The following is a 57671-nucleotide window of genomic DNA, read 5'->3' as shown; positions in this document are numbered from 1 at the left end:
TTCTTCCAGCGTATCTGCCTGCCGATTTTTCATCAGTTGTGTCGGTGCAGCGCTGTCCAGAACTCGACCAGCATGCATCATCGACATACGATCACAGCGCACAGCTTCATTCATAAAATGGGTTGAAATAAAGATGGTGACACCGTCATTACGGGATAAACTGATCAGATATCGCCAGAAATTATCCCGCGCAATCGGATCCACCCCTGAGGTCGGCTCATCAAGAATTAAAATTTCCGGATTATGTACCAGTGCGACCGCCAGCGACAGACGCTGACGAATTCCTAAGGGCAAATCATCGGGCAATTTATCTTTCACAGCACTCAAATCAAAACGCTGCAGCATCTGTTGCACACGTTCATCAATTTTGTCCGCTGGCACATGAAATAATTTGGCGTGGAGTACCAGGTTCTGGAGAATGGTCAGTTCACTATAGAGTGAAAAGGTCTGGGACATATAGCCCACACGACGACGGGTTTCCAGATTGCTGCCTTCCACAGGCTGACCAAATAGCCATGCCTGTCCTTCCGAGGCTTCAAGCAACCCCGTCAACACCTTCATGGTGGTCGATTTACCACAACCATTGGAGCCCAGGAAACCAAAGATTTCCCCCCGTCTAATCTGAAAATTGACATGATCTACTGCAGTAAAATCGCCAAACTTTACCGTCAGGTCTTTGGCTTCCAGGGCATAGGCATCTGAGCCATAATCCGGCAAAGCAGGAATTACCACCGGTTCATAGCCTTTTTTCTTTTCTTCCGGTAAAAGTTTGATAAATGCCTCTTCCAGGCTTTTACTTCCTGTCAGTGCAAGCAGGTCTTGAGGCGCTCCCGTTTTCAGGATTTTGCCTTCATCCATCATGGCCAGCCAGTCAAAGCCCTGCGCCTCGTCCATATAGGCGGTCGCCACAATGACACTCATGTGAGGACGAACCGTGCGAATGTGGTTGATCAGTTCCCAAAACTGTGCTCGAGCCAAGGGATCGACCCCTGTGGTGGGTTCATCCAGAATCAGAAAGTCCGGGTCGTGAATCAGGGAACAACATAAGCCCAATTTCTGCTTCATTCCCCCAGACAATTTTCCTGCAGGGCGATCCAGGAAGTCATACAGTCCTGTGCTTTTGGTCAATTCATCAATACGTTTACGGCGCTCTTGCGCACCATGACCAAACAGACGTGCCACGAACTGCAAATTTTCTTCAACGGAAAGTGTTTTAGAGAGATTTTTACCCAGTCCCTGAGGCATGTAGGCAATATGCGGACAGACTTTCCTGCGATGTTTTCTGTCCGCAATATTTCCGCCTAGCACGAGCAAGGTACCTTCTTGTAACACCTTGGCACCAGCCAACAGTGCGAGCAGACTGGATTTTCCCACCCCATCTGGACCGATCAAACCAATCATGCGAGCTGCGGGAAGGGACAGAGAAATATCCTTTAAGGCTTCAGTTTTCCCATATTTCAGGCTGACATGCTGAATTTCTGCAACAATCGGTCCCGGTACAGATGGTTGTGTCATGATTTAACCTGATTCTCTAAGAAAGCTGGCCAAGCAGCATTGTCATCAATTTTGATATACGCTACGCCTGGAAGGCCTGTTTTTACTTGCTGAATATGCTTCTGTAACAGGGCTGGATCAATTTTCGCTTTGACACGGAACATTAATTTTTGACGTTCACTTTCTGTTTCCACGGTCTTCGGTGTGAACTGGGCAGTATCCGCAACAAAAGACACCCGGGCAGGAATCACCACGTTTTTGGCAGCATCCAGCACAATGCGGACTTCGGTGCCCATCGCGATACGGCCGGCCACAGTTTCCGGCAGGAAGAACGTCATATAGACATCGGACAGATCAATGAGGTTCAGCACCCGTCCACCTGCTGCGATCATTTCACCCGGCTGCGCGACCAAAAACTGCACACGTGCTTTCAAAGGAGCCTTGAGCTGTGCATCATCTAGATCAAAATTAATTCGTTCAATCGTTGCTTTAATCGCATCGACTTGAGAATGTGCACCTGATACTTGGCTACGTGCTGCTACAATTGCACTTTGTGCACTATCCACTTGCGCTTTTGCTGCACTCAATACTGCAGCTACACGTTTAACATCTGCACGTTCATCATCCAGTTGTTGTCTAGAGGAAGCACCTTCTTTAGCCAAAATTTCCGTACGCGCCAAACGGTTTTTTGCAGCGACCAATTCAGTTTCACGCTGCTGTACCATCGCCTCTGCAGCGGCTTTTTCACTGATACGCATTGCGACTTGCGCTTCTGCAGTGGCAATTCCATCTTGCGCCTGACGCTGTTGTGCCTGGACTTCACGTAACTGTGCTTCCAAAGCAGAGACTTTAATGCGCGCTAAAACTTGTCCAGGCTCGACAAAATCTCCTTCCTGTACCAGAATTTCTTCCAGCTGGCCAGATAACTTACTGGAGATATTGATTTCAGTAGCCTCGATCCGTCCATTGCCACTCACTAAGGCATCTGTATCAGACTTGTCCATATTTTTCCAGATCAAATAAGCGACTAAAACGGTGATGACAATTGCCCCAACAATGGATAACTTCTTAATATTCATGTATCGGATTACTCAATATATTTAATAAAACCAGGATAAAAATTTATTCACTTTTTCTTAAAATCAAAAGGTTATACCCTTCATTTTATTAAGTTTATTCTAAAGAGGTTAAAAGATATTGTTCAGGCTGTTTCGCTACGCTGCTGTCACCGCCTAGCGCAAAATACAAGGAAACATAGGACTGCATTAAAGCACTCTGGGTTTCGATCCACTGCTGTTCTGCAGATAGCAAATTCCGCTGCGCATCAAGCACATCTAGATAGCCCACTGCCCCATTATCATAGCGCAACTGGGCCAGTCGTGCAGTTTCTCTAAATGCAGTCAGGCCCTGATTCTGAATCTGCAATTGCCTGCTTAAATGTTGCTGCTGTACTAAAGCATCTGCCACTTCACGGAAAGCATTCTGTACGGTTTTTTCATAGTCAGCAACGGCAATGTCACGGCGTACTTCCGCCAAAATCAGGTTGTTTTTTAAACGCCCCGCGTTAAAGATTGGAATACTGATACTTGGTGCAAAAGACCATAACTTATTGCCCGATTTAAATAAGCCATCAAGTTCAGTGCTCGCTATGCCAAAACTGCCGGTTAGCGCAATTCGAGGGAAAAATGCCGCACGTGCAGCATGAATATCTGCGTGCCTTGAATGCAGCAGAGCTTCTGCGGCACGGATATCAGGCCGATTCAGCAATAGATCTGAAGGCAACCCCGTCTGCAACCCAGCCGTTTTAAAGACCACTTGATCCAAATCCAGCTTTGGAATCTCCATGGACTGGCCAATCAGCTGCAGCAAATAGTTTGCTGTCATGTCCTGGCTATTTTGCAGCTGAATCAATAAAGCCTGACCATTGCTGACCAGGGTTTGCGCCTGCATATATTCCACTTTGGAACTCGCACCGACTTCATAACGTCGTTTAAAGATACGTACAGATCTTTCATAGCTTTGCACTGAACGTTTTGCAAAATAAATACGCTTTTCCAATTCAGACAAAGTCAAATAGCTTTGGATTGATTGCTGAATAATGCTGTTGCGTACCGCCAACTGATTGTATTCAGCTGCGAAAAATTGCTGCAATGCTGCTGCATTCAAAGTGAGTATACGCCCCCAGAGATCCAGTTCCCATTGGTTCATTCCCACACCCACAGAATATTGATCTGAGGTTACCGCACGACCAATAAAGGATAAATCTGCAGGCACTCGGCTGCGCTCATAAGCTGCACTGCCGGAGATACTTGGCCATGATTCTGAACGCTGAATGCCATAAGCAGCTTGTGCTTCTTGTACCCGCAGCGCTGCTATTTTCAAGTCATGATTATGCGCCAAGGCAAGATAAGCGACTTTGATTAATGCCGGGTCATTGACATAATCTGACCAAGCTAGAACATGATATTTACCACTCTGCTGAAGGGGATATTGTGCTGGCAAGGCAACCTGGGGGGCTATAAACGGTGCTATATTTTGACAGCCACCTAAAAAAACCAGCATTGACAGTGCGACAACACTGCTGTGTATACGATGACTGAAAAAAATCTGCTGCATCAATTATTGCCCCCAAAAGTTGGTTGGGTCATAAATATGGGAATAAACTTCAATGAACACAATTTCCGACTCACTCAACTGAACCGAAAAAATGACCAACGCAGAAAATGAACCAAATTGAAGAGGGCTGCCATATCAATGGATGCCTACCTGAGTAAAGTGGAGTTCAGTGGCTACTTAGATTTAAAATGCAATTGGTACTCATCAGTGGTGACTTTTATTTTTAATTTCTTATATTTTCTCTGAGTTGGACTCAGTGCCGAGTTTGTAACTTCTTCAGAAAATTCTGAGTCCTTCATCAGGTGTGAAAATAGCTTGTAACCTATTAATATTTTATTAACCCCTTTATCTTCTTTTACAGCTTCATCAATTAATTGGTCTAGCTCTTGCACTGAAATAATACTCATAAATCTTCGTTCCCGATTAGTTTCATGGCTTATCAATTGAGTGTTTCTGTTTCAGGTTTCTATGATTGGTTGCGTAACGGATTGAGCTGTCGAGCTATATGATTTAATCAAAAATCAATCCTTGTTAAATTAGCGCATCTAGAAACTCAAGAAAGTTATAGGCAATTTACTTGGTACTATTTTACTGATTTTCTCCGCAGCCGTCTTGTCTTTACAGACACAAAAAACCCGGCAGGTGTCGGGCTTTTCATCATTAAATTTAGGAAGCGAGCAAATTGCGCAAGACATAGTGCAAGATACCACCGGCCTTAAAGTATTCGACCTCATTCAAGGTATCAATGCGACACAACACTTGAAAATGGCTACACGTACCATCGGTATGTTGCACATCTACTTCCAGCATTTGATGCGGATGAATATCATCCGACAAGCCTAAAATTGACAGTGTTTCATGGCCGGTTAGGTTCAATATCTGCCGATTCTGACCCTCCACAAACTGTAAAGGTAACACCCCCATGCCGACCAGATTGGAACGGTGAATCCGCTCAAAACTTTCAGCAATCACCGCTTTTACCCCCAACAGGTTGGTGCCTTTGGCCGCCCAGTCACGTGAAGAACCAGTGCCATATTCTTTCCCGGCAATAATCACTAGCGGGGTTTGTTCTGCCTGATAGCGCATTGCCGCATCATAAATCGAGAGTTTTTCTGCACTTGGAATATGCAGAGTATTGCCACCTTCCTCCCCACCCAGCATTTCGTTTTTGATGCGGATATTGGCAAAGGTGCCTCGCATCATCACCTCATGGTTGCCACGGCGGGATCCATAAGAGTTAAAGTCTTTTGCATCAACCCCCTGTTGCTGCAAATATCGTCCGGCAGGACTATCTTTTTTGATATTGCCTGCAGGGGAAATATGGTCCGTCGTGACTGAATCGCCCAATACAGCCAAAATCCGTGCCAGTTTGATCTGCTGAATTGGTCGCACCGGCTGATCAATTTCTGCAAAAAAGGGTGGATGTCGGATATAGGTCGATTGTTCATCCCAAGCATAGGTTTGACTTTGTGGAATCTGGATCGCTTTCCACTTGGCATCGCCTTCAAACACTTCCGCATATTCTTTATGAAACATCTCGGTATTCACGTTCTGCAGTGCGGCATCGATTTCCACCTGTGTCGGCCAGATATCTTTTAAATAAACCGCTTGGCCATCAAAGCCTTCACCTATCGGCTCAGCAGTGAGATCAGTTCGAATATTCCCGACCAAACCATAGGCAACAACCAAGGGTGGAGATGCTAGCCAGTTGGTTTTCACCAATGGATGCACCCGTCCTTCAAAGTTACGGTTTCCGGAGAGCACTGAGGCTACATTCAAATCGAAACATTGCACAGCCTCTTCAATTGCTTCAGGCAAAGGTCCCGAATTACCAATACAGGTGGTACAACCATAACCAACCAGGTTATAACCCAGTCGATTCAAATAAGGCGTCAACCCTGCTGCATCAAGATAATCGCTGACCACTTTGGAACCTGGAGCCAGTGAACTTTTCACCCAAGGTTTCCGCTGCAAACCTTTTTCGAGTGCTTTTTTTGCTAATAGTCCTGCTGCCAACATGACACTGGGATTCGAGGTATTGGTACAGGAGGTAATGGCTGAAATCACCACATCGCCATGCTGCAACGGATATTTTTTACCCTCAATCATACAAAAAGGATTCTCATGTGGCAGGTTGGCCTGTTTCGCTTCAACAGCCGTACCTCCACCTCCTTCATTTTCCAGACGCTCTTTTTCTTCTTTGACCGGTTTCAAGGTCAGATCCATGAAGGCAGCAAAGGTTTTTGGCACTTGCGACAATAGCACACGATCCTGCGGACGTTTCGGACCCGCCAGACTGGCTTCTACCGTCGACATATCTAAAGCCAGAGTGTCTGTAAAGACTGGTTCATCCCCCGGATTGCGCCACAATCCTTGCAACTTGCTATAGGCCTCTACCAAGGCAATTCTTTCGGGCTGACGTCCAGTTAAACGTAAATAGGAAAGAGTCACCTCATCAATCGGGAAAAAGCCACAGGTAGCGCCATACTCGGGTGCCATATTGGCAATAGTGGCACGGTCAGCCAATGGTAAATCGGCCAGACCATCGCCATAAAATTCGACAAATTTCCCAACTACGCCTTTTTTTCGTAGTATCTGGGTAATGGTCAGCACCAGATCAGTTGCTGTAATCCCTTCTTTGAGTTTACCGGTGAGCTTAAAGCCGATTACTTCCGGAATCAGCATGGAGATCGGTTGACCCAGCATGGCCGCTTCCGCTTCGATACCGCCTACCCCCCAACCTAACACGCCTAAGCCATTGATCATGGTGGTATGTGAGTCAGTACCGACCAAGGTATCAGGAAAGGCAAAGCGCTGCCCATCAACCTCATTGCTCCAGACCACTTGTGCCAGATATTCCAGATTGACCTGGTGGCAAATCCCGGTTCCTGGCGGTACCACGCGAAACTGATTGAGCGCCGCCTGCCCCCATCGCAGGAACTGGTAGCGCTCACCATTGCGTTGCATCTCAATGGCGACATTCTGCTCAAAAGCTTGCGGGCTGGCAAAGTAATCGACCATCACCGAGTGATCGATGACTAAATCCACCGGTGACAGCGGATTAATTTTTTCCGGATCACCACCGGCTTTGGCCACCGCTGCACGCATCGCGGCAAGATCAACCACGGCGGGAACACCGGTAAAATCCTGCATCAGTACCCGTGCTGGACGATACTGGATTTCCTGTTCTGAGGTTTGGTTGTTTAGCCACCCTGCCAACGCATAAATATGCTCGGTTTTCACCGTGAGCTGATCTTCAAAACGCAGTAAATTTTCCAGCAAGACTTTTAAAGATTTTGGCAGCCGGGACAGGTCGCCCAACTGCACTTGCAATTTGGATAGGTTGAAAATCTGATAGTGTTCTGAACCGACGGTTAATGTTTCTAAGGTATTAAAACTATTGATATCACTATACTTAGCCATCTAGTTTCCCTCCGGCTTGAGATGTTATTTTTATGATCACAGTCAACCACTTCTTTACTTACTGTATGCCAACTGCGCGGCGGGTTTGTTATTAATGGGTGAAGTTTTATTATCGGATTGCGCTAGGCAGTTAAATGCAGGGCTTCCAGGGAATTTTGCCAGAGAGTTGCCGACAATTCAGATTCTGGCATCGACAACTTTCTGCCAATCCCGTAAGGATATAAGGTAATTGACCGGCGTATTAGTTTGTTCAGTGTCTATAAAAGTGTCTAAGGCCATAAACATGATGTCCATTTAATATGACCTGCCCCCCTAAATTTAGACGATTGATTAAACAGCTTTTAATGACTGAATTCTGTATTGTAAAGGGCTCAGTCCTCAATATTAAAAAATTTTAAATTTGTATATCCAAAATCAATTATACGTGACCCTAAAAAGTCATTCGGTACCAAAATGGGCACAAGCGAAAACACTCTCCTGAAGGGGAGATCGAATATTCATATGCCCATAAAACAAAAAATGAAACAGAAAACTTTCAACTGTAACTTTTTAATTATATTTAGATCAATGGGCCAAGTTTCTGAAAATAAGTTTAAGACTTTCTAACATTTTTTCAATTTGTAATGGTGTTAAACCATCAAAAGATTGATCTAAAACGATGTGGCTGAGATCGTTAATTTTTTGCGCCATTTGTTGTCCTTTATCGGTTAATACAACCCGGGTAATTCGGGCATCATCTTCACAACTATAAGTATTCACTAACCCTTCGTCTTTTAAACGGTAAATAATTTTTGTGGTGGTCGACATCTTGGAAATCACCATTTCTGATAGCTCGGATACACTTGCCTGGGGTTTGGCTTTTAAAGCCAGTAAAATACGACGACGAGAATTATCTAAACCATATTTTTTTAGTGCATGATCCACGTTCTGCACATATTGAGCATGCACTTGAGTGACCCAATAATACGGGGAATGATCTAGATTAAAATCGGCTGCTGCAGAAAAAAACTTATTGTACTTTTTCGTCATGAGTAAAAATCTCTAATTTATTGTTGTAATTGAAATTATTTTCAGAATTGAATTCTATTTGAAAGCTATTCATTTTAGCAATACATATTAAATTATTTTTATTGCTTATTCAGATCTTAAGTCTCTTGTAAAATTATAAGGAAAGCTACAAATACTTTGCATGTTGTCTAACAAAATTTTATTAAATAAAAAACCCTGACATCCTGTCAGGGTTTTCGTATTGGTGAGCTAGGTATAACTCCTGTCGTACCTTACAATCCTTGTGCTGATCTATTTTTCTTATTCTATGGAACTTCCTATTCCTGATGATTTCATCATAGGAAATAAGCCTTAGACTGCCTATAGGCAAAGGGTCTAAATCTTTGGACGTTAAAGCCTACAATATGATTAAAAAGTATACGCATACTTATCCGCATAAATTGGGGATTGTTTTAAGCATTGAGTAATTGATAAAGCACAATAAAATTTCATTTTGACTAAAATATGATCAATTTTATTGGCAAAAGATATCTGAACTGAGAGGATATTAACCCACCTGTTTTCAAACCAGTTAGTTAAGGGTTTTTAGAGATGAATAATTTGTGATTTTTATTTTCATGAGATCCCAATAATAGATAAATATATAAGCTGTTCACGTCCCCTTCACATCTCTTTTTTTAAATTAAATAAAAAGGAAGGAGTATTGTGATGAAGGTTATAAAAACACTATTGGTATCGACCTTGGCGCTCGTCAGTCTAGCCGCCTGCAAAACCGTTCCAAGTTATAGCAGTGACTATACTCAGGCAGATCATAAAATTCAGGGTATCAATCTAACAGATCAACAAGCTTTAGATATCGGCACTCGTTTTGTTGCTGCATTTAATACCTTAGGCACTCCTGCCTTTGTGAAACAAGCCAGTAATTTATATGCAGATCAATTATTTATTAACGATACCCTCTCTCAATTTTCTCAAAAAAAAGATTTGGTCCAACATTTTCAAGGTATGAATAATCGGGTAAGCAATGTCAGCGTCAAACTGATCAGTGCTACACATCATCAGGATTCTGCCTACATTCACTGGCAAATGGCCTATGACTTTAAGATGTTTGGTCGCACTAAAACCATGGATTCTTATGGTATAAGTGAAATTAAAATAAATCCGGCAAATCAGATTATTTTCCAACAAGATTTTTGGGATCCTGCAAATGGTCTTTATCGTTCACTACCCCTGGTCGGAGGAGCATACGGATGGATTTTACCCTTCAAAAAATCGCTTTAACTCTGATGTCTACGGCCATCCTAGCTGTTAGTGTACCAGCGGGTGCTGCAACATTAAAAAAATGTAATACAGCGCCTTTGATCGTTACTGCAAAAAATGTGGGACAGATCAGCTATTTTGCTGAAAACTGTGAAAAAGCCTGGGACACTCAGAGTATTCAACTCGATTTTGCCTATAGTTATGATATTCCCGAATGGGCATTTAAACGGGCAGCTAATCATTTTCTGAAAAAGAACGTTGCAGGCTATAGCCCAAACATGGCACTGAACCAGATTACCCAATGGTACAAGCCTGTCAAAAAAGGCGATTTATATCGTCTAAATTACCAACATACTGCACAAAAAATGACGTTATTACTGAACCAGAAAGTCCTTGGGCAAGTGAGTGATACTCAAATAAATCAATATTTTAATATTTGGTTTGGTGCGACGCCTTTTAATGCTAAATTAAAGCAGCAATTATTAAATTAAAGGTTTAATCATCGACTTATGAGCAATCACTTTATCCTCATGGTTGAGGATCACTTTGAATTAGCAGCAACGATATGTGAATTTCTAGAAGAACACGGCTATATCATTGATCATGCACGGACTCTAGATGCTGCACGTCATTTATTAAAAAATCAGCACTATCATCTGTTATTACTGGACATTAATTTGCCCGATGGTTCAGGCTATGATTTATGTGATTGGCTGCGTAATGAGCAGGATCTGGATTTACCGGTACTGATGCTTACAGCTCGTGACACTTTGGATGACAAATTAAAAGGCTTTGCCTCTGGAACCGATGACTATCTAGTGAAACCGTTTGATTTTAATGAATTGGTGATGCGGATTCGTGCCCTGATTAAACGCTCATTAGGTGAGGTATCTAACAGTAAACTACAGATTCACGATTTGATCCTGGACAGTTCAACTCAAACAGTCAGTCGTGCCGGTCAGAATCTTGACCTCCCCCCGATTCAATTTAAATTGCTCAAAATTCTCATGCGCCACTCCCCCAAGGTCATCAGTAAGCAGGAAATTATGATGGAACTCTGGGGCGATGAGGAACCGGAAAGCGATGCTTTACGCAGTCATATTTATAATTTGCGTAAAGTCGTTGACAAACCTTTTGCGCAAAAACTGATTCATACCGTGTCTGGGGTGGGTTTAAAAATTGCCCTTGAAAGTTGAGATGACAGCGCAGGTTAATGTAAATACACCACCACAATCAGTCCAGTTGTATCTGCCAGATTGAGCTCGCTATGGGTACTCAAATAATACTGTCGGTCAAATAACTCCACTCGCCATCCCAGTTGTTTGCATAGTTTCTGAACCAGCTGTAAGCCAATACCATGCCCCTTGGCGGTGAGAGAGAGTTGCGAGTCAGTCAAGGCTTGCACCTTGGCATTATTGGGTAAGCTAATACCAATGCCATTGTCTGCAATCACGATCTTATTTTTTTGCTGAATAATATGAATTTCTGATCCTTGAGAATAGTTCAGTGCATTACGTAAAATATTGCTCAGCACCATTTTGGTCATCGAAGGATACAGCAAACGCGGTTGTTCTCCGACCTCATCTTGCACTTCAATGCTCATGCCTTTACTTGCACTGACTGTATCTAAATCTGTGACTAAATCTTCAATGATTTCAGACAACATACATAGTTCAGTGCTTAAATCATTAGTTTTATTACGCGCAATCGCCAGTAGTGTGTCGACCAACAGTTGCATGTCTTCAATGGTATTGTTTAAGCGGATCAATGCTTTATCATGTCCATAACGCGCCTGACAAAGCTGTACATTCCCTTTTAAAATGGTGAGTGGAGTACGCAGCTCATGACTCACATCTCCAGTAAACTCACGTTCACGTTGTATAAACTCATTCAGGACCTGATGATATTTTTCCAGTGCCTGTTTGAGGTATTCTGCTTCCATGTTGCCATTGGTATGAATGCCCAGAAAAGGCGAAACCTGTTTATTCTGATGTGCCCAGTCAATATGCTCCAGTGCATTCGCCAGTCGGGTAATCGGAGAAAAATAACGTTTTGCACGGCGATTGGACCAGAGTAGAAAGCTATACAGTACAAATAAGCTGAACATCAGCGGAGCCAGACCAAACAGCCAGATCAGCTTATTGACATTGCTTTCACCAAACACCAATAACACATGCTGACCATTGCGCTCGCTATAGACCGTCATGCGCTCCTTGCCATCAATGAAAATTCGATGCACACCGTCCTCAAGCTGCATGGACTGAAAGCGGACTGGCGGAGTATCTGTTGTCCAGCGATAACCATACAGGTTTTTGGTATCGGGCAAGTCTGCTTTGGGATTACGTTCTACCCGGGTCCAGTAATGATCCATTTCCTGTTCAAGTGCAGTTTTCAGCAGTGAACCTTTGATAACCCATGCACTACAGGCCAGACCAATCACCACAGACAGCGCGATCAGTGCAATCTGCAACCAGTAATACCGGTTGAACACCTTGCTTAATGGATGTGTGCCGGTAGTGTTTGAATCGGGTTTCAACATAAACTGACCGCTATGATAAAGCTGAGGAAATTATACGCCTTTCTTTTTAAACAGGAAGTGACCAATCACCCATTCCTGCCCCTGCTCGAAACCAAACAGTTCAGCACAAGCCATAAAGAAAATGCGCCAGCGTTGCCACCAGGCATCTGCATCTTTGCCATAGACCTGCTGAAATAAAGGCTTCAGTTCAGCCTGCTGGCGATCCATATTGTCTAGCCATGCATTTGCTGTTCTTTGATACTGTACACCTGACCATTGCCAGTGCTGACTCAGCTCGAGATGCTGCTGAAAGTGCAGGAACGTAGAGGCCGAAGGCATAAGACCGCCGGTAAAGAAATACTTCGACATCCAGTCATATTCGGACTGGATTTCAAAAGGATAATGTAAAAAACGATGGCAGAAAATATGACACCACAGTAAACCATCGGCTTTTAACCAGCCCTGAATTTTTTCAAACAGGCGCTGATAATTACGCACATGCTCGAACATTTCCACCGAAACTACCCGGTCAAAAGAAGCAGGTTCAAGCTCGAGTACATTCACATCACAGGTCATCACATTCAGATTGGTGAGCCCACGCGCATGTGCCTGAGACATAATATGCTGGCGCTGTGTCGCGGAATTAGATACCGCGGTAATTTTTGCATTGGGATAATGCTCTGCCATCCACAAGGTTAAAGATCCCCAGCCACAACCTAACTCAAGTATGTGCTGACCATCTTTTAACTGGGCACGCTCTGCATAAATGTGTAGGGCATTTTCTTCTGCTTCATCCAGCGTTGTTTGTTCACTGGGAAAATAACAGGCGCTATATTTCAAACGCTTGCCCAGTACCGCCTGAAAAAACTCGGTCGGTAATTCATAGTGTTGCTCGTTGGCTTTGTCTGTAGCCACGGCAATTTCACTGTTTTTCAGCAGATTCAGCACATCCATATAACGCTGAGCCGCCTGTTCAGGATCATAACGCCCTTCCTGAATCAGCCTTTTTTTACTCAGTGCCCGGATTGCAGCGCGAATGGCCTGATCTGGAATCAGTCCACTTTCAACTAATTTTAATGACTTATGAATGATAAAATCCATGGGCGTACCTACTTTTTGGGTTTCCACAAAATAAACATAGATGTTCGTTGTTGATAATCGCGATAATTTTGTCCACGATTTTTCAATGCTTGTTGCTCGTTAAACGGAATCCCGGTGATGTAATATAAAAACAGCCACATCAGCACGGGATAAATCCATAACCCATATAAACCCACAGCCAAACCTAAGATGGGATAAGCAAACCAGTGCAACCATTCAAAGAAATAATTGGGATGGCGCGAATATCTCCACAAGCCTTGGTCCATGGTTTTGCCATGATTTTCAGGATTGAGTTTAAATTTATACAATTGCTGATCAGCCAGTGTTTCACCCATCAATGCGATAACCATAATCAATGCAGAGACAACCAGCAAAATCATGCTCTCACTTCCCCACTGTTCTGCAGGTGTATTTAACAGCAGCCACATCGGCAGGAAAAAAAGAATCGCTAAACCTGCCTGAAAGATGAAAAAAGCCAAAAATCCAAGATGTTGAAACTTGCCCATGGCGCGTCGCATATTGGCATAGCGGCGGTCTTCCTGCTGTTCTGACTGATAACGCCGCAGCAAATGCCAAAAAAGACGTAAGAACCAGAACCCACTCAATACACCGATAAAAACACGAAGCCAGTCAGGTGCAGTTTCAATCAATACCGCACTTAACAGCACATTTAACCCAATACAAAAACTCCAGGCCACATCGACAATACCGGCACGTTTATTAAATATAGCAACCACCCAGCAGCACAACATGATCAATACATTCAGCAAGAATAAGTTCCATAGCATCATCTTGTCTCCTGGGTCTGTGGGTTAAGCGAACTTAATAAGGACTGGCTTCAAACAGCATATGCACGTCACTAATCACGCCTTCTTTAAAGCCACCTTCGCAATAGCATAAATAGAAGTCCCACATCCGAATAAAGTTGTCATCAAAACCCAGTGACTTGACCTGACCTTGCGCAGCTAAAAACCGCTCACGCCAGTGATGCAGGGTTTGGGCATAACTTTGACCAATATCATCCAGCTGCTTCAAACGTAACTTTTGTTCAGAAGCACTTTGCGTTAAAACACTGATGCAGGGAATAAAACTGCCCGGAAAAATATAGCGTTTAATATAGTCCACCGTATTCAGTGCTTTTTTATAGCGCGCATCTTCAATGGTAATGGCCTGAATCAGTGCCAGACCATGCGGCTTAAGCAAAGCTCGGCATTTTTCAAAATAGGTCGGCAGATATTGCTCACCGACGGCTTCAATCATTTCAATCGAAACCAATTTATCGAACTTGCCATCCAGCAAGCGATAATCTTTGAGTTGAACATCAACACGGTGACTCAAACCTGCAGCCTGAACACGTTGCACAGCTTCTTCATACTGTGCCTGGGAAATGGTAATGGTGGTGACCTGACAGCCATAATGCTGTGCCGCATAAATGGCAAAACCACCCCAGCCACTGCCAATTTCGACCAAATGATCCATGGGTTTCAGCTGTAATTTCTGACAAATCAGTTCTTTTTTATAATCAGAGGCCTCTTCCAAACTCATCTGTGTCTCTTTAAAGACCGCACTGGAGTACATCATGGAAGAATCGAGGAACAATTTAAAAAAGTCATTACTGAGGTCGTAATGCTCTGCAATATTTTTACGACTGCCTTTCAGCGTGTTTTGACGGGTCTTGTACCAGCTTTTCAGCGCAACCTGACTGGCTTGCACGATAAAGTTTTGATTAATTTTATCTAATACATCACGGTTGCGTACCAGTAGTTGAATCAACTGAACTAAATCATCACTACTCCAATCACCGCGAATATAACCTTCCGCTGCACCTAAAACACCATTTTTGATAATCAGGTCAATTAATTCAGCATTATGAACATAAATATCTACATTTAAGTCAGAAGGCTCACCGACTGTACCGGTCCATACCCCATGAAAATGGATCTGACCATGACGCAGTTTAAATACCCGTCTTAATACCCATGGCAATGAATCCTGCTCACCGTAAATAAATGTTTTCAGCATGACTTATCTGTCCTTATCTTTCTTTGGGTGCCGATGAAATGGAACTTTTTTCCACCATAACTGCAAGGCTTGAAAATAGATGGAAGCCACCATCTTAAAAGGTTCAATACTATGCATTAGAGCATAACCATGCTGCTGTGAAGGAAATGTGATGGCATTTAAGCTAAAGCGCATGCTGGCATCAAAGATCAGTTGTTGCTGTTGCAACAACTGCATGTGAATCACATTAAGTTGATCAGAAAAATTAAACCGCCAACGGTAATCAATATCCATCGGCATAAATGGCGATACATGAAATGATTTTTCAAAATCAAACTCATAGCCCTGAAAATCACTATGTGCCTGAACCTGATCGCGGCAGTCATGCACATACACCTGGCGTTCATTCCATGGCGTGTTGGTAATCTCACTTAGAATAAACAGCGGTTGATGGTCTTGATTCAGAATGAAATAAAACACCACCGAATTGAAGCGAAAACCCAGACAGCGGGGTAAGGCCAGAATACGGATCTGCCAATCGGGCAACAATAACGTGCCGACATATTGCAGCAGCGCTTTTTTAACTTTTTCTCGAACTGTACCCTGATAGGCAGTGAGAAAATCATGCGGATATAAGGTCAAAACATTCCAATGCCGCGATGACCAAAGCCATGACTTTTCAGTAATCGCCTCGAGTTGATCGGGATCAAACCATAAATAGCTTAAATTCGACTCAAAAGCATGTGCTTTTGGCGCATAGCGTCTGTGACGAATTTTCGCGTCCGCAATTGCAAGCGAGGTATTTAACATCTGTGAGCTCCATGGCGAATCATGGTAAATGAGTCAATTGTTCAACCACACGGGCTGCACTGCGGGCGCCATCTTCATGGAATCCCCAGCCCCAATAGGCCCCACAAAATGAACTTCGATTTTGTCCTTGAATCTCCTGCCAGCGCGATTGTGCTTTAATGGCTTTTTCATCAAAAACTGGATGACGGTAATGCCGTTCTACCAGGATTTGACTTGGGTTTATAGGCATATTGGGATTTAAGGTCGAGAAAATCTGAGTCTTGCAGGGTAAATTTTGCAGCTTATTCATCCAGTAGCTAAAGCCATAATGAATGCCAGGCTCAGACGGTGTTGATGTGCTCTGATCAGGTGTGACATGGACATGCCAACTAGCCCACTGCGAACGTCGTTTCGGCATGATGGATTCATCATGGTGCACCACCATATGATTATCCTGATAACTGAAATTTTTCAGCACATCTAACTCTAGGGCAGTCGGATCTTTGAGCAGTTTTAGGCTGTCATCGGCATGACTGGCAAAAATAACCCAGTCAAAGGTTTGCAGTCCTTCGGCAGTATCAATCAACACCTGATTATCATGCCGGGTAACCCCATCTACCGCCAGATTTTTCCACTGAATCGATGGACATTGCTGCTGAATCGCACGGATATAGGTTGCTGAGCCACCTTTGACCGTTTGCCATTGTGGGCGTTCTTTTAGCTGCAGCATCCGGTGATGCTGAAAAAAACTGATCACAAACTTATACGGAATTTTACCGATCTGATTGACTGGACTAGACCATAAGGCACCACACATCGGATAGAGGTGTTCTTGACGAAATTCTTCCGAGTAATCATTTTGATTCAAATAAGCTTCAATGCTAAGTTCAGGATCATAATCAGCCACAGATAAATCTTTATTATCACTATAAAAACGCAGCAAGTCAGAAAGCATACGGCGGAACTTTTTATTCAAAAAGTTTTGTGGACGGGTCAATAAAGACCATTTCTGAGACGGATTATATTGCAGCCCAGTGACCAGATTATTGACTGAAAATCCCATGTCACTGCTTTGGGCTTCCACCCCAAGTTGAGCTAGCATTTCACTGAATAAGGGATAATTAAAATCATTAAATACAATAAAGCCACTATCTACTGCAACTTGCTGTCCCTCGATCTGAAACTGATGGGTGTCAGTATGACCACCAAAGTATATATTCTTCTCAAATATAGTAACTTGATGCTGTCGCGAAAGTTTCCATGCAGCATACAAACCTGAAATACCGGACCCAATAATGGCAATTTTCATGAACCTTCCCCATGTTCAACTTTATTTGAACTGATTTTAATTTTTGATGCTGTCCGGATGCTTGCTGTATATACCCGTTCAGGAATAGGTTTTAATCCCCACACCAACCCAAACCATGACATGATTTTCAGCAGGTAATAAGTCACGTCAATTTGCCACCAATAAAAGCCCTGTCGGGTACTACCTGCATAATAATGATGGTTGTTGTGCCACCCCTCACCCAAGGTAATAATCGAAAGGAATAGATTGTTACGACTATTATCTGGGGTTTCAAAATCCCGTGAACCGTATAGGTGGGCCAAGGAATTGATACACAATGTGGCATGAATCAATAATACGGTTGAAATCACAAAGCCCCAGACCAAAAGCTGTGGCCCAGTGGTAGCCAATACTGGATATGCGACAGCCAGCCACTCCCCTAAAACATAGATTCCAACTGCTGTTGCTAAGACCACCGGAAGACTGAAACGATCTAACCAGATCAGTTCAGGATACTTAAGCCAATCTTTAATCACTGCTTTACGGGTACTAAAATTTTGCTCATTCAGAAACCATCCAACGTGGCTATACCAAAAACCATGGGTAGATGAATGGGGATCTTGCTCGGTATCGGTAAAACGATGATGATAACGATGATGGGCCGCCCACCACAAAGGACCGCGCTGAGCACTCATGGTGCCTATCAAGATAAAAATAAACTGAACAAGCCGCGAAGTCTGAAAGGTTTTATGTGATAAGTAACGGTGAAAAAATGCCGTAATTGCAAACATCCTGAGCAGATAAAAAAACAGCATAAACAGCACTGCAAACCACGACACACCGACCCAAAATACTGCCAGACAGGCAATATGCAATAATATAAAGGGCAAGATACGCACCCATTGAATTTGGATGTCTTTAGCATGCCTGACGGGTTGCACTGTTGGAGTATTCGCATCACCCGACCAGCTATCCATCCAGCGTAGAAAAAATTTAAACATTGTTTCTTCCGGATATTGAATATTTATTTATACTTTTCATTCTAGGAAATGCGATATGAAATTTATGTGAAGCTCATGTCCTATTCTATACTGAGGCAACCCAGATTACCTCAGTATGAAGTCGACCCCTTACTGTTGTGGTGTTTTGATTAAATTTGACAGATCATAGCCATACTGACGCGCTGTTTCTAAATAAGATTGATAAGTCGCTTCATCCAAATGAGGCTTTTTAGATAAAATCCATAAGTATTTATGAGTCGGTCCACCGATGAGGGCAACCTGATACTCAGGATCCACTCTTAACACCCAATAATCACCTTTAGTGAACGGCAACCATCTCAAACCGGCTGGAAGAAAACTCACCTTCAGTTCACTCATTCCCTTATTTTGAGGATAAGCTACCCCTTGTGAAGCGATAATTTTTCCTGTTTCCGTATGACAGCTATTTAAGACACCAATGGTATGATCTGAATTCACAGTGTAATCGGCCGTGGTATGACTGACACAGTTGCGCTGGAAATACATAGGTAAGTGCGCAATTTCATACCATTTTCCCGCATATTGCTGAACATCAATACTTTCTACTGCTTTGGGTTTTATGGATTCTGCTTGAACAGTTAAAGAAAAAACTAGACCAGCGAATGCCATTAAGCCAGTAGCTAAAAGAGGTTTGAGCAAGCTTTTCATTTTATGACCTGTTAGGTATTCAATCCTTTAAAAATACACTAAAGGCATGTGAACAAACTGTGAAAAATTAAATAAAATCTAGATCTTAAAAAACCAAGTTGTTTTTAGGCAATCTCTAAATACATTTTTTCCTTTAGGTTCACAAAAAATTCACTTGAACATCACTATTCTTCTCATTGAACAAGTGCATTAGTCGCTTACTTAATAAAGCGCTAATTCCTTTAAATTCGCTGGGATTAAAGGGAGAATGGAATGCTTTCATTTTTAAAAGAGTTGTTCTGCTTACATGCTTATGAGTATGAACAGGATGATAAAGGTAATGTAATTAAAGTGTGCCGAAAATGTGGCCAAACCAAAATAAGATATTTGTCTAGCCCTCTCTAGCCGAACTTATTACGGCAAATGCTTACCGCATGTGAATGTTGGTAGGCTTTTTTTATTTAGGGTGTATTTTTAACAAAAAAACTAGCCTTTATATAAAAGATACGCTGTTACTTTGAATTACCCCAAAATAAAGTTAGGGCAGCTAAAATATTGAAATCGAGGGCTCGGAAGCCGGAGAGTTTAAATTAAGTCCGATTAAAGTAAGTCTTAGATTTATACGTACCATAAAAAAGCTTCAAGCTAATAAAATAATTAGCTGTTAATTACTATGGCAGTCTAAATACGGTTTGATGATTTGTAAGTTTAAATAATATGTGATTTTAGTCACATTAACTTACAAGTTAGTGATCATATTTTGATTTTTTGTGATGAAATCTTAATCAAGAAGTGCTTTAATCAGTCTCAGAATAACAATAAACAAATATAAATCTAGAAGGGCAGCAGAAATTTAACTCTCTAATTCTTTGTTATAAAAACAAGAGCAAAGAAGCAAATAAAGAATTAGAGGGTTGCGCTTTTCTTACCCAATTCACTAAATTTTCCATAGTATAAATCATATAAAATATGGATACAGAATCCACGCTTTTTTGTGCTGTTATTCCCAAGTAGAAATCTCCTATCAAGAACCAAATAGAAATGTCCTATTGGACTGCTCTCAGTAATATAGTTAAAATATATCGCACGACTAACTGGTCTAAATTCAATAAAATGATCTGGAATAACCACTTAGAAAATGGTTAGTCTTGTTTGAATATATTGAATTCTATTCGTTGTTTTAATGTGCTCATGATAAAAACCTTATGTCACATAGTCACTGATTGTGACTTGAGTGTGTTATTTGCACAATATCATAAGTGAACTGCTCCCCATCTAGGAAAGTGGTGGCTATTTAAAGTAGATAGCAGCCAAGCTGTAGAGCCCTGTTCAAAAACAGTCGAATTTTAACGGCTGTTTCCTCTATAAACAAGATAAATTATACTAATACCCCTAACAAATCACCTTCTTATAAAATATTGATTTTCCTTATGGTAAATACAGTATAGCCAATCTGATTTATCCGAGATTTCTGCATAATCTTAAAGAAAAAAGATAAATTATACAGCTTGATCAAAAATCAAACACTAAAAAAGTGTATACGCTGCGATCAAAATCACTTCTGTTAGTTTATGTAATCTTATGTAAAAATCCCACAATAATTTGTGACATATGTCGCATTTTTATTACCGAAGTGTCGAATAAATACTTCTGGATGCGCCATATCAGTAGCTTTTAGATAACTCTAGATAATCCGAAAAGCTTTTTTTTTCGTTATTTGGCACGGTAAATTTATAGTATTTAGCTAACTAAAATCTTGCACACACCAAAGTACTAAAAAAAATTAACACCTTGGAGATTTACCATGCAACTTAAAAAAAACCTACTAACCGCTACATTGCTTGCTATTGGTAGTTTGACTACTGTTTCTGCAATGGCCGCTGGCACAGCTAACGGTGAGTTTAAAGTCAAAATCAAAATTGATTCTGCCTGTAACGTGAACGCAGCTGTTGGCGCTCAAGATATTGATTTTGGTTCAGTTACTGCTGGCGCTGCAGGCCCAGCTAATAAAACATCGGCTACTGCCCTTTCTGTACAGTGCTCTAAAGGAGCCGCTTATGTTATTAAGCTCACACCATCAAATGCTAATGCAAGTGGTGCTGGCATTATGATACATACTTCAACACCGTCTGACACTATTGCGTATCAGTTGAATTCAGAAACTGCTAGTGCAAAATCTTGGGGTGATACAGGGGTTCTAGGCGGCTCTCTTGGCAATAGTGTCGGTGGTATAGGAACCGGTATGAGCAAAACTATTTCTCATGCAGTATATGCGACAGTGACAGGCTCTACCGACGTTGCTGTGGGTGATTATACTGATACCGTTCAAGTTAAAGTAACCTACTGATCTTAATGTCAAATCTCTGGTTACACCGTGTTGCAAGACACGGTCTTATTTCTGGCTTGCTACTGTCTTCTGGTTGGGCAATGGCGAGTGGTCTTCAAGTCTCTCCCATTTCCTTAAGCTTACAAGCCAGAGAAAATGCCAGTGGCCTGACGCTCAGTAATACTGGCGACAATCTGGTACACGCGCAAGTACGCGTGTACCAATGGTCACAGGACGAAAAAGGTGATCAGCGCACACCATCACGAGGATTATTGGCCAGCCCACCGATGATTGAACTCAAACCCGGTGAGCAGCAACTGATCAGAATTATCCGTGCCAAGGCACCACCACAAGGTGCAGGGGCGGTAGAAGAGAGTTACCGATTATCCATTGATGAATTGCCTGTTCAATCGACTGAACAAAAGACGGGCTTGCAGTTTGCATTGAGCTACTCACTCCCTGTATTTGTAAAGCCTGTTGGTATTGCCGAGACCACTCCTCACTTGCAGTGGGGCTACAGCCCACAAGCAGATGGCAAGCAGATGGTATTACACATCAGCAATAGCGGAAATGGTCATGCTCAATTGGCAGATCTGAGCTGGATTGATACTGCTGGCAATAATAGTGTTGATATACATCAAGGTTTGCTGGGGTATGTATTACCGGGCGCCACCATGCACTGGACGCTTAATATCCCGCCCTCAGCACTTAAGAAAGGCGGTAAATTCAAGGTAATGATTAATGGAACTCAGACGACACAAGACGGTATGCTGGACAATTCCACTCGCTAAGGCATTTTTAATGCAAAGTATGTGGATATCTGTCAGTTACGCTGTGGAACTGACAGATATTGTTTCTGCAGACATTGCCGATACCGAATTGGCCAAACTCAATCTTAACAATTACAAGGCTAGTAATGTAGATGATCTCGACCTGTATCTGGACGTTACTCTTAACGGTACCAGCGCGGGTCTAAGCCATTTCAACTACCATGAAGGTCAGCTTTGGGCAAGTGCTAGCATACTACAACAGCTCGGCTTTATTTTGCCGCCTAGCACTAGCGATCCGGTACAGCTGAACAGCTTGACGGGCATCAAAGTCAATTATGATGAGCGTCGGCAAACGGTCAGTATTATTGCTCCATTAAGTATGCTCAATCTGGCCACCACCGTCCTGAATACCAACAGTACCAAGCGCCCGCAACCGACCGCATCGCCCGGTATACTGTTAAATTACAACCTCTACGGCACACAAGCAGAGCACAATGCCACCAGCTTAAGTGCTTATACCGAACTCCGCGCATTTAATGCCCTAGGCGTATTAAGCTCCACCGCACTCACTACAGAAAACCGCCTCACTGATAACGCTGGTAATGGTAATGACTGGCAAGGTCGTACTGTACGTCTGGATACCAGCTGGAGTACTTCATTTGCCGACAGAATGATTACGGTTCGTGCTGGAGACATGCTCACGAGCGCACTCTCCTGGACACGCTCCACACGCCTAGGAGGATTGCAAATTGGAACAAATTTCGATCTGCAACCTTATCGGACAACTACGCCATTGCCTTCATTTTTTGGCTCTGCAACGCTGCCCTCGGCGGTAGACCTGTATGTAAATGGCCTCAAACAATATAGTGGTGAAGTACCCGCTGGCCCATTTGAGATTAATACAGCACCTAGTTTCAGTGGTGCTGGTACTGCACAGCTGGTATTGACTGATGCATTAGGACAAAATACCACTCTTAATTTCTCGCTTTATGACGCTCATCGTTTGCTACAATCAGGTCTTGCCGACTGGTCAGTAGAGCTTGGTGTAGTGCGCGAAAACTATGGTATCACTTCCTTTGATTACGGCAATGATATAGCCGCTAGTGGTACCTGGCGTTACGGGGTAAATAACCACTTTAGCGCAGAAGCCCATGCGGAAGTGACTAATGGTCTCAGCAATGCTGGAGTCGGTGGCACTTGGTTACTCGGCAGTGCAGGCGGCATTGTGTTCGCATCACTGGCTGGCAGCGAGAGTCAAGGCCAAAATGGCACACAATACAGCGCAAACTACTCATGGAATAACAATCGTTTCAATATCGGTCTCAATACATTGGCCACCCATGGAGATTATCGTGATGTAGCTACACAGTATGGAACAGCCCCTGCCCACCGAAGTGAACAAATCTCAACAGGTTACAGTACTCAATCTTTGGGCAATTTTGGCTTAAGTTATAATAAAGTGGCCTATTCGCAGCAGGAAACCACACAGTTTGCCAGCATTTATTGGGCTAAATCCATTGGTCAACGCCTAAGCCTGAACTTTAACTATAATCAAGATCTTAATAACTCAGCCAATAACAGCGCCTCACTTGGTGCATCACTTTCGCTAGACCGTAATATTTATGTCAGCAGCGGTGTGCAGCACACAGACCATCGCAATGAATTTGTAGTTGATGTCTCACAATCGGTTCCGAGTGCAGGTGGCTTAGGCTGGCGTGCACAAGCACAACACAGTACCAGTAGTGATGACAGTAACGCTGGACTAGCCGAACTGAATTACCTAGGTCGATACGGTCAGGTACAAGCAGGTATCAGTAGCAACGATGGTAACTACTTTAGCTATGCAAGTGGCACGGGTTCACTGGTCATGATGGGTGGGGGAATATTTGCTGCACGCCAAATCAATAGCGGTTTTGCAATAGTCTCTACTGAGGGGATTGGCAACGTACCGATACTACTGCAAAACAACAATATTGGCACCACCAATAGTCATGGCCGTTTACTGGTGACATCGCTGAACGCTTACCAAGACAATAAGATCAGCATTGATCCCATGAACTTACCCGCTGATCTGCGGATTGATAAGGTGAGTATTGAAGCTACACCGACTGATCGTTCTGGCATATTAGTGAATTTTGGCATTACTCCAGCGCGCTCGGCCTCTGTGATTCTTAAAGATAGTAATGACCAACCCATAGAAATAGGCAGTCAGGTACAATTACTCAGTAAGAAAGAAGCTTCGACAGCAATCGTTGGATTTGATGGTGATGTCTATTTGGACACACTGGATGAGCACAATGTGCTAGAGGTGACTACGCCATCTGGTGATGTCTGTAAGACTAGTTTTGACTATCAAAAGCAGAGTGATGGAATTCCACTGATTGGCCCACTCATCTGCCAGAAGGTACAATAATGAATATAAATATATTTCAGTGGCGTTATAGCCTATTTTTAATACTAACAACAAGCTTATGGTTAGCAACAAGCAATGCGCAAGCAGCTCTCACTGTTACATGTTCAGCAGGCATGAATACAACAGCAGGAAGCACTGGTATTGTGAATATTGGTACTATCACGCCCAGTAATGCTAACAATGCCAGCATCTCAGCTACATTAAATTATAGTTGTACCAATATCGGTGACACTGCCGGATATGTGTCGGTCTGCCTTGCAGTTGATGGCGGCGACTCTGCCCCTGGTACCCTTTACCCACGCTATATGAAGAATGCTGGATCAAGCAGTAATCCTCTGGCATTCACCATGACATTACCTGACAATAGTGTTTGGGGCAGCCGTACTTATACTACTCAACCTAAAGAATACGATTCAGGCTCACTCCCCATCTCTGCAAGTTCAACGATCTCAGGCAACGTACGTGTCACGATCTCCCTGATTTCTGGAAGCAATAATACTAGTGCCACAGCCGGAACCTATAGCAATGATTTCGGAAATGGTAACCATACCTCATTAACATACAAATCCGGCCCCAACGAGAATGCCGCTGATTGCTCAAATGGAAAGCAAGGAAGCATTCGATTCCCGTTTAAAGTCCAGGCCACTGTTATTCCCAGCTGTGTAGTTACTGCTACTTCCGACATTAACTTGGGCAGTTATTCAGCCGGAACGACCAATATCGCTGGTAACAATAGTAATGCGATCGGCGTGAAATGCACAAATGGCGCACCCTATAACATCGGATTGACTCCATCAAACGGCAACGTAGAGGGTACAGGGGTTATGAGTGGCACCAGCGGCAACCCTGACAAGGTACTCTACCAACTGCGTTCAAATACTGGTCTTGGGGGAGCGATATGGGGCAACACTGCTACTTCTACCTCTGTAGGGAATGGGGTTACAGGTACCGGTACAGGAGCAGTTCAAACACAGCCTGTGTATGTCACTGTGCCTAATGTTGACTTTAAACCTGACAACTACTCAGATAGGGTAACCATCAAGATAAATTATTGATATTATTTATATTTTCATATCAGACTTTAATCCTCTTTGGAATGACAAGCCATCTTACCAAGTGATGAATATTCGGATTAAAGAGCCACTACTTTCCTAAACAAGTTTTGTTACTTCGCACAAAAGGTAGTATAAAAAATAAAGCCTTATAGTCTCTCCCAAAACTATAAGGCTTAGCGCCTAGGCTTTTCCTCTTTATAACTTACGTTCCTATAGGTTCGTAGTTATGTTTTTATAATTATAGGGTTTCATCTATCTACACCTTATCTAATAGTAGTGATGTAAAATAGGTTCTTTTTACTAGGTCAAGAATATCCGATTTTTCCTTAATTCTTTAATAGGAAATTTTCATATTCATATATATATTTGGAATAGAAAATTTCCACAAATGAAATAAAATTTTATAAATAGAAGCAGGAAGTCCGCTACAACAGATATTTTTGCATCCTCCCTGACTAAAGGACAGGGATTCCTACTGCTAGACGCTTATGCTCAAGCATGAGAATGTTTCTTGCAGTATTTAAGTCAATGTTTCTATCTAAACACTTGAACACTCACACTGCCATTCTCTTATTCCAAGCCCGGTCCTACCTTTGAGCAAGGGGAGCCATTGATGCAAGATTAGTGGTTGCTGTTATTCAGGATAATGAGGCTAAAGTAATGGCACGATGGTCACTACTAAGTAATGTACCTTCTGATATTGATACAATAGAATTGACAACCTGATAATATTCGCGCTGGACAATAAAATGTTTTTCAAGCGGCTTCAGATAACCCCACAGGCCATATTAAGAAGGCTATTGATAGCATGGCCTGTATTTTAAATGAGCCTAAAGGCGGAGTTTTACACTCGATTTGATAATTTATGGATCAAGAGCTGCCGCGAGATCTGATATTTATAAACTGGCAGATAATTATATGTGAGGATTATCACATTTTTGTTATATTATTTAAGTAAAATTAGTAATTAATATTTAGATCCCATTTAAAGAATTTCAGTTGAGAATCTATCAAAAATGCGCAATACAACTCAAGAATGGAATGCTATATGAGTCAAACAGCGAGTTATTTAGATACTCAATCTATCTTTAATTTAATTGGGCAGCATGCCGACTTAGCACTCATCTTTCAGACTGTCAGTGAATGGTTAGAAGCTCGGATACCAGATTCAATGGTATCCATTATGTTGTACTCAGAAACTGAACAAACTTTAAATCTGATAAGGGATACAAAGCATTTTTCTAATCGATATAAAGAAGCGATCACAGATCTAAAGATAGGGCCAAATGTGGGAGCGTGTGGGGCAGCAGCTTTTCATCGAAAACTAATTATTTGTGAAAATTTAGCGATTGATAAGAACTGGGAATCTTTCAAAACCCTGATTCAAGAAGAAAATCTAAATGCGTGTTGGTCTACGCCTATTATTAATGCGCAAGGAAAACTCTATGGTACATTTGGAACCTATTATCGTTCTCCTAAATGTCCAACCTCCACTCATATTAAATTAATTCGTCATGCAGCATCTTTAGTTGCCTTAAGTATGGATCTTCATGCAGAACGGCAACAAAGCCTGACTCTTAATGATAAATATCGATCTTTCTTCAATTACCATCCTGATGCAATTTTTGAACATGATCTTGAAGGCAGCATTATTGATGTTAATCTTGCCTCTAAAGACATCACTAAATATAGTCTTGAACAGATTATGGGCTTACATTTCTCGAAATTTATTTGTGCTGAATCTCAGGCCATAGCTGAAACTGCTTTTGAACAAGCGGTGAACGGCAATGGTCAGCACCTGGAAATCCAAGCGCTGAATGCCTTAGGGGAATGTTACTGGTTGGACCTCACTTATTTACCGATAAAACAAGCTCAACAGGTGGTTGGCGTATTCGGTATCGCTCGAGATATTACCTATCGGCGTGAAACCGAAGAAATGCTGCGTCTGCTTAAACGTAGTGTTGATGCTAATCCTCATGGCATCGTGTTGGCCAATGCGACCCAGAACCAAGCTATTGAATATGTTAATCCTGCTTTTGAAAACCTGACCGGTTATACGAAAGAAGAAGTGATAGGTCAAAATTGTCATTTTCTGCAAGGTCCTGATACAGATCCTGAGACGGTTAATAAAATACGAAATGCGATTAAAGAACAAGAAGAAATTCAGGTCACCTTAAAGAACTATCGTAAAGATGGTAGCTGGTTCTGGAACCAACTGATATTAGGACCAGTTTTTAATGACAAAAACTTTTGCACACATTTTATTGGAATTCAGCAAGATGTCACTCAACAACGGGCAAATAGCGAATATATCGCCCGTCAGCAAACCCACGATAATTTAACTGGATTAATTAACCATCATACCTTTGAAGAAGCACTCGATGTCGCATTTTGCATACAACATGAGAGTCATCAATCCTTGATTGTTATGTATGTAGATTTAGATGACTTCCAACCTTTAAATCAAAGCTTGGGACACGTCATTGGTGATCAACTTCTGAGTGCTGTAGCAAATCGCCTGCGTCAAGTCATTCAAGAAGAGGATGTGATTTCTCATTTTTCAGGAGATGAATTTGCCATACTTCTGAATAAGTGTCATGACTTAAAAGAAGTCGCTGTTATTGCAGAGCAAATATTAAAAAGTTTATCCGTTCCATTTGATATTGAGAATCATAAAATCCATATTAGTGCCAGTATTGGCATTGCAGATGATGACCCGCAGGTAGAAAAATCTAAACAATTGCTGCATCATGCGATCCATGCCATGAGTGAAGCAAAAAAAGAAGGTGGAAATACTTGGCACTGGTATGCTTTTAATGCGACCCGCACACACAAAATCGATTACGTGCTGATGCGCCATGAATTAATGGTCGCCCTCGAAGAAAAACAGTTTAGGCTCGTCTATCAACCGGTTATTGATGCTGACTCAGGCCAATTGAAAAGTGTAGAAGCCTTAATTCGTTGGCAGCATCCACAAAGAGGTTTGATTTCTCCAGCAGACTTTATCCCGTTCGCTGAAAGAACAGGTCAAATTGTAGTGATTGGCCAGTGGGTTTTACAACAAGCTTGTCAGGATATTGTGGAATGGAATAAGAAACATGGTGCTACCCTTAGTGTCGCAGTCAATCTTTCTCCTTTACAATTTAGACGTACAGGCTTTCTGCATGACTTGCAAAAAACACTTGCAGATACGCAATTGCCACCCGAGTTGTTAAAAATTGAAGTCACTGAAACCATGTTAATTGCAGGTGCTGATCGTTCTGCAGAAATTTTAAAAACTGTGCGTGATTTAGGCGTCAAAGTGTCTGTAGATGACTTTGGAACAGGCTACTCCAGTCTGAGCTATCTACGGACTTTACCTATTGATGAGATCAAACTTGATCGTAGTTTTATTGAACATTTACCTGAAAATGAAAAAGATGGCGCTATTGTTGCTGCCATTATTGTCATGGCCCATAAACTGGGATTAAACGTAGTTGCTGAAGGCATAGAAAATCAAGCCCAGGCTCAGTTCCTCAAAAAATATGAATGTAATTATTTTCAAGGCTACTATTTTGCTAGACCTGCTTGCCTTGCGGAGCTCAAACTTAATTATAAGCAGGTAGAATTATGATGAAAATAAATACAGTTCCACTATTTAATAACGAATACAGTTACGTCCGCTATTTTTAGCTTGATAAAGTTTATTATCAGCCATTTTAAAAACTTCAGTCACAGCATCTGAGTTTTTAGGCCAAAATGCCATTCCAACAGATATTGTAATGGGTCCGATAGAATTGATATTGCTTGATTCCATTGTTTTTCTTAAACGTTCGGCAGCATTGTAGGCGACCTTGGGATCGGAAGTCGTCATTAAGACAATAAACTCTTCTCCTCCTATGCGACAACAAATGTCTTCATCCCTGAAATTATTTTTCATAAAATTGGCAAAGGTTTTTAAAACGATATCCCCTTGATCATGACCATAGGTATCATTAACATTCTTAAAAAAATCGATATCAATAGCCAGAACAGCAAAACTTCTTCCTAAACTCACCAATTCTTTTAAGAAGATTTGCATACCACGTCGATTATATAAACCCGTCAGTGGATCGGTATTCACATGTTGACGCAATTCAGTAATCTTTTCACTGAACGTTTGTGAACTGAGTAGCAAAGACGTTCTAAACTTTAATACTTCGAAATACCAAGGATCAACTTGTTTGATTTTATCTTGAATGTCTGGCTGATTGAGCATGCTAGCCATTTTGGCCAAGCTATTTAAAGGTGAAGAAATAAAGCGCGACATTCTCCAAACTATAAAAAATATAAAAAAATAAAAGATAGAAATGCCAATAGAAACTTTCAAAAGAATAGCATTGGCCTGCTTTAATAACTCTTCTGTCGGTTGCTGGGAAACTACGATCCAGTTCACACTCGGAATGTATGCAAAACCTGCCAAATTTTCGACACCACGACTATTGATTAACCGGACACTCCCCATCCGTGTACGCACTATATAGTCCAGACCATTATTATTGATAATTTTTTCTCCAATTCTTGAATGATCAGGATGAAAAATAATGCGATTATCCTGATCAATAACATACATATAACTTTTTTTAAAGTCATACTCCGTTGAAAGCATTTCCTGAATTAGATTATTCTTTTGTAAATAAATCGTGCCACCCATCATGCCGCGATAATTTTTATTCTGGTCATAAATAGGTTGAGACAGAAGTACAACAAGATTATGTTTAACTGACCAATAAGGCGAAGAAATATAAGTCGTTTTATGCTTTAAGGATTCAGTAATTCCCACTGTTTTATATAAAATATGGGTATTAAGATTTAAACTTTTCGGTTCAAAAGAGACGATTTTTCTTTGCTTATCAACAATTAATACACTATTAAATCTATTTGATTGGTTTTTAATCCGTCTTACTTCTTCTTTTGTTAATTGGTGATTAGAAAAATCCTGTCCTAACAGGTTAGCACTATACTTTAGCTCATTCAGCATATCACCGAAATGCTGATTTGCACTGGTGGCAACCTTTGACGCATATTTGGCATTCACTGAAAGCGAGTTCTGAATGAGCTGCTCTTTAATCACATAATTGAGAATAAATATAGAAACAATAAATAAGCACGAAACACTGACGATGGTTGAAATCAGGATCAGTTTACGAAGATTTAATTTAAGTGCCAAGAGAATCTGTTTCAAAAACGCAATCTCGCAATACCGTGTCCAAGTTTACACTTTATAACATATTTGCCAAATAACTTAACAATTTGATTTGTAATAAACCCAACTATGTATATTTTTTAATCATAATAAAATAAAATTATTGATTCAAATACTTAAAGATAGCGTGATTTATCTGCTTTAAACTTCTGCACTTTAATCCCTAATTTTCCTACAATTTATATATCGTGCTATTTAGAAAACCACCCCATTCCCAGTTCAATCAGCAGCTAAACGAATGACTCTTTATTTAAAAAACCGAGCTACTTACATAACTCGGTTAACTCTCTAATATTCACTCAGCTACTAAAATTACTTTCATGAAAATTAGAATGTGACCCGTTTATAATCACGGTAGTTCGGCTTCCAGAAATTCGCTTCGATGGCTTGAGTTAACAACTCATCAGAGATGAGCGGTGCAACCCCCGCTTCCATTGCTGCTTTGGCCACTTTAAAAGCAATAATCTTAGATACCTGCTGAATTTCATTCAAATCAGGGAGTAGATTAGCTTCTGGATTCTGTAACATGGGTGAGCATGCTGCCAAGGTATTACTCGATGCTATCAGCATACTGTCGGTTACTCGAGTTGCACCAGAGGCAATCACCCCCAAACCAATGCCAGGAAAAATATAAGAGTTATTACATTGCGAGATGTTGTAAATCTTACCTTGATAATTAACAGGCACAAATGGGCTGCCAGTTGCGATGAGTGCCCTGCCTTCGGTCCATTGCAAAATATCTGCTGGCACGGCTTCAACTTGTGAAGTCGGATTCGACAATGGCAAAACAATGGGACGTTCGCAATTAGCTGCCAGCGTCTTGATGATCTCTTCAGTAAATAAACCTGCTTGACCCGACACACCAATTAACACCGTGGGTTTGGCATTTTGTACTACATCGAGTAAGGAAATAATTTCTTGCGCATTGCCCCAGTGCTCCACATTGTCTGGTTTTTGCGCGAGCTTACGTTGAAAATCAAGCAAATTTGGCTGGTTTTCAGTGATCAAGCCAAAACGGTCAACCATATAAATACGAGCACGTGCCTGCGCATCGGTTAAGCCTTCAGTCACCATTTGCGCCACAATTTGTTCAGCAATACCACAGCCAGCTGAGCCTGCACCCAAGAAGGCAATTGTCTGATCTTTCAGTTGTTTACCTGCAGCATGCGAAGCAGCAATCAGACTCCCCACGGACACCGCTGCCGTGCCTTGAATATCATCATTAAAACAACAAATTTGATCACGATATTTATTTAATAAAGGCATGGCATTTTTTTGGGCAAAATCTTCAAATTGAATCAAAGCTTTTGGCCAACGGCGCTGAATGGCTGCAATCACATGGTCGACAAATTCATAATATTCATCTCCACTAATGCGTGGCTGATTCCAACCCATATAAATAGGATCGTTCAGCAATTGCGAATTATTGGTACCAACATCTAAAGTAATCGGTAAGGTATAAGCAGGACTTATGCCACCACATGCAGTGTATAAAGACAATTTTCCAATCGGAATGCCCATCCCACCAATACCTTGATCACCCAAACCTAAAATACGTTCACCGTCAGTAATAACAATGACTTTGACATTTTTTTTATTCACATTTTGTAAAATATCATCAATATGGGCTCGATCTGGATAAGAGATAAAAATTCCGCGATGGCGGCGATAAATATCGGAAAAACGCTGACAAGCTTCACCCACTGTTGGGGTATAAATGATCGGCATCATTTCAGTTAAATGATGCTCAATTAAGTGATAGAACAAAGTTTCATTGGTGTCTTGAATATTGCGCAGGTAAATGTGCTTATTGATCGCATCATTAAAAGCACAATATTGTTGATAGGAACGCTGGCTCTGCTCCTCTATGCTTTCAATGACATGAGGAATAAGGCCGTGCAAATTGAAGTGACTACGTTCTTGTTCAGTAAATGCAGAACCTTTGTTTAACAATGGGAGTTCTAAAAGGGTATTACCCGCATAAGGAATATATAAAGGGTGCTTTTGAGCCAAATTATCAGTTGTCATTTCCAATCTCATTTTGACGTATTGTCGATGGAATGCAGAAGAATTCAATCCCATCTGACCAGAGTCTAGCTTAGCCCTATTTGGTGACAATTTGATATTTATAAGCTTGATAGCAATCCACAAGTGATTTTATCGGTGAATAAAAATAGCGAATAAGCAAAATTTAATCGGCAAAGCAAAATCACTTTTCTTAAATCAAGAATGATCAGTCTGCCAATTTATATAAAAATTGGCAGACTAACTCTAGATTGTTACTCTTCTAAAAGACTTCTTAACATCCAGGCTGTTTTTTCATGGACTTCAAGTCTTTGTGTGATCAGATCAGCTGTTGGCTGGTCATTAACTTCATCCACGATGGAAAAGAGACTTCGAGCAGTTCGCGCAACAGTTTCATGTGCATTAACCAGCAGGCTGACCATTTCCTCGGCTTTAGGAACACCTTCTACTTCTTTAATTGCGGTTAATTTTACAAATTGTTTATAGGTTCCAGGAGCAGGAAAGCCTAAAGCACGAATTCGCTCAGCAATGATATCCAAGGCATTCCATTGCTCCGTATATTGAGTCATAAACATGTTATGTAAGCTATTGAATTGTGGCCCAGTCACGTTCCAATGAAAGTTATGGGTCATCAAATACAAGGTATAGCTATCCGCTAGCAGTTTGGATAAACCTTCAACAATTTTGGCACGATCACTATGAGAAATGCCAATATCAATTTTCATTGTTTTAGATTCTTTTTTAGAACTCGCCATTTTTTAGACTCCTTATATTTTAAGTGTATATGTTATATAGACATTAAGATTTTATGACCATCACGGGCAATTCCGTTGAGCAAAGTACAGCTGTGGCCACACTTCCGAGTATCCATTTTTTAAAACCTTTACGACCATGCCATCCCATCACAATGAGATCAGTTTCAAGCTGTTTGGCAGTTTCAACAATACCCTCTTCAAACAGTACGCTTTTTAGGACTTTTGTTTCTACTTGAACACCCGCCGCATATGCAATTTCGCTTGCTTGTTTTAATACCTCTTCTGCATTCGCATAGGCTTGGATAAAGTGTTCTTTCATTGAAGCAGATACATAATATTGACATCCTCACCCACCTGAAAGGAGGGTGATTCCTACTTCTAGACGCTTATGCCCAAGCGCAAGTATGTTCTTAGCAGAATTTAAATCACGTTGATTTACACTTCCGCATTCACATTCCCATACTCTTATTCGCAAATCTGCTCTACCTTTCGGACTGCTTGCGGTGATCTCACCACAGCACGAACAGATTTGGGTTGTGAATCTCTCGTTGACTTCTTCAAACATTACCCCTGCGTTCTCGCATTTATACTTGAGCATTGTTTTTAGTGCTGAAAAACTTGCATCTAAAACAGACTTTGCCATTTTGGTTTTCACTAGTTTTTTCGCACTCAGATCACCTACAACAATCAGTGCATTTTCCCGGACCAGTTCAGTACTGGCCTTATGCAAATGGTCTTTACGACTGTTTGCAATCTTGGCGTGTAATGCACGGACACACTTTTTATTCTTTGCTCGTTGAGCAATCCCTAATTTCTGTTCATATTGACGGTAGAACTTGGGATTTGAAATTACCGTACCATCGGAACAAGTGGCTATATCCTTTAAGCCCAAATCAATCCCGATCGCTTTAGTTCCTGTCGATTTCTCAGTTTTAGGACTATCCACAACCAAGCAGACATACCAGCGGCCACGCGCATCCTCGACAAATGAACCTGTTTTAATACTGTATTGACTTAATCCGTAGCTATCCCATATTTTAAATTGATGCTTGCCATATTGAACAAAACCATCAGCATATTTGATTGCTACTTTCTTGAATGGTATCCATCCAAGTGATCTTCTTGCTGATTTTTTGTTGCTGACACGCCATTTGAGTTTCGCTTTTTTGAATTGTTTTCTACGTGTGACCAATTCAGCCGAAATCGCCTGAATAGTTTGGCTATGCAATCCACACTCTTTAGATGCGCCCTTAGTGTACTTATCAATATCATATGAACTTAAAAACTCACCTTTTCTTTTGAGGTGCTTAAAACTTAAATCATTAACATAATTCCAGACAAAGTTTACCTCAGATGCCAATTGGTCTAGTGCCTTGTAATGTCTGTCTTTTATGCGTAATTTAAGTGTTTTCATGCTTTATAATATAGTTGGTCTATTATGGGAAATCAAGAGATAAGAACAGGTCGTCACTGTGTTTTTAATATGCACGTTCACTTGATCTTTTTGACGAAATATCGAAAAAATGTATTTAATTTAGACATGCTAGATTCAATGAGAGAGATGTTTAAAAAAGTATGTTTAGACTTTGAAGCTGAATTAACTGAATTTAACGGAGAGGACGATCATGTTCATTTGCTAATTAATTACCCTCCCAAAGTGGCTGTTTCAAATTTAGTGAACAGCTTAAAAGGCGTATCAAGCAGACATTTAAGAAAACAATATCCCGAAATTAAGTCTAAATTATGGGGTGGTTCTTTGTGGTCGCCTAGCTATTTCGCTTCTAGCTGTGGTGGTGCGCCACTAGAAATTACCAAACAGTATATTGAGCAACAACAAACACCACATTAACACCTTGCGGTAGTCGCTTATATCCCCAACCATCAAGGATGGGGCTTTACGCTCCATTTGGTAATAGAAATCTGCATCTGTAGATGGATCTTCTGAAACCAGACTGATTAAGGTCAACCTGTTATCAAAGACCTTAGCAATTTCGACCGCATGTTTTACCGCTGAGAAAGAATTTTTTGAACCATCGACTGGTACTAAAATATTCTGGTATGACATCGGTGAAACTCCAAATATTAGCCTTCTATTGAGTTATAAATAACATAAGGTTGCTAGAGCTTCAATTTAAAGCATTTAAAACTGTAAAATTCTCAGCTGATATTGACTCAACTTGAAAAAAAGTGAATAGCTTTTTGGCTGCTATTCACCTGATCATCAAACCTGTTTAACTTGGCAGGACATATCCCTTTTCCTTAATTAAACGTACTGCTGCATCACAAACTTCCGGATCATAAATCGTTCCACGTCCGCGTAAAATTTCTGAAAGTGCAACATCTATGCCCAAAGCAGCACGATATGGACGATGCGAAGCCATTGACTCAATCACATCGGCCACCGTCAGAATACGCGCCTCAGGATGAATCTCATCACCTTTTAATCCTTTAGGATAACCCGTGCCATCCATCCGTTCGTGATGCTGGCCAATGATTTCAGCAATTGGAATATTGAAAGGAATATCTTTGAGAATGTCATAACCAGCCTGTGCATGCCCTTTCATCATTTCCATTTCCAGATAGGTCAGACGTGAAGGTTTGGTCAGAATCTCGGAAGGAATCGCAATTTTGCCAATATCATGTACCAGTCCAATTTCTTCCATCTGTAGACAGCGTTTTTCATCCCAACCCATTTCTTTGGCAATCGCACTGGCAATCAGTCCGACACGGCGTTCATGCCCCGCAGTATAAGGATCACGTAACTCTACCATGGTGGATACGGCCTGCAAAGTGCCGTACATGATGGTTTCCATATGTTCCAACTGATGGGCAATCTGGTCCTGTGCCTGCTTTTGTTCGGTAATGTCTTGTGCCATTACAATCGAGGCAGGCAAACCATCATCCCAGATGATGCGACGGGTATGCAGGGAAAATTCACGGATCTGGCCATTTTGATGTCGGAATGGAACTGTATACGGCGTGTCCGAGTGTTCTGCAGTCTGTAACGGGTTTTCCTCTTGGTGAATCGCAGCAAGAGTGTCTATTGTCGCATCAGTAAACTCCAGGATATTATGTCCCGTAAGCTCTGTAGTAGACCTACCCAGCATATCGACATAACTTGGGTTGACGTATAAATACTGATTGTCGCGCAGTACATACATTCCGACCACGGTTTGTTCCACCATGCCACGGAAACGCTGCTCGCTGTCTCGTAATGCCTGTTCGGTTTTCCGGATGGCTGTAAGATCGGCCCAAGCCAAAATCACATCATTGCCGACAATCGCCAGCGTGCGCTGTGCAATACGGTGACTACCGTCTTTTGCCACCAAAGTAATTTCAGGAAATTGCACCTGTTTGCCATTTTTCGCCAGCTGCAATGCCTCTTCCCAGTTCTGTTGCATAAACTGTCTTTGTTCTGCATTAGGCGCCACTTTTTTTAGCCAGGCTTCCCGATTTTGAAAATCTTCCAGGTTATATCCCAGCCATTTTTCATAGGCTAAATTAACCGCAAGAATTCGTTCATCCTGCATGGAAATAATATGCATCGGTACGGGAGACTGCAAAAACACCTGCTGGAAACGTTGTTCCATCTGCTGCGAATAGGTCTCGGCAGTTTTGCGATGTTGCTCCGCTGAAAAACGCTCCAGCGCAGAAGAAATATCCCTTGAGAGATTTTGCAGCAGCTGAATTTGCTCCTCATCAAATTCCACTTGCCCCGTGGTATACAGCCCCACTAGTCCCCAAAAATTCCCCTCAAACAATAAGGGGATCAATGCCGTCTGACGCACCTTTTCCTGTTCTAAGTACTGTCTCCACGCCCGGTATTCTGGAGAAACATTCTCATCAGGATCATTGACTAAGGTATAGGTATAGACATCCACCTCTGGGCTGGTATTTTTCATCTGATTCAACGGAGGATTTTCATTCTGCTGCAAGACAGTCTGCAAGGTCGTCAGAATATTTGCGCTAATATTATAATGGAACTGAATCACAAGCGGGCTGTCATCCCCATCATCCGCTTTGAGTGCAATCAAAATTTTAGCAAAACTACCCAGCTTCAGTAGCACCTGCTGCAACTCCGTCAGCAAATCCTGCTGATTCTGGCTATGTGCAATCACCCGGTTGGTTTCACTGAGCAGCTGATAAAGATAGGTCAACCGTGCTACACGCCCCTGGGACTGTAGCCGGGTATACACATCGGTGATCTGACTGGTGATATGATCGATTAAACTCTGCTCTTCATCCAGAAAAGCCGGGGCATCCGCTGCCGGATCATACCAGATGCTTAAGGTACCGAATTGCTGGGTCTCATTGGCAAAGACCGACTGCAAACAAGGTGTCTGAGCACGAGGTGCTGTGCCAAAAACACCCCAGTCACTGTGAATCTGCAGATGAATCCGTTCTAGAGATGAAAAGCCGGAAGGAATTATTTCCATGGCTTTATGCAACAGCTCCGTCATGCCGATATGCGTGTGGTTGCAGAGCTGATTAATCTGGTTCAGACAACGTACTTCTTTCACGCGCTTCTGTACATCCTGCAGTAAAATCTGACGTTCTGTAATATCGTGCACCACCATGACCCAGACCGGTTTTTCACCCAACCGTTCCGCAAAAGGTGCCACATGACACTCGACCGTTTTGTGATCCGGCAAGGTCAGCTGGATTAAAAACTCTTGCGGTGCCTGCTGCAATCGGGAGCACACCGGGCAATCTTCGGCCTTTACCAGAGGATCATGCACCAGTTCATGCACAGAGCGTCCGCTCAATTGTATCGCTGGAATGCCGTGCAGCTGCGCTGCTGCCAAGTTGACCTGCTGAATGGTTTGGCTGGAACTGACAATATAGGTCGGATCCGGAATGGCGTCATAGGTGCTGGCGGCCTTGGACAGCATGCTAAAAGGCTCTTTAATGGTCGACTCGACCAGCGCCATATAAATAAACCAGTATGAATAGACTTTCAGAATATGCCCCAGCAGATTGGCATCGGCATACACGGACACATATTGAGTAAGGGTAAATTCAGAGGCCATCATGGTCAGCATAGAAAGACTGACACCAAACGCCAGTTGTGCTGATAAATATTCGCGGCGCTGCCAGACCAGTAACAGCGCTAATGCCAGAACCGCAATAATCAGATATTCACTGTAAATTTTAAAAGAGGTCAGGCCCTGCCCATCAATAAAGGCGGTTGGGAAGAAACCCAGCATCACTGCGCTGACAATCCCGACACTGAGCAGACCAAAAAACAGGTTCAACGGGACAGGCTTGATCGCGCGTGTCAGCATGAACGGCGCGGCGAGCATAGCAAAGGCTTGCAATAACCGGGCGCCAATCCATAATTGGGTCGCCTGATTGGCACTGTCCACCGGAAGAATTTGCATGCCTTTATAGAGCAGGGTGTGGAACAAATCAATAAATCCACACCAGCCAATCGCGATGGCAATGAAAACCACAAAATAATTTTTAGTAAAATGCCGTGACACCACGGTCACAATCAGAGCCGTGAGCGCGATAATGATTGAAATCAGTTCCGCCACGGTATGGGTAAACAGGAAACCAAAACTTTGATTGGTCCACCAGATCAGCAAGGCAAAAATCGTCGGAGGAATCAGCATCATATAAGGAGAAATAAACGACTTGAGGTCGAATACATCCGGTGAAAATAAGTCACGAGATGATTTAGGCATAAAATTCCTTGATGAGATTCGCAAATGGTCTTAGGTATTGACATCCTCCCCCAGCTAAAGCAAGGGGATTCCTACTGCTAGACGCTCATGCCCAAGCGCGAGTATGTTCAGGGCAGAATTCAAATCCCGCTGCCAGACTGTACCGCAGTTCTGGCATGTCCATTCTCTCATTCCAAGATCAACCCTACCTTTCGGACTACTGCTTGATATTTTCTTGCAGCACGAGCAGATCTGGGTGGTATAGGCTTCATTGACTTCTTCAAACAAGACCCCTGCGTTCTCGCATTTATACTTGAGCATTGTTTTGAGTGCTGAAAATCCTGTGTCCAAAACAGATTTTGCCATCTTGGTTTTCACCAGCTTTTTCGCACTTAAGTCACCTACAACAATCAGTGCATTTTCTTTCACAAGCAGAGTGCTTGCTTTATGCAAATGGTCTTTACGACAGTTTGCAATCTTGGCGTGTAATGCACGTACACGTTTTTTATTTCTTGCTCGTTGAGCTATACCTAATTTATTCTCATATTTTCGATAGAATTTAGGATTTGAAATCACAGTACCATCTGAGCAGGTGGCTAAATCTTTTAAGCCCAGATCAATCCCGATCGCTTTAGTTGCAGTCGTTTTCTCAGTTTTAGGGCTATCCACAACAAGACACACATACCAGCGCCCACGACTATCCTCAACGAATGAGCCTGTTCTAACGCTGTATTTACTTATACCGTAGCTATCCCATAGCATGAATTGATGCTTGCCGTATTGAACATAGCCATCAGCATATTTAATCGCTACTTTTTTAAAAGGTATCCAACCAAGTGAACGTCTTGCTGACTTCTTGTTACTCACACGCCATTTTAATTTTGCTTTTCTAAACTGTTTTCTTTTACCAGCATATTCTTCTCTGATTGCATCCACCGTTTGACTATGCAGCCCACACAATTTTGAAGTCCCTTTTGTGTATTTAGCCATATCGAATGCTGAGAAAAAGTCACCTGTTCTTTTTAGGTGTTTGAAACTTAAATCATTCACATAATTCCAAACAAAGTTCACCTCAGATGCTAATTGGTCTAGCACCTTGCAATGTTTGTCTTTTATGCGTAATTTAAGTGTTTTCATGGGCTTATTTTAGATCATGTTAAATTAAAGGTGTTGATTTTAAAAAAATCCAACGACATTTCATGTCGTGTCGCTTATATCTCTGCCCTGAAGGACAGAGTTTTATGCTCCATTTGATAAACTCGTTCAAAGTTTTGTGTTAGCTAAAAATTTACATGATAATTATATCATTAGGCCTATGTGAATTATCTGTGAATAAATGGATAAAACCTGTTTACAGCCAATAAGATAGATTAGGCTCAACGGTGAATTTTAATTAGTGGATGTCTGGAATCTAGCGCGTACAGTTACGCCCCTCATGCTTGGCTTGATACAGTTTTTGATCCGCCATTCTCAGAACGTCCTCTACATCTTCAGAATTTCGAGGCCAGTAAGCGATACCAATTGAAATGGTCACCGTTCCCATATCCTCCATCTCTGTGAGTTCAACCGCTTTTCGTAGCCGTTCCGCGGCCTGAAAAGTAATTTCCGGATCCGAAGTAGCCATTAAAATAATAAACTCCTCCCCCCCTGAACGGCAGCAAATATCATTGTCACGAAAATGATATTTCATCACGCTCGCCAGCCTTTTTAAGACCACATCGCCTTTGTCATGGCCATAGGTATCGTTCACCTTTTTAAAGAAGTCGATATCCACTGCCAGCACAGCAAACTCGGTACGCATACGCACAAATTCTTCAATAAACAGGTTCATCCCACGGCGATTGTATAAACCGGTCAGCGGATCGGTATTCACCGACTGATTCAGCTCATCAATTTTTTCATTAAAATTCTGACAGCTTAGCATCAGGGAATTTTTGAATTGATCGACTTCAAAATACAAAGGGTCGATTTTGTTAATTTTTTCCTGAACATCCGGCCGACTGAGCATACTGGCCATTTTCGCTAAATGGTTTAAAGGCAGTGCAATAAAACCAGATAAACGCCAGACCATAAAGAAAATGAATAAATAGAATAGTGTAATTCCGATGGACACTTTGAAAATGATGCTGTTGGCCTGAGCAAATAGCTCATCAATCGGCTGCTGTGACACCACAATCCAGTTCACACTGGGAATATGCGAGAAACCGACCAGACTGTCTATTCCTTTACTGTTCATCAGGCGGAAAGCTCCATCCTGTTGATTCAGCATCGTTGTTAATCCGTCACTGGTCTGGACTTTCTGGCCAATTTGCTGAGTATCGGCATGAAAAATGATTCGTTTTTGGTCATCCATGACATAGGTATAATTTTTCTTATAGCCATATTTGGATGCCAGCATTTCACTGACCAAATTCTTACTCTGCAGATAAATCGTGCCCGCAATAAAACCCAAATATTGTCCTTTGTCATCAAAGATCGGTTCAGAAACAATGACGATCAGTTTTTTCGTCGAAGACCAGTACGGAGAAGAAATATAAGTTTGCTTGTGCCTGAGTGACTCGGTAATGCCATATGTTTTCTGGATCTGTTTTGAATCAATCTTTAAGGTCGTCGGGAAAAATGAAATGATATGACCTTCACTGTCAGCCAGAAACACACTGTTGAAATTTCCTGACTGGCTTTTTAGTCGCGCCGCTTCACTGCTTCTCAAGCTTTCATTGGAAAAATTTTTGCCTAGTACCTGGGTGCTGAATCTTAAATTTTTTAATATTTCCTCAAACTGATAGTTGGTATGTACAGCAATTCTGGATGAATATTCTGCATTTAACGCCAAGGAATTATCTATTAGTCGTTCTTTAACTGTATAATTTACAAAGAATAAAGCAAAGACAAACAGACAGGTCACACTCAGAATGGTTAAAAGTAAGATTAACCTGCGCAAATTTAAGTTGAGCGCCAATAAAACCTGTCTCACTAGATCAATCCTAAGTGATGATTTATTATATTTATATCATAAAACTTATTTTATAAATAATTTTTCTCAGCTCTAAGTTACAGATTTCAGTAACTAAATTAAATTTCAAGCCGAGTCTTTTGCCTCTGCTTCGATAAAATTCGACAATGATTTTAAAAGTTTTTAGGCTGCATCAATAAAGGAGTGCAATGGTGAAGAAGACCATGTTCATATGTTCATTCAATACCCATCAACCATTCAAATTTCCAAGTTGGTGAATAATTTAAAATCAGTAAAAAGCAGAAGAATACGAAATCAATTTTTAGACTTACGGGGAAGTTATGTAAAACCTGTGCTTTGGTCACGTTCTTATTTTTCTGGCTCATGCAGTGGTACGCCACTCAAAATAATTAAACAGTATATCCAAAATCAACAAGGTTAATTGTTGCGAAATTTACCTCCACCTGAGAAGTACTGCTTCGCAAGATCGAGTAGAGTCCTATTTCATTTTTAAATTTTTTTTGATTATAATTAGATACTTATAATCCTAAAATGACGGGTAAAAATTGCCGAGATATCTTGACCAGACGCTTACCTTTATATTTGGTTAAAAAAACAAATATATAGATATCAAAAGAAGGCATATACTTTATAACAACTAAAATCACATAGGAGCAGAAAAATGCCTCTCAAATTTGTAATTCGCTTCACTAGTATTTTGTTTTCCGTATTAATTCTGGCTGCTATCGCCATTCACTTTTTCTTTTCAAGTAAGCTAACCACGGACTTATGGATCATTTTAGTGCCAACTATTCTGGGTGTTCCAATCTTGACATCAGTTATCTTTACAAAAGATGATGAATTGAGTATCCCATCTGCTGATTAGCGTATCTATATATAAATTAATAAAGTAGTGATCTAATTATTGAAAAGCTCATTGTAAAATAGGCTTTTTTTGTTGTCTAAAAATAAGAAGAGCCAAACTCAACAATTCGACTGGTTTTAATCGCTTTATGCTTTATCGCACCGGCTTCTTTGATCGAAGAAACTAGCTCATCAAATAAATTGTTATCCAAAAAATTACTCCTTCACGAATTGAGACTCAGGATCGCTGTTTATGTGTCAATCAGGTTATTTTTAACTAAAATCACCAAGAAGAATATTTAATCCTCCTCTATAACCGAGTAATAAGTCACTCGAAGACTGCCGGTTTTTCTTTTATTGCCCCGAGCACATCCTATTTTAGCTATTCCATCGCCACTCTTAATGACATCACCTTAATCAGGCTGTATTCTGATGTAAAAAATGAATTGAGAGAACTGTGCTCGAAATTATTGCTCAGCTGTGTGGCGGTATTGGTTTATTTTTAATTGGCATGATTTTAATGACCGACAGTCTTAAAGAAATGGCAGGTGAAACTTTACGAGTATGGCTGACCAAATTTACAGGGACACCGTTTAAATCACTGTGTTCTGGTATTGGTCTGACCTTGATTGTCCAATCTTCTACAGCCACTACCCTTGCGACTATTGGTTTTGTCGGGGCGGGAGTATTGAGTTTTACCCAAGCAATTGGGGTGATTATTGGTGCCAATATCGGAACAACCAGTACCGGTTGGATGGTGGCTTTGCTCGGGGTTAAGTTTTCTATTGCCACTTTTGCCTTACCTCTAATTGCTTTAGGCGCGCTGTTAAAATTATTAACCCATGGCCGTTTAGCATTATTGGGTTTTGTACTGGCAGGTTTTGGTCTGATTTTCTTTGGAATTGATCAACTACAGATTGCGATGTCAGGATTTGCTAAACAAGTCGATTTGTCAATTTTTAACTATCACTCATTTGGGCAAAAGCTGTTTCTGGTTTGGATTGGACTGATCATGACGATCTTGCTGCAGTCTTCCAGTGCAGCCATTACTGCGACTCTAGCTGCTTTAGCCAGTACAGCAATTGACCTGCAGCAAGCCTTATTACTGGTGATTGGACAAAATATCGGGACAGTGGCAACTGCAGTACTGGCTGTTATTGGTGGCTCGGTTAATGCCAAGCGGACTGCAGCGGTGCATGTGGTTTTTAATGTGGTCAGTGCGGTATTTGCTTTCTTTGTATTGCTGCCCTTATTTAACTGGACCTATTATCATATTCAATCTATTGCTGCATGGGATGAGGTCGTTATAGTGGCGGCCTTCCATACTTTATTTAGTGTAATGGGCGCATGTATTTTTATACCTTTGATCCATCAATTTAATGACCTCATTTGTAAGTTTTTACCTCAGAAAACGTCCGGTGTGCTCGAAATTCTGGATGAATCTAATCTGGAGATTCCAAGTGTGGCAATCATTGCTGCAGAAAAAGTAGCGTATCAAAGCCTGATTCAGATGTTTGAGATATTGCGTCGTGCTTTTCAGGATGGGGCGACTGTTAGCCCAAAAGAATTCCAGCAATTAGATGAAGTGATTGAACAGCTAGAAGCCTATTTAGAGAAAATTGTGGTTCCAGAATATCAACAAGATAAACAACGCTTGACCTTTTTATTACGCATGATGGTTTATATGCATGTTCTGCGAAGTGATTTGGAAGGTGTTTCCTATGCATTGGTTATTCGGACCCAACCACATATTTATCAAGTGGCTTTAGATTTCCTAAATATTCTGGATCATTATGCAACCAGTTTGGAATTCTTAGAAAATGCTGAAGTCATTGATAATTTTAAACAGGAACTGGCCAATCTTAAACACTGGACCGATGAGAACCGCGCAACCTTACGTGAAGAGGTGATGCAATACGCCACCTTAAACCGGCTGAGTGCAGCAAGAAGTTTAAAGCTTCTTGCTGCAAAACGCTGGCTGGACCGATTGATCGCCCATACCAAAAGATTATCAAAAGTGCTGGCTGAACGTTGAAACCTTTATCAATCCTTTAACAGTCTTCTGGCATCTTTCAAAGCAGTTCTTAAACCTTCTTTCAGAGTGGGATGATAAAAAGGTTTCTTCAAAATATTATCCATGCTCAAATCAAATATTGGCTAAATAAGCTGCAACATCATCCACTGTGGCTCTCGCTGTTCTAGAAACGCCAATTAATGTTGCAGAGGCTAGTCCAGTCCAGTCTCCATATCCCACTAACCACAAGTTCGCGATCTTGACCGACCTTCCGTCCTTAACCTCTACCGAGTTATCTTGCTCTACCGCACCCAGACTGCTCAAGTGATCCAATGAGGCTTTAAAACCCGTGCACCAGATGACCGCATCAACGTGTTCTTCAGAGCCATCAGGCCAAATGACAGAATTTGTGGTAAACGATTGAAAAGGCGGACGACTATGCAAAACCCCTCTCTCCCTCGCCTCCTTAACACTATCAATCATCACAATATCACCAAGCCCCCCAACAGGCTGATCAATGACTTTACCCTCTTGCTGTGCTTTTAAGCGTTCCGTCGCTCTTAAAAACAGTACACGACCGTCCACATCATCGGATAAAAATTGAGGCGGAGTTTTTGTGACCCAAATGGTTTCAGCAACTTGTGAAACCTCAGCGAGTATTTGCGCGCCCGAATTCCCCCCACCCACCACGATGACTTTCTTATCTTTAAATGGATCTGCATTCAGGTAATGGGCTGAATGTAACTGCGTGCCTTGAAAGTTTTCCTGTCCCGGATAATCAGGAATAAACGGCTTGCGCCATGTCCCTGTTGCACTGACCACCACCTTGGCTCGCCAAAACTTTTCTCCAGCATATACGTCTAAATACTTTCCCTTCGATTCCACACGATCGACATGTACTGGACGAACAATCGAAAATTGATATCTCTGTTCATAAGCCGATAAATACTGGATCACCTCATTTCGTGTTGGATAGGTCTGTTCAGTGATGGGCATCATCCAACCGGATAGAGAACTCCAGGTATTAGGAGAAAAAAGACGCAATGACTCCCAGGTATGCAGCCAGGCACCCCCTGCTTGATTTTGCTCATCCAATATAATGAATGGGATTTTCTTGCGCTTTAAAAAATAAGCGGTAGATAAAGCGGCCTGCCCACCACCGATAATGATCACATCAGTTTCAGTCTGTTTCTGGTTCAAAGCCTTCACCTTTTCCTTATTTATCTCTGACTTCTTTAATGTAAAAACCCAATCATGAAGACTGGGTTTTTACAATATTCATTGTACCTTTAACAGCACTTCATCGGTACAGCATAAAAGTGTTACTGACCTGGCAATGAGGCGCAGTATTTAATACCATCCAGCATTTACAAACTGCGCTGATTTACACGATTGGACAACTCTTCAGCCGATTCCTTGCGTTCAGAATAACGATCAGTCAGGTATTTGCTTTGACCACGAGTCAGTAGGGTGAACTTAAATAACTCTTCCATGACATCCACAATCCGGTCATAGAAAGCTGAAGGCTTCATTCGTCCATCTTCTTCGAATTCCAAGAAAGCTTTCGGAATTGAAGACTGATTTGGAATGGTGATCATCCGCATCCAGCGCCCCAAAATACGCATCTGGTTCAGGCTGTTAAATGACTGTGATCCACCACTGACTTGCATCAAGGCAAGGGTTTTACCTTGGGTGGCACGGATTGCCCCTCCTGCCAGTGGAATCCAGTCTATTTGTGATTTAAAAATTGAACTCATAGAACCATGGCGTTCAGGTGAACACCAGACCATGCCTTCTGACCATGCTAAAAGTTCATGCAACTCTTTTACTTTTGGATGCTCAGTATCCGCATCTTCAGGTAAAGGAAGCCCTTTAGGATGAAAGATTTTTACTTCCGCCCCAAAATGCTCCAGGATTCGACCGGCTTCAAGAACGGCAAGGCGACTGTAAGAGCGTTCTCGATTCGAGCCGTAAAGGAGCAAAATGCGAGGGGGATGAGCAAGTTCTTTTGCCTGAACTTTTTCAAAAGTCGGTTGCTCAAGAAGATTAAGATCTACGTTTGGGAGATTCATAGAATTAGGCCTCTTTAAAAACTTTTTTTCTCAGCCATAGCGAAACACTCACCAAGGCAATCAACACCGGAACTTCGACCAATGGACCAATAATCGTGGTAAAAGCAACAGGTGAAGCGATACCAAAAGTGGCAATTGCGACTGCCAGTGATAATTCAAAATTATTCCCGGCTGCAGTAAATGCGATTGCTGTGGTCTTAGGATAGTCATTGCCCATCCATTTACTCATGAAGAAGCTGATAAAGAACATCAAAACGAAGTAAATGGTTAAAGGAACCGCGATTCGTAAAACTTCCAGTGGAAGACTCACGACATCACCACCTTTTAGGCTAAACATGGCCAGAATCGTGAACAGTAAAGCCATTAAACTCAGCGGGCTGATTTTCGGAATAAACTGAGTTTCATACCACTCTACCCCTTTTTGTTTCACCAGAATCCAACGCGTTAAGAAACCCAACAGAAATGGAATACCAAGATAAACCAGAACAGCATGGGTGATGGTCCAGAAATCAACATGAATGACCTGTGAAGCAACACCGAAATAAGGTGGCAGGAAGGTCAGGAATAACCAGGCATAGGTACTGAAGAATAAAATCTGGAAGATACTGTTAAAGGCAACTAAGGCTGCAACATATTGATTATCACCACAAGCTAGGCCATTCCAAACCAATACCATGGCAATACATCGAGCTAGACCGATCAGGATGACACCAGTCATATATTCGGGATAGCTATGTAAAAATATAATAGCCAGAGCAAACATCAATACTGGAGCAATTAGCCAGTTTTGTATTAAAGATAAAGTTAGTGTTTTTTTATCTTTAAATACTTGTGGCAACGTCGCATAGTTCACTTTTGCCAGGGGTGGATACATCATCAGAATAAGACCAACTGCAATTGGAATATTCACAGAGTTGATACTTAATTGATCGAGTGCGACAGAAGCTTGCGGAAAGAAGTTCCCGATGGCAATACCTAGAGCCATGGCAATAAAAATCCATAGCGTCAGGTTACGATCTAAAAAGGATAAGCGTTTTTCAGACATATCTCTTACTCGACATTCGAAATTTTATTGATTTCAGCAATGAGTTCAGGACGAGAGAGTTTATTTACATCGAGGGCAAATAAAGCATCTAAGCGTTTATTGATATGTTCAACAGTGCTCATAAAGGCTTTCATTTTTTCTTCTTTATTCACTTCTAGGTGTGAAGGATCAGCCAATCCCCAATGTGCCTTGATTGCACCACCCAAATAAAGTGGACAGGCTTCTTGAGCAGCAGAGTCACATACCGTGATCACAACATCAGGTTGGTACTGTTCACAGTCATCAATCGTTTTACTCCATAAACCTTCGGTAGATAACCCTAAGTTTTCAAGGGTTTCTATGGTCAGCGGGTGCACTTGTCCTGAAGGCTTACTCCCAGCACTATATGCTTTCCAACCTTCCGGGGCACGGCTATTAAACAAAACTTCTGACAAGATGCTACGGCAGCTATTGCCTGTACAAAGAAATAAAAACTTCATTTTTTACTCACAATGAATTTGAATACAAGAATCAGGTATAGGTGATTTATTCAGACTTTCTGTAGGTTGTAGTTCTGCAAGAATTGCAAAACACCACTCGGGTAATTTTTGGTTAATACTGTAATACACCCATTGCCCTTGACGACGATCGGTTAGTAGCCCGACTGAACGTAAAAGAGCTAAATGGCGAGAAATTTTAGGCTGGCTCAGTTGGAGTTTTTCGGTGAGGTCACAAACACAAAGCTCTTGATGCTTCGCCACCAAGACAACAATGTTCAGACGTGTCTCGTCCGCTAAACATTTAAAGAAATTGACTTGTTGCATCGCTGCACCTCTCTGTTCATGTGGATATATAAATATCCACATATATTAACCAATTTTTTTATTTCAATCTTTGTCCATTTTCATCTACTATTTTTTCACCATCTTCTTTGCTAAAAGCACCTTTTTGTGGGAAAGGTAAAATATCTAGTACCACTTCTGATGGTCTTGCCAGACGTGTACCCAATTCTGTAACTACAAAAGGACGGTTAATTAACAGCGGATACTGCAGCATAAAATCTATAAGTTGTTCATCAGACCAATCTTCTTGATCAAGCCCTAAATCAGAATACGGTGCTACATTGCTTCGTATAGCTTGTCTAACTGTAAGATTTGCATCTTGAATCATGCGGCGTAGCTCATCTTGCGATGGCGGCATTTGTAAATAGTGAACAACTGTAGGCTCAATTCCTGCATTTTGGATTAAAGCCAAGGTATTCCTGGACGTACCACACTCAGGATTGTGGTAAATCTTTACGGTCGAGGTCATTTTTGCTGACTCTGCTGTTAAAAAACTTAGAGATATTTATATATGTATTTCCATATATATGCAAATACATATATTAAAATTCTTTTATTTGGTGAACTGAGCTTTCAAAAATTCATAAAATATTTGTATTTTTTCTCACAAGTTTAAACTTGAAGCATTCAAGGATAGGTATTCCTCCTTCTACAAACTATCAATAATGGCTATTGAATTACTCGATTGTTTTTCAAGATTGAAAATACCCCCTGAAGACTAGTCAAAAAGACCCTAGCTTAAAATTTTGGATAACACACTTAGGCTATTTTTTATTCGAAAAGCCAGGATGCATGATCATCCAAAGATGCATATATGATCTAAAATCCTGAAAATGAATAGTCTTTTGCTTATAGATAAATTTGAATGTTAGCTCGAAATATTGATACTTATTCAAACCATTGAGATTGTGATCTATTTTTATTTTTTCAAATTCCTTCTCCTCTGGATTATAACCTCTTAAATGCCATACTTGCTTGCCAAATAAAGAGATCCCCATATTTCTAAAATTTTCGAGGAAAAGTCGATCTTGTTCTGTATTGTAGAACTTTATAAATGCCTCAGAACGACGAGTCCTAAAAACCATAATCTCTAACATCCGCTTAAAATCATCAAGTTCCACCCAAGTTAGCACTTTCCTTTGTAGTGACCTATTCAACTGTAAGAAATAACTACGGCGATCTATTTCACTACTCATTTTGGGTAAAATTGTTCCGTTTCGTTTGTCATCAATTAGCCTCGACCTCCTTCTGTTGGTAACTGCTACCATCGCTATACGCTCTGCACTTTGCCAATACATTTGCAGATCTGGATTTAGACTGGTTTCAATACCTTGCTGCAATGATTTTTCATAAGCGGATAATTGACCAAAAACTTCGAGTGGATAATGCCAATACAAGGTTTCTGAAGACTTCTTGTATTCCACTGGTTGCTGCAAATAAGGAAGTGACGATGCACTGGTTTTAAATTTTAGGAAATTGCATTGTTTATTCAATAGCTTGGAAGATAAAATAATAGGCTGTTCATCATGACTTTGCTTATTATGAATTAAATATTCATATACCTTTTTAGGCATTTTAAACGTTTGCTGCTGTAGACTAGACATGATGATCAGATCTGCTACATGTAAATAAGTTTCTGCAGTCGTGGCTAAAGACTCATGCCCAAATAAATCTGATAAAACTAACCATTTCTTCTGGGAAATAGAATCCACATTGGTATGTATACCCAAAAGTTTTTCACGAATTCGAGTCGAATGTGGCTGTGTATAATCGGTATATCCTTCGATTAAAGCATGATCTGCATGCATGACCAAAAACAGTTGATTGATTGCAGTGTGACGGAAACTATGTAACCTGTAAGGTGCCTGACCTAAACGATTCCATTGCCAGGTTTTAAATAATTGATTAAGAAAATTTCCGGTAATTTTTTGCCCATTAAAAATAAATAATGCATCCTTATTTTTACTATTTGAAAATCTTTGACTGAGGAATTTCGAGAGTAATTCATTTTCTTGTGCAGTCAGTAATAAACTTATGGGGATACGACGTTTTGCTTTTTTTGACTTCAACCGACGTAAAGGATTAGGACAAATTCGAAAAACAATTGGGGATTCAGGTGTCGCCTGAATCACATCTTTGACTCGTAGGCCCAATAACTCATTTGCCCTTAAACCCGTCCGATACAATATCGTAAACAATAAAATAAATGGCGATACATCAAAATTAAAATTTTCAAATCCCCCAATTTTCTTTTCTAAATCCAATTGGAGTTGCTGCATAATTGCTGGTGAAATCATGCGCGCTTCGACTATATGTTTCATTGCTATTTTTTCAAGTTGATCTTTATTAATTGGAGGAACGTTACGAAATCCCAATTCATGTTCAAGAACATCAGATTGATTTTTCTCAGAATCATATTGATTAAAAGCTTTCTCTTTACTTTGAAATTCATGAAATTCTATTAATAATTTACGTAACTGACTGACTACCTTGTTATTTTTTAAATTTTCACCAGTCGATATGAGCTCATTATTTGATTCTTCAGTATCTCTGTCTTTTGCTAAATCAATTATCCTTTGATAAAAATCCAGATAATCTTCCATATTAAAAGAACGTAGTTCTATTTTTTCATGGGCACAGATAAACATCCAACGTGACAATAAAACTGATCGTTCATTGCTGAAATGTTCAACTGTAGTCCTCTTCTCAATTGCCTTGTTTATCTTAAAGATAAAAAACTTCACTAAACGGTAATAAGCATGCCATACGCCTTGATCTATAGCTGAAATTTTTTGATTGTTTTGTCGCTTTTCTAACTCATCTGCATAACTTTGATATTGCTGTAATAATTCTGGAAATTTGCTTTTACCACGAATTTCTAAACATTTTTTTGATCTTGATTTTCATAATAGAAATAGTGTTCAAAATCATCTGTAGGGGTTGTATCTTGATCTTCGTCTTTATTCGTTATACCTTCGTCTTCTGTTGTATCTTTGATTTTTGGCTGAGTTTCACTATCTAGTATTTGAATGAGTTGAGTCGAGAAACTATTAATATTACCCTGTCTTAACAGTTGCCATTGTTCTGGTGGCAAGCTACAGCTTTGTTGTTCAAAACAAGCGATTTGCTTAAAAAATTGATCCAAATGATTATTTGGCAATAACTCTAAGCTCGTGATGATAGCGAATTTATCTTTGAGTAAACTTTTCAAATTCGCATAATAGGATAAATAGACATTTATATTCCTATCCAGTAGATTCACATCAAATTTTAAATAATCCCCGTTTTCAATATCCTCACTATCTTGCTGTATAAAACGTTTTTCAAAACAACGCATCAAGTAAATGAGCAAACTTTTACTCACTTCGTCCATTCGCCACAATCTCGGCATACAAACCCTATTACCTAATTGGATACCATAATTTGACTGCTCAACTTTTAATAAAATACATGGGTATCGTTCATCTGGTTGTTGCTGATAATAGAGTGGGTAATGAACCGCAGCATTGTGTTGGATTTCCTCCTGTAAGTTAAAAAACAAGCGGTAACCTATCCATATGTCCCAAAAATGGTTATCTAGGTCATTCCAGCGCTTTTCGAGTATAGGTAATTGAAGAGAGGCTTGTTCTTTAAATAAAAGAGTGTCTATTTTATTTAAAAAGCTTTTCACCTTCCAAGGCTTCTTTATAGTTTGTAGAAATACCCCCAATTGCTTTTGCTCTAAAGATGTGAGATGCCACATGGTGGTAATATAACTCTGCATTTTTTCTTGTTGTTGAAACAAAGGGGATAATGATTTTCCCAACTGATCGAAATGTTGTTTCAGCTTGTCTAATTGTCTATAACACATCGAGTTTATATAATGCTTATGAAGCATCTGCCTTTGTTGCATAATTGAAATAGAAGAGTTTTCTTCTTGTTCTATGGCGGATTGCAGCTCTCCAAGTTCAAATAAACACTCCTTAAATTGCGATTGTATTTGCTCTTTGCTATCTACCTTTAATTTGCATTTGGGTGCAGATTTAAGCACTATACTACCCATCAAATGTAAGCTAAGCCATCGAGCGAATGCTTGTAAAGCGGCAAGATCAGTCAACCCTCCATATATCACACTACTCAATAATAGAGTTTGAAAAATTTGCTTTTCATCTGCACCTTTTATATGGGTTAATAATTCCTTTAAAAAACCATCTCTTAGTTGTTGGATCTGTTTAATTTGCATGAATAAATTCGGATCATTATTTAACTGATCGCGTTTTAACCGATACACTTGTGTCGGTATCTCAATATCTTCAGCAATTTTCTGATCCAGTTTTAACTGTTCAATCTTCTGCTTTAAATGGGTGAAAGCTTCAGTATATTCATCAATGCCCAAACGTTTTTTTATCCGAACTTTGGCCTGTTCATATTTCTTAGCAAATTGGCTTGATAAAATTTCTTTAGACTCTAAACCTTTAAGCAGTTCTGCAAATTCAAGTGGTAATTGAACATCAGCTTTTTCTATACTCACGCAACCTGCTCCAAACCCAACTCTAGTAGTAATTGATCCAAGGCTTTTTTTATTACAGTCACATCAGCCAGTGCCGCTGATGAAGTTTTTGGATTTAAAAACTCATCATTAAAGTCTTCATGACCCATGATCTGATTAACAGTGGTTTTGGACAAGTATTGACCCGCCTCATTTTGATAATTAATTAAATATGAATAGCAAAAATGACGATGCCAATTATCTGCCCATTTTTTTCCACTTTTCTGGTCTTTAATCTGAACATCAGCTCGACTCATCTGCTGGCATTGAGACGCCTGCATTCCCTCAATAAGAGAAAAATTGAACTTTTGCAAAGCTAAATATCCTTGAGAATCAGTAGCTTTTTTCTGCATCTGATCGGTCGTGATTAAATGTATTATCCCATAATCACTTGTCTGTATCTTCTGCCAAATCTCGTAGAGGTTCGGATTAAACACCATATATTTTTTAAAAAAATTCTCTAAATAGGACAAGTAGTTTGTTAAAGCCTGCTTTAAAAATGGATGTATATACAGAATTCTGGAGTTATCTTGATTTACACGTTGTTGTTTATCTGACACGATTAACAGATTATGATCTAAGCTCATCTTACTGAGTTTAGTGGGTACTCCAATCACCGGTCGTCCTGCAAGAAATATCAAACTGGTATGCCAAATCCATTCAGCGTAAGCATTGAATTGTTGAATGATATTCACAGGCTGATTTATCTTTTTTAAAAGACCAGCCAACAATATACTTACAGCTTTTTTATCGGGAATAAACGAACTACCCACTATCAGATCTGATGCATCTTGAGATTCATCGCTAAATTGCAAATTCTGATCTGGAAGAGCGAGTAATTCATTTTCTAAGTCTTGATTATCTCTTCCACTATTTAAATATTGTACATAACGCAGGTAATCATTTTCGGCTGTTCGTTTAGATACTTGCCCATAATAACTACCCGTTGCTTGGTTTGATGGTGTTCGTGCTAAGAGATTGGCAGTGTATTGATTACTCCATTCTTGCTCTAACATAAATTTAAGATGACGTTGGATACGCATAAGAGAAATTGGACCAATTCTAAGCCCTTGCTCTTTTGCAACTTGCCTAATCTTAAGTTCAATGTTTGTTCTATTTTGGGCAGTATTTTTTAAAGCAGAATCTCTTAAAGCTTGAACCAATGGACTAGGAATACGAACTTGTAGTTCTCTTAAGTTATTATTCTGAAACATTCGTTTGGATTCAGTAATCTGCAACTCAATTTTCCAACGCACAATTTGATAATGTCCGACTCTATTAAATTCTAAATTTGGATGTAACTTTTCCCCTTTTAATAGAAAATTTGTTGCATTTTCTCCAGTTAAAAAAGATAGTAAGGCTGTCGCCAATAATCCTTTATCATCTTTCGCCTGCGTTTCCTTAAAAGCCTTAAGTAGCCCCATAAATAGCGCTTGACCCGAATCTTGATCAAAAAAATGATCATTACATAATGAGGCTCTTTCTACCCAAGACTGATCTTGAATGATCTGATTAATAACCTTACTGCTGAATTCTTTTTCTTCTCCAGCCAAAAATTTTGCCAAACCGCTCTGTGAATCTAGCTCAACACAAGCAATATCTACCGGTTCAATATCAGCACCATCCGTGACCTCAGCCAATAATTTCACCGGTTTTTTTAATCCGTCCAACGGTTTTTCGATATCTATAACAGATTTTTGTTCTTTCTTGGTTTTAACAATAATGCGTTTACGCTGAATATTATTTAAAGTACTACGCCACAACGAAAAAAATTGTGTATCAGCATCAGTTTTTACGGATGTTTGATCTGTTGATTGCTGAAAAAAATCAGATTCAATAGGATGCTTAGCATCCCTAAGAAAGTAAGATGCTATTAAATTCCAAATATCATTTAACGAATAAAAATTAGCTCTATGTAATATCTCTAAGTCGAGCAATAATCTGAAATTTTCATAAATCGCTTTCTTACTTAAAAAAAGTAAACGAAAGTGTGCAAGAATTCGTTCTTGTTTTGATCGACTTTGTTTAATGGTACTTAAGTGAATAACTATACGTAAACCCAAATGCATGAGTTTTTGTTTTTGCTGGGAAGGTAATTCACTTTTAAGATATGCTGCAACAAATGCATAAAATGGATATTTACCAATGCTGCCTTTCTTAATCAAAAAAGTATTAAAGAACGTTTTTTGAAAAGTTGTTTCTATTTGCCAACTTTTTAATTCATCACGAATACTTGCAAAAAGTTGTTCATCTTCTACAAAATAGTATTCAAAGTTTGATTCATTTTGCTTAATTTCTTCATCTTTGTCTTTGTGAATAACAATAGTTTCACTCTCACTGTTAGCAAGCTCATCATTTTTGTATTGTTCAAGCATCCTCATTAATGAAGATTCAAAAAAATCATGTTGCTGTTGCATTCTCTGTTGATCTGAGAATTCTAATGCTAATTGATCAATACTTAATTCAATTAATTTTTTCAAGGTCTCTTTCGATAAGTTTATTTTAGAAATATCAGACATAAAGACTCAATCTCTTGATAGATTTTTAATAGCAATATTTAAACTTGAAGAAGGTAAATTCAAAAATTTTGCATATTGACTGATAGAAATTTTCGACATTTTAAATGCATTCATTAAATCTTTATCTTGAAGACTATTATTATCTAAAAATACATGTCTAAAAAAATTAGCTTTATCTTCTATTTTTTTAAGTCGTTTTACGCAATCAGCCAAATATATACATGCAATATTTTTATGACCACCCCCTCCATAATTAATGATATCTATTTTCTTAACAACCTCTTTCGATAATAGAAATAACTCAAAATAGTTAATTAAAAATATATGATTTTCAATACAAGTTGCACAGATATCAAAATCCAGATAATTAATTCTTTCTATTTCTCTTCCTTGAATTAAATCATTCCAAGTAAAATAAATTAAAAAAACAGATTCATGTATAAAATACTGTTTTAAATCTCCATTTTTTTATCTATTTTCTTGTGCATAAATTTCAATCTAAACAATAGGCAAAACAGCATTAATGAAATAAAAATTATTGTCAATTAAATTTACAATTTTTAACATTCAAAATTTCACTAAATCTGTTTGCTTTTAAATTTATATTTTTTTTACAGTTTTTTAATATGAAAAATAACCTATTGTTTTTATATATATATTTTAAATATAAATATTGACATATTTCACACTAGCTATGTATAACTTGATGATATACCCTCCCCTTCTTAGACTTTATGATGTCTTAAGTTTTATTTTTACGACCCCAGCTTTTATATCAAATTTGAGAACCAAGTTATGTTCATAGAATTTCATAATAAATATATTATAAAATCTAGACTTCAATATAAATTTAAAAATCGAGTTTAATCTATTTTTTAATTAATATAAAATATATGGTCTATATATAAAAACAAGCTAGGTTAGATAATGTTTAAAATTTAATTCAAACATGTAATATTTTTTTAAATGCTATTTAAGACCAAAATAACCAAACCCAAACTCAAACTCAAACTCAAACTCAAACTCAAACTCAAACTCAAACTCAAACTCAAACTCAAACTCAAACTCAAACTCAAACTCAAACTCAAACTCAAACTCAAACTCAAACTCAAATTATTTAATTAAAAATTAAAAATTAAAAATTAAAAATTAAAAATAATATTTAGGATTTTCATTAAATTTTCTAAGCATTTTTTATTTAATTCCAGAATTTTAGTGTTATTTTAGAAAAATCAAACGTACTTAAATAATTAAAACTTTACCAAAATAAACCCCGTATTTTTATGAATGGTTAAAGCCATTAAATTAAACCTCTCTCATAAATCATTTTTCGCTTAACTACGAGTTGTAAATTTCAGCAATTAAATTGAATCTCAAGCCGAGTCTTTTTCCTGTATTTCGATAATGTTTAACCCATATTCTGAAGATCTTTAAATGGTCAAATACAGGTTCACCA

At 40.2% G+C, this 57671-nt stretch carries 44 protein-coding genes and 4 pseudogenes (1 of these 48 only partly in view); 13 read left to right on the top strand and 35 right to left on the bottom strand.

Translation table 11 applies throughout. From position 1 onward, the window contains the following. From rbbA to B9T23_RS11060, 6 genes are all read right to left on the bottom strand, one after another. Nucleotides 1-1515 carry the 5' portion of a ribosome-associated ATPase/putative transporter RbbA gene (gene rbbA, locus B9T23_RS11085; RefSeq protein WP_086194135.1) on the bottom strand. 1239 nt of this gene lie to the left of the window's left edge, so only the first 1515 of its 2754 coding nucleotides appear in the window; its start codon is at nucleotides 1513-1515; the stop codon falls past the left edge of the window. Continuing rightward, the gene (locus B9T23_RS11080; protein WP_067723716.1) at nucleotides 1512-2573 is read right to left on the bottom strand and encodes an HlyD family secretion protein; all 1062 of its coding nucleotides are present in this window, start codon (nucleotides 2571-2573) and stop codon (nucleotides 1512-1514) included. Before B9T23_RS11080 ends, rbbA begins: the two co-directional genes overlap by 4 nt. Nucleotides 2574-2667: 94 nt before the next feature. Further along, complete coding sequence (locus B9T23_RS11075) at nucleotides 2668-4110, bottom strand: efflux transporter outer membrane subunit (RefSeq protein ID WP_086194134.1); 1443 nt, start codon at nucleotides 4108-4110, stop codon at nucleotides 2668-2670. Between the two features lie 173 nt (nucleotides 4111-4283). Continuing rightward, the gene (locus B9T23_RS11070) at nucleotides 4284-4517 is read right to left on the bottom strand and encodes a hypothetical protein (RefSeq protein WP_067723715.1); all 234 of its coding nucleotides are present in this window, start codon (nucleotides 4515-4517) and stop codon (nucleotides 4284-4286) included. A 259-nt stretch (nucleotides 4518-4776) separates the two neighbouring features. Beyond that, the gene (gene acnA, locus B9T23_RS11065) at nucleotides 4777-7533 is read right to left on the bottom strand and encodes an aconitate hydratase AcnA (protein ID WP_086194133.1); all 2757 of its coding nucleotides are present in this window, start codon (nucleotides 7531-7533) and stop codon (nucleotides 4777-4779) included. A gap of 564 nt (nucleotides 7534-8097) precedes the next feature. Beyond that, nucleotides 8098-8562, bottom strand: coding sequence for a MarR family winged helix-turn-helix transcriptional regulator (locus B9T23_RS11060; RefSeq protein ID WP_067723714.1), 465 nt, complete (start codon nucleotides 8560-8562; stop codon nucleotides 8098-8100). Between the two features lie 687 nt (nucleotides 8563-9249). On the opposite strand from B9T23_RS11060, the gene B9T23_RS11055 reads away from it, so the two are divergent. From B9T23_RS11055 to B9T23_RS11045, 3 genes are read left to right on the top strand one after another with little or no spacing between them, the layout of a single operon-like run. Next, nucleotides 9250-9822, top strand: coding sequence for a nuclear transport factor 2 family protein (locus B9T23_RS11055; RefSeq protein ID WP_067723713.1), 573 nt, complete (start codon nucleotides 9250-9252; stop codon nucleotides 9820-9822). Then, on the top strand, nucleotides 9792-10292 hold the full coding sequence (locus B9T23_RS11050) for a chalcone isomerase family protein (protein ID WP_067723712.1): 501 nt from the start codon (nucleotides 9792-9794) through the stop codon (nucleotides 10290-10292). The genes B9T23_RS11055 and B9T23_RS11050 overlap by 31 nt, the downstream gene beginning before the upstream one ends. An 18-nt stretch (nucleotides 10293-10310) precedes the next feature. Then, nucleotides 10311-10997 (top strand): response regulator transcription factor, encoded by a 687-nt coding sequence (locus B9T23_RS11045; protein ID WP_067723711.1) that lies wholly within the window; start codon nucleotides 10311-10313, stop codon nucleotides 10995-10997. A gap of 14 nt (nucleotides 10998-11011) precedes the next feature. On the opposite strand, the gene B9T23_RS11040 is transcribed toward B9T23_RS11045, so the two are convergent. The 8 genes from B9T23_RS11040 to B9T23_RS11005 all read right to left on the bottom strand — a co-directional run bounded on the left by B9T23_RS11040 (nucleotide 11012) and on the right by B9T23_RS11005 (nucleotide 19147). Further along, the gene (locus tag B9T23_RS11040; protein WP_067723710.1) at nucleotides 11012-12340 is read right to left on the bottom strand and encodes a sensor histidine kinase; all 1329 of its coding nucleotides are present in this window, start codon (nucleotides 12338-12340) and stop codon (nucleotides 11012-11014) included. Between the two features lie 30 nt (nucleotides 12341-12370). Further along, nucleotides 12371-13420, bottom strand: a complete 1050-nt coding sequence (locus B9T23_RS11035; protein WP_067723709.1) for an SAM-dependent methyltransferase — start codon at nucleotides 13418-13420, stop codon at nucleotides 12371-12373. 8 nt (nucleotides 13421-13428) lie between these two features. Then, nucleotides 13429-14208 carry a DUF1295 domain-containing protein gene (locus B9T23_RS11030; protein WP_067723728.1) on the bottom strand — a complete coding sequence of 260 codons (780 nt, stop codon included), beginning with the start codon at nucleotides 14206-14208 and terminating at the stop codon, nucleotides 13429-13431. 34 nt (nucleotides 14209-14242) lie between these two features. Then, a complete protein-coding gene (locus tag B9T23_RS11025) occupies nucleotides 14243-15442 on the bottom strand; it encodes an SAM-dependent methyltransferase (RefSeq protein WP_086194132.1) in 1200 nt (399 codons plus the stop codon). Nucleotides 15443-15445: 3 nt separating this feature from the next. Continuing rightward, nucleotides 15446-16231 carry a DUF1365 domain-containing protein gene (locus B9T23_RS11020; RefSeq protein WP_086194131.1) on the bottom strand — a complete coding sequence of 262 codons (786 nt, stop codon included), beginning with the start codon at nucleotides 16229-16231 and terminating at the stop codon, nucleotides 15446-15448. A 19-nt stretch (nucleotides 16232-16250) separates the two neighbouring features. Further along, on the bottom strand, nucleotides 16251-17519 hold the full coding sequence (locus B9T23_RS11015; protein WP_067723706.1) for an NAD(P)/FAD-dependent oxidoreductase: 1269 nt from the start codon (nucleotides 17517-17519) through the stop codon (nucleotides 16251-16253). Beyond that, entirely contained in the window at nucleotides 17516-18499 is a 984-nt protein-coding gene (locus B9T23_RS11010; protein ID WP_067723705.1) for an acyl-CoA desaturase, read from the bottom strand. The genes B9T23_RS11015 and B9T23_RS11010 overlap by 4 nt, the downstream gene beginning before the upstream one ends. Nucleotides 18500-18628: 129 nt before the next feature. Continuing rightward, nucleotides 18629-19147: a lipocalin family protein gene (locus B9T23_RS11005; protein WP_407640426.1), complete on the bottom strand. Its 519-nt coding sequence runs from the start codon at nucleotides 19145-19147 to the stop codon at nucleotides 18629-18631. Nucleotides 19148-20969: 1822 nt separating this feature from the next. Between B9T23_RS11005 and B9T23_RS11000 the strand changes: the two genes are divergently transcribed. Genes B9T23_RS11000 through B9T23_RS10985 form a run of 4 tightly spaced genes read left to right on the top strand, consistent with a single transcriptional unit; the run spans nucleotide 20970 to nucleotide 25729 of the window. Further along, complete coding sequence (locus tag B9T23_RS11000) at nucleotides 20970-21512, top strand: Csu type fimbrial protein (protein WP_086194130.1); 543 nt, start codon at nucleotides 20970-20972, stop codon at nucleotides 21510-21512. Nucleotides 21513-21517: 5 nt separating this feature from the next. Next, nucleotides 21518-22282, top strand: a complete 765-nt coding sequence (locus B9T23_RS10995; RefSeq protein ID WP_213033039.1) for a fimbrial biogenesis chaperone — start codon at nucleotides 21518-21520, stop codon at nucleotides 22280-22282. Beyond that, on the top strand, nucleotides 22233-24674 hold the full coding sequence (locus tag B9T23_RS10990) for a fimbria/pilus outer membrane usher protein (protein WP_228145920.1): 2442 nt from the start codon (nucleotides 22233-22235) through the stop codon (nucleotides 24672-24674). The genes B9T23_RS10995 and B9T23_RS10990 overlap by 50 nt, the downstream gene beginning before the upstream one ends. Then, the gene (locus B9T23_RS10985; RefSeq protein ID WP_086194128.1) at nucleotides 24674-25729 is read left to right on the top strand and encodes a Csu type fimbrial protein; all 1056 of its coding nucleotides are present in this window, start codon (nucleotides 24674-24676) and stop codon (nucleotides 25727-25729) included. The genes B9T23_RS10990 and B9T23_RS10985 overlap by 1 nt, the downstream gene beginning before the upstream one ends. 455 nt (nucleotides 25730-26184) lie before the next feature. On the opposite strand, the pseudogene B9T23_RS17240 reads toward B9T23_RS10985, so the two are convergent. Continuing rightward, a pseudogene (locus B9T23_RS17240) lies at nucleotides 26185-26324 on the bottom strand (RNA-guided endonuclease InsQ/TnpB family protein); the annotation flags it as partial. A 453-nt stretch (nucleotides 26325-26777) separates the two neighbouring features. Here B9T23_RS17240 and B9T23_RS10980 point away from each other — a divergent pair. After that, complete coding sequence (locus B9T23_RS10980; protein WP_086194127.1) at nucleotides 26778-29342, top strand: bifunctional diguanylate cyclase/phosphodiesterase; 2565 nt, start codon at nucleotides 26778-26780, stop codon at nucleotides 29340-29342. A gap of 24 nt (nucleotides 29343-29366) precedes the next feature. On the opposite strand, the gene B9T23_RS10975 is transcribed toward B9T23_RS10980, so the two are convergent. The 5 genes from B9T23_RS10975 to B9T23_RS10955 all read right to left on the bottom strand — a co-directional run bounded on the left by B9T23_RS10975 (nucleotide 29367) and on the right by B9T23_RS10955 (nucleotide 35147). Further along, the gene (locus B9T23_RS10975; RefSeq protein ID WP_086194126.1) at nucleotides 29367-30932 is read right to left on the bottom strand and encodes a sensor domain-containing diguanylate cyclase; all 1566 of its coding nucleotides are present in this window, start codon (nucleotides 30930-30932) and stop codon (nucleotides 29367-29369) included. A 348-nt stretch (nucleotides 30933-31280) separates the two neighbouring features. After that, nucleotides 31281-32981, bottom strand: a complete 1701-nt coding sequence (locus B9T23_RS10970) for an NAD-dependent malic enzyme (protein WP_086194125.1) — start codon at nucleotides 32979-32981, stop codon at nucleotides 31281-31283. Nucleotides 32982-33232: 251 nt separating this feature from the next. Next, nucleotides 33233-33733, bottom strand: a complete 501-nt coding sequence (locus B9T23_RS10965; RefSeq protein WP_067723696.1) for a Dps family protein — start codon at nucleotides 33731-33733, stop codon at nucleotides 33233-33235. A gap of 43 nt (nucleotides 33734-33776) precedes the next feature. Continuing rightward, entirely contained in the window at nucleotides 33777-34052 is a 276-nt protein-coding gene (locus B9T23_RS10960) for a universal stress protein (RefSeq protein ID WP_086194124.1), read from the bottom strand. Nucleotides 34053-34079: 27 nt separating this feature from the next. Further along, a complete protein-coding gene (locus B9T23_RS10955) occupies nucleotides 34080-35147 on the bottom strand; it encodes an RNA-guided endonuclease InsQ/TnpB family protein (RefSeq protein ID WP_086194123.1) in 1068 nt (355 codons plus the stop codon). Nucleotides 35148-35171: 24 nt separating this feature from the next. On the opposite strand from B9T23_RS10955, the gene tnpA (B9T23_RS10950) reads away from it, so the two are divergent. Beyond that, complete coding sequence (tnpA, locus tag B9T23_RS10950) at nucleotides 35172-35582, top strand: IS200/IS605 family transposase (RefSeq protein ID WP_214645436.1); 411 nt, start codon at nucleotides 35172-35174, stop codon at nucleotides 35580-35582. Here the strand turns inward: tnpA (B9T23_RS10950) and B9T23_RS17165 are convergent. From B9T23_RS17165 to B9T23_RS10930, 4 genes are all read right to left on the bottom strand, one after another. After that, entirely contained in the window at nucleotides 35535-35798 is a 264-nt protein-coding gene (locus B9T23_RS17165; RefSeq protein WP_086194121.1) for a universal stress protein, read from the bottom strand. The genes tnpA (B9T23_RS10950) and B9T23_RS17165 overlap by 48 nt on opposite strands. A 166-nt stretch (nucleotides 35799-35964) precedes the next feature. Continuing rightward, complete coding sequence (locus tag B9T23_RS10940; protein ID WP_086194120.1) at nucleotides 35965-39420, bottom strand: MASE3 domain-containing protein; 3456 nt, start codon at nucleotides 39418-39420, stop codon at nucleotides 35965-35967. 54 nt (nucleotides 39421-39474) lie between these two features. Beyond that, nucleotides 39475-40536: an RNA-guided endonuclease InsQ/TnpB family protein gene (locus tag B9T23_RS10935; RefSeq protein ID WP_086194119.1), complete on the bottom strand. Its 1062-nt coding sequence runs from the start codon at nucleotides 40534-40536 to the stop codon at nucleotides 39475-39477. Between the two features lie 274 nt (nucleotides 40537-40810). Then, complete coding sequence (locus tag B9T23_RS10930; RefSeq protein WP_086194118.1) at nucleotides 40811-42373, bottom strand: sensor domain-containing diguanylate cyclase; 1563 nt, start codon at nucleotides 42371-42373, stop codon at nucleotides 40811-40813. A gap of 169 nt (nucleotides 42374-42542) precedes the next feature. Between B9T23_RS10930 and tnpA (B9T23_RS10925) the strand changes: the two are divergent. Beyond that, a pseudogene (tnpA, locus tag B9T23_RS10925) lies at nucleotides 42543-42794 on the top strand (IS200/IS605 family transposase); the annotation flags it as partial. A 240-nt stretch (nucleotides 42795-43034) separates the two neighbouring features. After that, complete coding sequence (locus B9T23_RS10920) at nucleotides 43035-43238, top strand: hypothetical protein (protein WP_067723685.1); 204 nt, start codon at nucleotides 43035-43037, stop codon at nucleotides 43236-43238. Between the two features lie 97 nt (nucleotides 43239-43335). Here B9T23_RS10920 and B9T23_RS16610 read toward each other — a convergent pair. Beyond that, nucleotides 43336-43428 (bottom strand): annotated as a pseudogene (locus B9T23_RS16610) (transcriptional regulator); the annotation flags it as partial. Nucleotides 43429-43673: 245 nt separating this feature from the next. On the opposite strand from B9T23_RS16610, the gene B9T23_RS10915 reads away from it, so the two are divergent. Further along, the gene (locus B9T23_RS10915) at nucleotides 43674-45251 is read left to right on the top strand and encodes a Na/Pi cotransporter family protein (RefSeq protein WP_086194117.1); all 1578 of its coding nucleotides are present in this window, start codon (nucleotides 43674-43676) and stop codon (nucleotides 45249-45251) included. 8 nt (nucleotides 45252-45259) lie between these two features. Here the strand turns inward: B9T23_RS10915 and B9T23_RS16975 are convergent. From B9T23_RS16975 to B9T23_RS10870, 10 genes and pseudogenes are all read right to left on the bottom strand, one after another. Next, nucleotides 45260-45346, bottom strand: a pseudogene (locus B9T23_RS16975) (hypothetical protein); the annotation flags it as partial. 16 nt (nucleotides 45347-45362) lie between these two features. Then, on the bottom strand, nucleotides 45363-46430 hold the full coding sequence (locus B9T23_RS10910; protein ID WP_086194142.1) for an ArsO family NAD(P)H-dependent flavin-containing monooxygenase: 1068 nt from the start codon (nucleotides 46428-46430) through the stop codon (nucleotides 45363-45365). A gap of 167 nt (nucleotides 46431-46597) precedes the next feature. Continuing rightward, entirely contained in the window at nucleotides 46598-47302 is a 705-nt protein-coding gene (gene arsH / locus B9T23_RS10905; RefSeq protein WP_067723683.1) for an arsenical resistance protein ArsH, read from the bottom strand. Between the two features lie 4 nt (nucleotides 47303-47306). After that, on the bottom strand, nucleotides 47307-48347 hold the full coding sequence (arsB, locus tag B9T23_RS10900; protein WP_067723682.1) for an ACR3 family arsenite efflux transporter: 1041 nt from the start codon (nucleotides 48345-48347) through the stop codon (nucleotides 47307-47309). 5 nt (nucleotides 48348-48352) lie between these two features. Continuing rightward, the gene (locus B9T23_RS10895) at nucleotides 48353-48826 is read right to left on the bottom strand and encodes an arsenate reductase ArsC (protein WP_067723681.1); all 474 of its coding nucleotides are present in this window, start codon (nucleotides 48824-48826) and stop codon (nucleotides 48353-48355) included. A gap of 3 nt (nucleotides 48827-48829) precedes the next feature. Next, on the bottom strand, nucleotides 48830-49150 hold the full coding sequence (locus B9T23_RS10890) for an ArsR/SmtB family transcription factor (RefSeq protein ID WP_086194141.1): 321 nt from the start codon (nucleotides 49148-49150) through the stop codon (nucleotides 48830-48832). A 58-nt stretch (nucleotides 49151-49208) separates the two neighbouring features. Further along, a complete protein-coding gene (gene arsC / locus B9T23_RS10885; RefSeq protein WP_067723680.1) occupies nucleotides 49209-49637 on the bottom strand; it encodes an arsenate reductase (glutaredoxin) in 429 nt (142 codons plus the stop codon). Between the two features lie 295 nt (nucleotides 49638-49932). Continuing rightward, nucleotides 49933-51828 carry a tyrosine-type recombinase/integrase gene (locus B9T23_RS10880; RefSeq protein ID WP_143222520.1) on the bottom strand — a complete coding sequence of 632 codons (1896 nt, stop codon included), beginning with the start codon at nucleotides 51826-51828 and terminating at the stop codon, nucleotides 49933-49935. Between the two features lie 218 nt (nucleotides 51829-52046). After that, complete coding sequence (locus B9T23_RS10875; protein WP_086194115.1) at nucleotides 52047-53678, bottom strand: hypothetical protein; 1632 nt, start codon at nucleotides 53676-53678, stop codon at nucleotides 52047-52049. Beyond that, on the bottom strand, nucleotides 53675-56215 hold the full coding sequence (locus tag B9T23_RS10870; protein WP_086194114.1) for a hypothetical protein: 2541 nt from the start codon (nucleotides 56213-56215) through the stop codon (nucleotides 53675-53677). Before B9T23_RS10870 ends, B9T23_RS10875 begins: the two co-directional genes overlap by 4 nt. Nucleotides 56216-57181: 966 nt before the next feature. Here B9T23_RS10870 and B9T23_RS16605 point away from each other — a divergent pair. Beyond that, the gene (locus B9T23_RS16605) at nucleotides 57182-57340 is read left to right on the top strand and encodes a hypothetical protein (protein ID WP_171263088.1); all 159 of its coding nucleotides are present in this window, start codon (nucleotides 57182-57184) and stop codon (nucleotides 57338-57340) included. Nucleotides 57341-57671 lie beyond the last annotated feature (331 nt).

This window comes from Acinetobacter terrae (genome assembly GCF_002135195.1).
Taxonomy (GTDB): Bacteria; Pseudomonadota; Gammaproteobacteria; order Pseudomonadales; family Moraxellaceae; genus Acinetobacter; species Acinetobacter terrae.
This window is presented reverse-complemented; position numbering and strand designations above follow the sequence as displayed.

Coding starts and splice junctions, on each gene's coding strand:
- B9T23_RS10920 (WP_067723685.1), top strand. CDS start 43,035: ATGCCTCTCAAATTTGTAATTCGCTTCACTAGTATTTTGTTTTCCGTA.
- B9T23_RS11075 (WP_086194134.1), bottom strand. CDS start 4,110: ATGCAGCAGATTTTTTTCAGTCATCGTATACACAGCAGTGTTGTCGCA.
- B9T23_RS11050 (WP_067723712.1), top strand. CDS start 9,792: ATGGATTTTACCCTTCAAAAAATCGCTTTAACTCTGATGTCTACGGCC.
- arsB (WP_067723682.1), bottom strand. CDS start 48,347: ATGTCTGAAAAACGCTTATCCTTTTTAGATCGTAACCTGACGCTATGG.
- B9T23_RS10960 (WP_086194124.1), bottom strand. CDS start 34,052: ATGAAAGAACACTTTATCCAAGCCTATGCGAATGCAGAAGAGGTATTA.
- B9T23_RS11035 (WP_067723709.1), bottom strand. CDS start 13,420: ATGGATTTTATCATTCATAAGTCATTAAAATTAGTTGAAAGTGGACTG.
- B9T23_RS10980 (WP_086194127.1), top strand. CDS start 26,778: ATGAGTCAAACAGCGAGTTATTTAGATACTCAATCTATCTTTAATTTA.
- B9T23_RS10995 (WP_213033039.1), top strand. CDS start 21,518: ATGTCAAATCTCTGGTTACACCGTGTTGCAAGACACGGTCTTATTTCT.
- B9T23_RS10965 (WP_067723696.1), bottom strand. CDS start 33,733: ATGGCGAGTTCTAAAAAAGAATCTAAAACAATGAAAATTGATATTGGC.
- B9T23_RS16605 (WP_171263088.1), top strand. CDS start 57,182: ATGCTATTTAAGACCAAAATAACCAAACCCAAACTCAAACTCAAACTC.
- B9T23_RS11010 (WP_067723705.1), bottom strand. CDS start 18,499: ATGTTTAAATTTTTTCTACGCTGGATGGATAGCTGGTCGGGTGATGCG.
- B9T23_RS11080 (WP_067723716.1), bottom strand. CDS start 2,573: ATGAATATTAAGAAGTTATCCATTGTTGGGGCAATTGTCATCACCGTT.
- B9T23_RS10935 (WP_086194119.1), bottom strand. CDS start 40,536: ATGAAAACACTTAAATTACGCATAAAAGACAAACATTGCAAGGTGCTA.
- B9T23_RS10955 (WP_086194123.1), bottom strand. CDS start 35,147: ATGAAAACACTTAAATTACGCATAAAAGACAGACATTACAAGGCACTA.
- B9T23_RS10985 (WP_086194128.1), top strand. CDS start 24,674: ATGAATATAAATATATTTCAGTGGCGTTATAGCCTATTTTTAATACTA.
- B9T23_RS11055 (WP_067723713.1), top strand. CDS start 9,250: ATGAAGGTTATAAAAACACTATTGGTATCGACCTTGGCGCTCGTCAGT.
- B9T23_RS11025 (WP_086194132.1), bottom strand. CDS start 15,442: ATGCTGAAAACATTTATTTACGGTGAGCAGGATTCATTGCCATGGGTA.
- B9T23_RS11060 (WP_067723714.1), bottom strand. CDS start 8,562: ATGACGAAAAAGTACAATAAGTTTTTTTCTGCAGCAGCCGATTTTAAT.
- B9T23_RS11015 (WP_067723706.1), bottom strand. CDS start 17,519: ATGAAAATTGCCATTATTGGGTCCGGTATTTCAGGTTTGTATGCTGCA.
- B9T23_RS11040 (WP_067723710.1), bottom strand. CDS start 12,340: ATGTTGAAACCCGATTCAAACACTACCGGCACACATCCATTAAGCAAG.
- arsH (WP_067723683.1), bottom strand. CDS start 47,302: ATGAATCTCCCAAACGTAGATCTTAATCTTCTTGAGCAACCGACTTTT.
- B9T23_RS10890 (WP_086194141.1), bottom strand. CDS start 49,150: ATGCAACAAGTCAATTTCTTTAAATGTTTAGCGGACGAGACACGTCTG.
- B9T23_RS11070 (WP_067723715.1), bottom strand. CDS start 4,517: ATGAGTATTATTTCAGTGCAAGAGCTAGACCAATTAATTGATGAAGCT.
- B9T23_RS10990 (WP_228145920.1), top strand. CDS start 22,233: ATGGAACTCAGACGACACAAGACGGTATGCTGGACAATTCCACTCGCT.
- B9T23_RS10895 (WP_067723681.1), bottom strand. CDS start 48,826: ATGAAGTTTTTATTTCTTTGTACAGGCAATAGCTGCCGTAGCATCTTG.
- B9T23_RS10870 (WP_086194114.1), bottom strand. CDS start 56,215: ATGTCTGATATTTCTAAAATAAACTTATCGAAAGAGACCTTGAAAAAA.
- B9T23_RS11045 (WP_067723711.1), top strand. CDS start 10,311: ATGAGCAATCACTTTATCCTCATGGTTGAGGATCACTTTGAATTAGCA.
- B9T23_RS10940 (WP_086194120.1), bottom strand. CDS start 39,420: ATGCCTAAATCATCTCGTGACTTATTTTCACCGGATGTATTCGACCTC.
- B9T23_RS10970 (WP_086194125.1), bottom strand. CDS start 32,981: ATGACAACTGATAATTTGGCTCAAAAGCACCCTTTATATATTCCTTAT.
- tnpA (WP_214645436.1), top strand. CDS start 35,172: ATGGGAAATCAAGAGATAAGAACAGGTCGTCACTGTGTTTTTAATATG.
- B9T23_RS11005 (WP_407640426.1), bottom strand. CDS start 19,147: ATGGCATTCGCTGGTCTAGTTTTTTCTTTAACTGTTCAAGCAGAATCC.
- B9T23_RS17165 (WP_086194121.1), bottom strand. CDS start 35,798: ATGTCATACCAGAATATTTTAGTACCAGTCGATGGTTCAAAAAATTCT.
- acnA (WP_086194133.1), bottom strand. CDS start 7,533: ATGGCTAAGTATAGTGATATCAATAGTTTTAATACCTTAGAAACATTA.
- B9T23_RS11020 (WP_086194131.1), bottom strand. CDS start 16,231: ATGTTAAATACCTCGCTTGCAATTGCGGACGCGAAAATTCGTCACAGA.
- arsC (WP_067723680.1), bottom strand. CDS start 49,637: ATGACCTCGACCGTAAAGATTTACCACAATCCTGAGTGTGGTACGTCC.
- B9T23_RS11000 (WP_086194130.1), top strand. CDS start 20,970: ATGCAACTTAAAAAAAACCTACTAACCGCTACATTGCTTGCTATTGGT.
- B9T23_RS11030 (WP_067723728.1), bottom strand. CDS start 14,208: ATGCTATGGAACTTATTCTTGCTGAATGTATTGATCATGTTGTGCTGC.